A 55870-nucleotide genomic window follows, 5' to 3' on the forward strand; every position below is an offset into this window, starting at 1 on the left:
CCCAAGAACACTCTTCGCATCCTCTCCTCAATGCCCTCTCACCACCCCCGCGGGGTGGAGCAGCCCGGTAGCTCGTCAGGCTCATAACCTGAAGGTCACAGGTTCAAATCCTGTCCCCGCAACCAACCTTCTCAAGAAGCCCCCGCCCCAAGCGGGGGCTTCTTGCGTTCCGACGCCGCGGATCATGGCGATCGCCGCAGCGAGAAGTCGCAGCACTCCCTGGCTCGGGCCGGGTCGCCGCGTGTGCAGGACGCTCAGCCCCAGCGCATCTCACCCTTGGCGACCTTCGCCCCGATCTCGAGGGCGACGCCACTGGTGGCGGGACTCGGCATTCAGAGTGCCGTCGCCGCCCTCCTGTTTGGCCGCTCGCCGTCGGCGACGGAGGCCTGATCCCAACGGTGACAGCCCAATTCGCCGCGGCCGTCGCCTGGTTCATCGTGTTCTCGACCATCATCGGCTACGGCCTCTACTGGCTCTGCCTGCAGAGAAGCACGGCCACTCGAATTGGCAGCCTGATCTACCTCACCCCCCGGTCACCATGATCTGGGGATGAGGCATGTTCGGCGAGCCCTTGCACCCGGTGGCGGTCGGAGCGCTCGCGCTCTGCGCGGCCGGCGTCTACCTCGCCAGGCAGCCCCGGCCGGCAACTGCCTCGCCATCCAACGCGACCTAGCCTCGGAACCCCTCCCAGCGGAGCGAACGATGACCGACATGTCCCCGAGCGCGAGGCCCCTCAGTATATCCCTCCGTCATCGACGTTGTGGGCGGGACGCCTCTCGTTCGCCTGGCCAAGCGCTGTGGCTGGGTACCGTGAGCGACGCCTCCGGCGCCCGGGAAAGCGAGACGTCTATTGTGCATCCGACGCGGCGCAACATCGCACGGCAGGCCGATGGCGTTGAAGCCGGCCGGTCGCTGCAAGTATGACGAACATGAAAACATGGATCCGTCTGGCGCTGGCCGCCAGCCTGACCATTGCGACCGTGCCGGCCGCGATGGCCCAATGCATCGTCGATCCGACCCAGATCGGCAGTCCCTGCGCCGGCGGGATCGGCTCACCGCCGATCGTCAATGACGTGCCCCAGTGGCGACCGCCGCGGACAACGTCACACTCGAGGCTGACGCCGTCGCCGACGACCTCCCCGTCACAGGGGGCGACAAGTGTGAGAACGCCGAATAGCCCGCTGATGAGGATGCCGTTTCACGGCCGGGGCTAGCGCTGCTCAAGGTGACCGGCCGGCGAGACACACCGCTCCCGGATTGCCGGTCTTGCGGTAGATCTGGGTTGCCTTGCTTCGAGGCGAACCTGCCGCCGGGTCCATCCTCGGCCGGATGATCGCCGGCCTCTGCCCGACCCCATTGGCAGCGTCCGCGCCATGCGACTAGAACTGGAGAGAGGGTGAACGAGCGTCAGAACGATCCGTGGCAGACAGCGCGAGCAGGACCGGCAGGAGCAGCGGCGAACGGCCGGCTCGTTTGATCGATGTCGCCCGCCGGGCCAAGGTGTCGCGCGCCACGGCGGCCCGCGCCCTCGGCGGCTACGGCCTGGTCGGCGGCAGCACCCGCGAACGGGTGCTGGCCGCGGCGCGTGAGCTGAACTACAGCGCCAATGTCGTGGCCCGGGCCATGCGCGCCGGCAGCACGCAGACCATCGGCGTGGTCGTGGCCGACATCAGCAATTCGTTCTTCAGCTACGCCATCCGGGCCATCATCGACACCGCGGCCCGGGAAGGCTACCAGACCCTCGTCCTCAACACCGACGACGACCTCGCCAAGGAGATCGACGCCGTCCGCCTGCTGCTCGAGAAGCGCGTGGACGGGCTGATCGTCGTGCCGTCATCGGCGACGCGCTACGATCACCTGGTGCTGGACGACGACCTGGCGAAGCCGCTGGTGCTGCTGGACCGCAGCGTCGAGGGCTTGGCCGTGGCCAGCGCCTGCACCGATGACCGGGGCGGCGCCAGGGCCGCCATCGACCTCTTCCTCGAACGCGGCCACGTCCATATCGCGCTTCTGCTGGCGACCGCCGCGGCCCATGGGTCGGAGACGTCGCAGCCGGCGGGCGTGGTCTCCACCGTGCGCGAACGCATGGCCGGCGCGCTCGAGGCGCTGGCGGCGAAGGGCGCTCCCGACCCGCTGATCTGCTACAGCCGCAGCGACCTCGCGGCGAGCCACGCCGCCGCGCTGCAGCTTCTGGCGCAGCGGCCACGCCCCACCGCCGTGCTGGCCACCAACGAGGAGATGGCGCTGGGCGTGCTGGCGGCCTGCGGCGAGCTCGGCCTGACCATCGGCGAGGACGTGTCGCTGATCAGCTTCGACGACTCGCCCTGGGCGAAGGTGATCACGCCGGCGCTCTCGGTGGTCCGGCGCCCGGTCTACGCGCTCGGCAGCGCGGCCGTCACGGCGCTGATCCGGCAGATCAGGGGGGAAGGGAGCCCAGGCCGGATCGAACTGCCGATCCAGTTGATCGACCGCCGGTCCGTGGCGGATCTCCACCGCCTGCGAGGCTAACGCCCCGCGCCTTCCGGCTGGCTCGCCGCCGCGCCCGCCTCGCAGTTCGGCCTGCTCTCTCTCGCTGAATCTCATTATGAGATCGATCTCATAGAGATCTTGCAAGGGAGGAACCAATGGGACAAAGAGCCCGCCTGGCCGGGATGCTCCTGGCCGGCATCGCGATCGCCCTGTCATCCGCCGGGCTGTCCATGGCCAAGGACGTCAGGTCCGTCGGCATCTCGGTCGGGTCGCTGGGCAATCCCGGCTTCGTGATCATCGCGAACACGGCGACGCGCCTGATCCACAAGGCGAACCCGCAGGCCCAGGTCACCACGGTCGGCTACGACTACGACCTCGGCAAGCAGGTCAATCAGATCGACAACTTCATCGCGGCGGGGGTCGATTTCATCCTGCTCAACCCGGGCGACACGAAGGCGCTCACGCCGGCGATCCGGAAGGCGCAGGCCGCCGGCATCCCGGTGGTGGCCTTCGACACGGCGGCCGAGGGCGCCGACGCGGCCATCACCACCGACAACGTCATGGCCGGCAGCGTCTCCTGCCAGTACATCGCCGACAAGCTGAAGGGCCAGGGCAACGTCATCATCCAGAACGGGCCCCAGGTCTCGTCGGTGATCGACCGGGTCAACGGCTGCAAGGCGGTGCTGGCCAAGTATCCCGGGATCAAGATTCTGTCCGACGACCAGGACGGCAAGGGTTCGCGGGACGGCGGCATGGCCGTGGCCCAGGGCTACCTGACCCGCTTCGGGAAGATCGACGCGATCTTCACGATCAACGATCCGCAGGCGATCGGCACGGCCCTTGCCGCCAGGCAGGCGGGCCGCGGCGAGTTCTTCATCACCTCGGTCGACGGGTCGCCCGACATCGAGACCGCTCTGAAGGATCCCGCCTTCGCCATGATCGAGGCGTCGGCGAGCCAGGATTTCTACGCCATCCCCAAGGTCTCGGTGGAGACCGGCCTCGACCTGATCAACGGCAAGAAGCCCGCGACGCCGCTGATCCTGATCCCCTCGACCCTGGTCACCCGTGAGAATGTCGGCGCGTACAAGGGCTGGAACTCCCAGCACGACGACTGACGCCGACCCGACCGTGACCCGGAGCGCCCTCCCATGGTCGGGAGGGCGCTCCCTTCAGGACACCGCGCCCCAGATGATCCAGCTCAGCCGCGCCACCCTGGCGTCCTTCGGCCCCACCGTCACGAAGCCGGAATATGACCGCGACCGCCTGCAGCCCGGCATCGTCCATTTCGGCGTCGGCAATTTCCACCGGGTGCATCAGGCGCTGGCCATCGAGACCTGCCTGCACCATCCGGGCCATGAGAACTGGGCCATCTGCGGCGTCGGCCCGATGGACGGGCCGGCCGCCAGGGCCAAGGCCGAGGCCTATCGCCGCCAGGACAACCTGTACACCGTCACCGAGCTGACCTCGCCGGCGCCGCGCGAGACGCGGATCGTCGGCGCCATGGTCGAGTATCTGCACGCCCCGCAATCGCCGGAGGCCGTCCTGGCCCTGCTGGCCGACGGCGCCACCCGGATCGTCTCGCTCACCATCACCGAGGGCGGCTACAATCTCGACGAGGCGAGCGGTGCGTTCCGGCTGGACGCGCCCGACATCCGCCACGACCTGGCGGGCGAGCCGTCCCGGACCGTGTTCGGCACCATCGTCACCGCGCTGGCGCGGCGACGTCGGGCCGGGCTGCCGCCGTTCACGGTGATGTCCTGCGACAACCTCCAGCGCAACGGCGACGTCACCCGGCGATGCGTGACCGGCTTCGCCCGGGCGGTGGACCCGGATCTCGCGGACTGGATCGACGAGACCGGCGCCTTCCCGAACTCGATGGTCGACCGGATCGCGCCGCAGGTGCCGGAGGCCGACCGCCGGCGCCTGGCAGCGGCCACCGGCGTCGACGACCTCGTCGCGGCGACCTGCGAGACCTATACCAGCTGGGTGGTGGAGGACCGGTTCAGCGCCGGACGGCCCGAACTCGAGCTGGCCGGTGTCGTGTTCAGCGACGAGGTGCCGGCCTATGTCGCGGTGAAGGGCCGGCTGTCCAACGCCGCCCATATGCTGATGTGCTATCCCAGCCTGCTGATGGGCTTGCGCTTCGTCGATGAGGGCATGCGCCAGCCCGGCATCGTCAGGCTGCTGCACAATTTCTGGGACCTCGACACCCGGCGGCTGGTCGCGCCGCCCTCCGGCTATTCGGTCGACGCCTTCACTGCGACGGTCGTCGAGCGCTTCGCCGATCCGGCGATCAAGGACCAACTGCTGCGGGTGGCCGGCGACGGCGCCTCGAAGATCGTGGTGTTCCACGGCAAGACCATCGCGCAGCTGATCGCCGATGGCGGCGACCTGACCCGCGAGGCCTTCCTCATCGCCTGCTTCGGCCGCTATCTCCGCGGCGTCGACGACCGCGGCACGCCCTTCGAGGTCTTCGAGCCGCAGATCGACATGGCGGAGCGGGAGCGCCTGCGCGCCGGCGACCCGCTGGCGGTGCTCGACATCGCCGCCTTTCGCGGGCTCTCCCTGCGGCAGAGTTCGCGCTTCCTCGCGGCCTATCGGGACATCTCGCAGCGGCTGGAAGCGCATGGAACTGCCGAAACGCTGGCGCAGCTTCTGGTCTAGCGGAGGGGCGGGCGAGCGCGGGCGTGACCTGTCCACCGTCTACAGGAAGGACCATGACCCGCAGGGCAGCCGCGGACGGCCCGTTCTCTCGGTGCGCGAGGTCGTCGACGGAAGGTGCGTCCAGCCTTGCTCCTTCGACATCCACGAGGGCGAGGTGCTGGGCATCGCCGGTCTGGTCGGGGCCGGCCGGATGGAACCCTGCTGGCGGGGTTGGAGGGGAGCCATGTCCGCTGCCAAGCTCTACGCCGGCCACGGCTTGCAACTCGGGCCATCCTACGAGCTCGACGCCATCGCGGCGGTGATCCCCGGCGGCACCAGCTTCCTCGGCGGCATCGGCTCGATCTGGAGCACGCTGATCGGCGCGACGTCCGGCAGCGCCCGGACGTAGACTGCGGACGTCGGATGAGCACAAGGAATGATGCGATGGCGATGTCACTGACGCTGGCCAATCTGGGGGCGATCTCGGCCAGAGTGGCTGTGCCGTCCTACCGGCGGGAGGACCTGTCGGCCGGGATCGTGCATTTCGGCATCGGCAACTTCCACCGCGCCCACCAGGCGGTCTATCTCGATGCGCTGCTCAATCTCGGGGAGGGCCGCGACTGGGGCCTGATCGGCGCCGGTGTCACGGCCTATGACGGCGCCATGCACGACCGGCTGCAGGCGCAGGACTGGCTGACCACGGTGGTGGAGCAGGACATCGGCCGGACGGCCGCGCGCGTCACCGGCGCCATGATCGGCTTCCTCGACCCGCAGGACCGGGCCGCGACCGTCGCGGCGCTGGCCGACCCGGCGATCCGCATCGTCTCGCTGACGATTACCGAGGGCGGCTACTTCCTGCATCCGGCGTCGGGCGCCTTCGATCCGGAGCACCCGGCGATCGCCGCCGATGGCCGCAGCCCGGACGATCCGAAGACCGTCTTCGGCATCATCGTCGCCGGGCTGAAGCGCCGCCGCGCCGCCGGCCTGGTGCCCTTCACGGTGCTGTCCTGCGACAACATCCCCGGCAACGGCCATGTGACGCAGGCGGCGGTGGCCGGCCTGGCCCGCCTGTCCGACCCCGAGCTGGCGGACTGGATCATGGCCAACGTCGCCTTCCCGAACGCGATGGTCGACCGCATCACCCCGGCGACCGGGCCGCGCGAGATCGACCATTGCCGCGAGACCTTCGGCGTCGCCGACACCGGGCCGGTCTATTGCGAGGAGTTCCGGCAATGGGTGCTGGAGGACCATTTCACGGCGGGAAGGCCGGCGCTGGAGAAGGTCGGCGTGACCTTCGTGCCGGATGTCGCCCCCTATGAGCTGATGAAGATCCGCATCCTGAACGGCGGCCATGCGGCGATCGCCTATCCGGGGGAGCTGCTCGACATCCGGTTCGTGCACGAGGCGATGGAGAATCCGAAGATCGGCCCCTTCCTGGCCCGCCTCGAGCGCGAGGAGATCATCCCGTCCGTCCCGCCGGTGCCGGACACCGACCTCGACGCCTATTTCAGCCTGGTTCAGAAGCGCTTCCTGAACCCGAAGGTCGCCGACACGATCCCGCGGCTGGCCCGCGACGGCTCCGACCGGCAGCCGAAATTCATCATCCCGGTGATCGCCGACCGGCTGAAGGCGGGCGGCAGCGTCGGCGGGCTGGCCCTGGTCTCGGCGCTGTGGTGCCGCCACTGCTTCGGTACCACCGATTCCGGCCGGCGGGTGCCGCCGAACGACACGGCCTGGGATGCCCTGCAGGCGCGAGCCAAGGCCGCGAAGACGGACCCGCAGGCCTGGATCTCGATGGCCGACATCTATGGCGATCTCGCGACGTCCGAAAGCTTCGCCACGGCCTTCGCCGAAAGCCTCAGGTCCCTCTGGGATGTCGGCACCAGAACGACCCTGGCCCGCTATGCCAGTGGCGAGGTCTGAGCATCGGGGCTGATCCGTGCCTCATCGCGAGGCCCCGTGGAAGACCAGCGCCGCACGGCGCTGGGCGACAATTCAGGCCTGGTGGGGGCCGCCGAACTGGCGTTCGAGGCAGCCGGGAGTGCTTGACGGAGGCATGGAGATGCGGCTTCTGATCAGGCCGTTCAATCCTGTTGCCAGGCCGACAGCGTCGGAACCTCGATCAGCAGGGCCCGCAGCAGATCCCTGATGGCGTCCAGCAGCCTGCGCTCGTCGCGGCTCAGCTTCCGGTCGGGCGACCAGATGGCGAACAGCTCCCGCACGATCGGCGGGTCGATGATCGGCCGGGCGACCAGGGTGCCGGCCGCGAGCTCCCGCACAATCGTGCCGTAGGGCAGGACGCCGCAGGCCAGGCCGCGGGCGATGACGTCCTTCATCGCCTGCGACGAGTGCGCCTGGTAGGTGGTGTCGAGGGTCAGGTCGTTGCGGCTCAGCGTCTCCTCCACCAGCCGGCGCACCAGGTCGTCTTCGCCCGGCATCACGAATTCGGCCTTGGCGAGGTCGCGGAACGGCAGCGGCCCCGGCCGGTCGAAGGGCGACCCTGGGCAGCACACGAAGAACAGCACCTCCCGCAGCAGCGGCTCGCGGTCCGGGAAGCGGTCCGCCGAGGCCCCATAGGCCAGGGCCATGTCGAGCTGGCCGTGCTCGACGCGGTCGATCAGGATATGGCTGAACTCCTCGAACAGCTGCAGCTTCAGCGGCGGCTTCGCCTCGGCCAGAACGCCCAGCAGGCGGTTGGTCAGCAAGGTCGTCAGGCTGGGGGTCAGGCCCAGGATGATCGGGCGTTGCACGGCGGCGGCATCCCGCAGCTTGCGCCGCAGCTCCCGCATCCGGTTCAGGATGAGCCGCGCTTCCTCCAGCACGATGTCGCCGGCCGGCGTGGTGGCGGTGCCCCGCGGCGTCCGGATCAAGAGCGGCGTGCCCAGCTCCTGCTCGAGGCTCCGGATCTGCAGCCCCAGGGCCGGCTGGGCGACGTTGAGCGCCTGCGCCGCCCGGGTGATGCTGCCGGTCTCGCAGACCTGCACGAAATATTCCAGCTGACGCAGGCGCACGGCATGTCTCCCCGGGGGAAGCTTCGGCGGCCGGGGCGGTGCCGGTCAAACCATTTCGGTCTGACTGAACCGAAACATGTCTTGGACAGGCCGGGGCCGCTGCGGTTTCCTTCGGATCGGGAAAGCGGCCGATCGAGCCGACACCGAAGGGAGGCACCCGATGACCCAGTCGGACGCGCTGCGCCGCGATCTGGTGGCCGCCAACCACATCCTGGCGCGCGAAGGCGTGCTCGACGCGTTCGGCCATGTCAGCCTCCGCGATCCCGACGATCCCGGCCGCTACCTGCTGTCCCGCTCCCGCAGCCCCGAGATCGTGGCCGAGGCCGACATCCGTCGCTTCGCCCTCGACTCCCGGCCGGACGAGCCCGAGACCGGGCCGTTCTACGCCGAGCGCGTGATCCACGGCGCGGTCTACCAGCTCCGGCCCGATATCGGTGCGGTCTGTCATTTCCACGCGCCGGCGATCATGCCGTTCTGCGTCACCGGCACCGCGATCGTGCCGGTGTCCCATGTCGGCGCCACCATGGGCGAGACGGTGCCGTCCTGGAGCGGCCGGGCGGTGTTCGGCGACACCAACATGCTGGTCTCGACGGCGGAGGAGGGGGCATCGCTGGCCGCGGCGATGGGGCCGCACTGGGCGGTGCTGATGGCCAATCACGGCGCCGTGGTGGCGGGCCGGACGCTGCGCGAGATGCTGTTCCGCGCCATCCATTTCTGTCGCGACGCCGAGATCCTCCAGGCCGCGCTGCGCCTCGGCAAAGTGACGCCGCTGACGCCGGGCGAGATCCGGCTGTCGGCCGAGGTCAATCTCAGGGACACCGTGCTGCAGCGGGCCTGGGACTACTGGCTGCACCGGGCAACGCAGAGCCGGTCCAGCCGGCCCGACATGGCGGCGGAGTGACCGGGATGCGAACCCGCGAACCCTTCGACGCCCCCGCCGACGCGGCCATGGAAACGCCGGTGGGGCAGCCGGGACCGGCCGCCTTCGGCAGCGACGTCGTGGCCGAAACCCTGCGGGCGCTCGACATCCCCTATATCGCGCTCAACCCCGGAGCCAGCTTCCGCGGCTTCCACGACAGCCTGGTCAACCATCTCGGCAACCGGCAGCCGCAGATGCTGCTGTGCCTGCATGAGGAGCACGCGGTCGCGATCGCGCAGGGCTATGCCAAGGTCACCGGTCGGGCCATGGCGGTGGCGGTCCATTCCAATGTCGGCCTGTTCCACGCCACCATGGCGATCTTCAACGCCTGGTGCGACCGCATGCCGGTGCTGGTGATCGGCGCCACCGGGCCGGTCGATGCCGAGAAGCGCCGCCCCTGGATCGACTGGATCCACACCGCGCGGGACCAGGGCGCCATCGTGCGCTCCTACGTCAAATGGGACGACCAGCCGGCCTCGCCGGGCGCGGCGCGCGAGGCGCTGGTGCGGGGGAAATGGATCGCGGAGACCCATCCCGCCGGCCCGGTCTACATCAATCTCGACGCCGGCATGCAGGAGGCGCCGCTCGACGCCCCGCTGCCGCCGCTCGACCTGCAGCGGCTGGCGCCCCGGATCGACCATCCGCCGGGGGCGGAGGAGGTCGACCGTCTCGCGGCGCTGCTGCGCGGGGCGAAGCAGCCGGTCATCCTGGTCGGCCGGGTGTCGCGGTCGGAACAGGGCTGGGCCGAGCGCATCGCACTGGCCGAGGCGACCGGCGCCCGGGTCCTGACCGACCTCAAGCTCGGCGCCGGCTTCCCGACCGACCATCCGCTCTCGCTCGCGCCGCCCGGCGTGTTCCCGCTGCCCGAGGCCCGCGCGGCGCTGGAGCAGGCGGATGTCGTGCTCAGCCTCGACTGGATCGCGCTCAACGGGGCGCTGCCGGCCCGGCCGGCGGGGGTGGTCGTGCATGTCTCGCTCGACCACATCCTGCACAATGGCTGGAGCATGGACCACCAGGCGCTGGCCCCGGTCGATCGGCTGATCGCCGCCGACCCGGACGCGCTGGTCTCGGCCCTGTGCCGCGCGCTCGGCGCCGTCCCGCGGGCGGTGGCGGCGGCGGCCGTGCCGGCGCCGGGTCCGCGGCCGGCCGGCGGCGCCGGGCCCCTCGTCGTGCCCGACCTGGCCTTTCATCTGCGGGCGGCGCTGGCCGGCAGGCCGGTGTCGCTGCTGCATCTGCCGCTGTCCTGGGACGGGGCGTTCTGGCCGTTCCGCCACCCGCTCGACTTCGTCGGCTCCGATGGCGGCGGCGGCATCGGCGGCGGGCCGGGCATTTCGGTCGGCGCCGCGCTGGCGCTGCGGGGCAGCGGCCGGCTGCCGGTGTCGATCTGCGGCGACGGCGACTTCCTGATGGGCGTCACCGCGCTGTGGACCGCGGTGCATTACCGGATCCCGCTGCTGCTGGTCGTCGCCAACAACCGCTCCTTCTTCAACGACGAGGTGCATCAGGAGCGCGTGGCCCGGATGCGCGGCCGCCCGGTCGAGAACAAATGGATCGGCCAGCGCATGGCCGACCCGGAGATCGACCTGGCCGGCATGGCCCGGGCCCAGGGCGCCGAAGGCTTCGGCCCGGTGACGACGCGGGAGCAGCTGGTCGAGGCCTACGCCCGGGCGATCGCGGTGGTCGAGGCCGGCGGCGTCGCCGTGGTCGATGTCCGGGTCGAGCCCGGCTACACGCCCGCCATGGCCGGCGCCCTGACCCGTGAGACGAAAGCCGAGGAGGGGAAGAGATGAGCCTGGCGACCATGGCGCGGATCCCATCCGCCATCCCCCTGTCCGCGGCACCGACCACCCCGGTCCTGGTGGTCGACGACGTGGTCCAGCGTTACGAGACGCGGGAAGGGCCGATCGTCGCCGTCGACCACATGTCGCTCGACGTCCGGCCCGGCGAGTTCGTCTCGGTCATCGGCCCGTCCGGCTGCGGCAAGTCCACGCTGTTCAACGTCATCGGCGGGCTGATCGCCCCGACCGAAGGCCAGGTCCGGGTGGTGGGCGAGCGCGTCTCGGGCCCGCATCCGGCGATCGGCATGGTGTTCCAGGAGGAATCGGCCTTCCCCTGGCGCAGCGTGGTCGACAATGTCGCCTTTCCGCTCGAGATCCGCGGCATGCCGAAGGCGGAGCGGCTGGAGCGGGCGCGGCACTTCATCTCCCTGGTCGGGCTCGACGGGTTCGAGCGGCGCTACCCGTCCGAACTGTCCGGCGGCATGCGCCAGCGGGTGGCGATCGCCCGGACCCTGGCCTTCGAGCCGAAGATCCTGCTGATGGACGAGCCCTTCGCGGCGCTGGACGAACAGACCCGCCTGCTGCTCGGCGACAAGGTGATCGAGATCCAGCAGGCGCTGCAGCAGACCATCGTGCTGATCACCCACAACATCGCCGAGGCGGTGCAGCTGTCCGACCGTATCCTGGTGATGACCTGGCGCCCCGGGCGGACCAAGCGGATCATCGAGATCGACCTGCCGCGGCCCCGCACCTCCGAGATCGTCGGCAGCGAGGCGTTCGGCCGCTACGTCGCCGAGATCTGGAAGGATCTGCGCGAGGAGGCCAGCCGCGGCATGACCGAGGCCGACCGGGCCGCGCTGGCGCGGGGCTGAGGCCATGGCACACCTCGCCATCCGGCACGACCGCTGGGGCCCCGCCGTGCTCGGCCTCGGCACGCTCGTCGCCGCCCTGGTCGCGGTGGAGATCCTGATCCGGATCGGCCTGATCAACCGCTTCGTCATGCCGCTGCCGTCGGAGGTCCTGCTGGCCCTGGAGCGGGTGGTGGCGGAGGAGGGGGTGCTGCACCGTTTCCTGGTCACTGCCGGCGAGGCGCTGGGGGCCGGTGTCCTGCTGACCGTGGTCGGCGTGCCGCTCGGCATCCTGCTCGACCGGGTCGAGCTGGCGCGCCGGGCCACTGAAACCTGGGTCGCGGGGTTCGCGGCGGCCCCGATCGTCCTGGTCTATCCGCTGTTCCTGGTGATCTTCGGGCGCAGCGCCTGGACCATCGTCATGATCGGCGCCCTGGCCGGGTTGCCGCCGGTGATCCTGAAGACGCTGGAAGGGCTGCGCGCGGTGCCGCCCGTCTTCGTCGATGTCGGGCGCAGCTTCAACCTCGGCGACTGGCAGCAGTTCCGCATGATCAAGCTGCCGGCGGCGCTGCCCAGCATCTTCGTCGGCGTCCGGCTCGGCCTGATCTTCGCCCTGATCAACGTGGTCGGGGTCGAGTTCCTGATCAATTTCGGCGGCCTCGGCCCGCTGATCAACGAGCTGGCCGAACGCTACGACCTGCCCGGCACCTATGCCGCGATCGCCTTCGTGGTGCTGGTCAGCATCTGCTTCTTCGCCGTCTTGGAAAGGATCGAGCGATGGCTGCGACCGGGCTCGTGACCGGCCCGCGCCGGGGCGGCGTCGACCCGGTCCTGGCGCTGCGTCTCGTCCTCATCGTCGTCGTGCTGGCGCTGTGGCAGGGCATGGCGATGTCCGGGCTGCTGTACCGCGACGTCGTGCCCGGCCTGGGGGCCATCGCGGCGGCGCTGGTGCAGCTGGCGGGCAGCCGCGACTTCTACGGCAATCTCGGCGTCACCGCGGCCGAGGCGGGCCTGGCCCTGGCCGTCGGCGGCCTCGCCGGCCTCACGGTCGGCATCCTGCTCGGCGGCAGCCGCCTGCTCGGCCGCGCCTTCGAGCGCTACCTGTACTGGCTGGGGCCGACGCCGAAGATCATCTTCTTCCCGGTCATGATCATGTGGTTCGGAGTCGGGCCGGGCTCCAAGGTCGCGATGGGCGCCTTGTCCTGCTTCTTCCCGGTTGCCCTCAGCACGGCAGCGGGGATGCGCGGCATCGCCCCGGTGCTGATCCGGGTCGGCCGCAGCTTCCGCGCCGGACCGCTGCAGATGGTGACGAAGGTCTATCTGCCGGCGATGCGCGAACCGGTGCTGAACGGCCTGCGGCTCGGTCTCGGCATCGCCATCATCGGCGTGCTGCTGGCCGAGACCAAGCTGTCGAACCGGGGGCTCGGGTTCCTGGTGATGCAGGACTACCAGCGCTTCGACATGCCGGCGCTGTATGCCCTGCTGATCTCGATCTTCGCAATGGTGATTGCCGTCAACGCGCTGGTGACGAGGCTGGCCGCGAAGCGCCCGCCGACCCGCGCGGCCGCGGCCAGAACGGGGAGGATTCCATGAATCGGATCTTAAGGATGGCCAGCCTGGTCGGCATGGCCATGGCGACGAGCCTGGCGGTCGCGCAGGCCGCGGATGTGGACAAGCTGACGCTCGCCATCGGCCAGCGCGGCAACTGGGACACGGCGGTGGCCGAGCTCGGCCAGCGGGCCGGCATCTTCAAGAAGCATGGGCTGGAGCTCGAGCTGCTCTACACCCAGGGCGGCGGCGAGACCTTGCAGGCCGTGATCTCCGCCAGCGCCCAGATCGGCGTGGCCGCGGGAACGCTGGGTGTGTTCGGCGCCTTCGCCAAGGGCGCGCCGATCCGCATCATCGGTGCCCAGGCCACCGGCGCGGCCGAATACTGGTACGTGCCGGCGGAGTCCAAGCTGCAGCGGCTGCAGGACGCGGCCGCCGGGGCCACCATCTCCTATTCGACCAACGGGTCGTCCAGCAACAGCATGGCGATCGGCCTGATCAAGCAATACGGGCTGGCGGCCACGGCCGTCGCCACCGGCAGCCCGCCCGCGACCTTCACCGCGGTGATGTCGGGCCAGGTCGATGTCGGCTGGGCGTCGCCGCCCTTCGGCCTCGATGCCCTGGCGCAGCAGAAGATCCGCATCGTCGCCCGCGCCAACGACCTGCCGTCGATCCGCAGCGAGTCGATCCGCAGCCTGGTCGCCAACGCCGCGGTGGTGGACGGGCAGCAGGACACGCTGGCGCGCTTCATGGCCGCCTATCGCGAGACGATCGACTGGATGTATGCCGGCGACGACGCGCTGAAGGCCTATGCCGATTTCGCCGGCATCAGCCTCGACACCGCGCGCCGGGTCCGCGACGAGTTCTTCCCCAAGGCGCTGATCGACCCCGACCGGATCTCGGGGCTCGACCTGCTGATGGCGGACGCCGTCGCCTTCAAGAACCTGACGCAGCCGCTGACGCAGGAGCAGTTGGCGGAGCTGATCCGGATTCCGCCGCGGCAGTAGCGCGACAGATCCGGCTGCAATGACAAAGCGAGGGAGTGCGCCATGGGAAGACATCTTCTGGCATGGGCCATCAATATCGGCATCGCCGCCGGCCTGCTGGCCGCGCCGGCGATGGCCGAGACGCTGAAGCTCGCCATCGGCCAGCGCGGCAATTGGGAGAATTCGCCGGCCCAGCTGGGCCAGGAGGCCGGCATCTTCCGGAAGCACGGGCTGGATCTGGAGATCCTGTACACCCAGGGCGGCGGCGAGACGATGCAGGCGGTGCTGTCGGGCAGCGTCGACATCGGTATCGGCGTCGGCACGCCAGGGGTGATGACCGCCTTCGCCAAGGGCGCCCCGGTGCGGATGATCGCCAACTCGACCACCGGCGCCAACGACCTCTACTGGTATGTGCCGGCGGATTCGCCGATCAAGGCGATGGCCGATGCCGCCGGGCACAGCATCGCCTTCTCGACCAACGGGTCGTCGACCAACGTCACGGTGCTGGGCTTGATGAAGACCCTCGGCATCGAGGCGACGCCGGTGGCGACCGGCAGCCCGGCCTCGACCTTCACCCAGGTGATGTCGGGCCAGGTCAATGTCGGCTGGGCGTCGCCGCCCTTCGGCATCCAGGCGCTGCAGGACGGCAAGATCCGCGTCGTCGCCCGCGGCAGCGACGTGCCGTCGCTCCGCAACCAGACCGTGCGCGTGATGATCACCAGCGCCCCGGTGCTGGAGGAGAAGAAGGACGCCATCGGCCGCTTCCTGCAGGCCTATGGCGAGACGCTGGACTGGATGTATGCGGACCCGGCGGCGGTCGCGGCCTATGCCAAATGGGTCGAGGTGCCGCCGGCGATCGCCGAGCGCGTCCGCGACGACTTCTACCCCAAGGAAAACCTGCGGCTGAACCGGCTGGCCGGGATCGACGCCGCCATGACCGACGCGGTCGCGTTCAAGTTCCTGGCCGCGCCGCTCAGCCCGGACCAGCTCGCCACGCTGGTCCGGTACCCGACGAAACCGACCGAATGAAGGCCTCTTGTCCCGGCATTGGAGTCGCCATGTCTGTCGACCTGTCTCTCCCGGATCTCGCTTCGGTGCTGCCGCGACACCGGACAGCCTTCTATGGCGGCGCCTGGCATGAGCCGCAGGGCGGCCGCCATGTCGAGGTCACCAGCCCCGGTTCGGGCCGGTCGCTCGGCACGGTGGCCGATGCCGGGGCCGTCGATGCCGAGGCGGCGATCGCGGCGGCGCGGGAGGGGTTCCGGACCTGGCGCGCGGTGCCGCCGCTGGAGCGGGCGAAGCTGCTGAGGCGGATCGCCGCCATCGTGCGCGAGCACGCAACGGAGCTGGCGCTGATCGACGCCGCCGATTGCGGCAACCCGGTCACGGCGATGCGGGGCGACGCCGATATCGCCAGCGCCCAGCTCGACTTCTTCGCCGGGCTGGTGACCGAGATGAAGGGCGCGTCGATCCCGATGGGGCCGGACGCCGTGAACTTCTCGGTGCGCGAGCCCAGGGGGGTGGTGGCCAAGATCCTGCCCTTCAACCATCCCTTCATGTTCTGCGCCGGCAAGATCGCCGCGCCGCTGGCCGCCGGCAATGCGGTGGTGGTGAAGCCGCCGGAGCAGGCGCCGCTGTCGTCGCTGCGCTTCGCCGAGCTGATCGACGGGCTGCTGCCGCCGGGCGTGTTCAACCTGGTGCCCGGCGGGCGTGAGGTCGGCGCCGTGCTGGCCGGGCACCCGTCCGTGGCCATGGTGTCGCTGATCGGCAGCGTCGGCACCGGCCGGGCGGTGATGCGCGCCGCCGCCGACACGATCAAGCCGGTGATGCTGGAGCTGGGCGGCAAGAACGCGCTGATCGCCTTCGCCGATGCCGATCCGGGCGAGGTCGCGGCGGCGATGGCGGCCGGCATGAACTTCACGTGGTGCGGCCAGTCCTGCGGCTCGACCAGCCGGGCCTTCATCCATGACGATATCTACGAGGCGGTGCTGCAGGCGCTGCCCGGGGCCTGCGCCGCGTTCCGGCCGGGCCTGCCGACCGACGCCGCGACCACCATGGGCGCCATCGTCAGCCGGGCGCAGTACGACCGCGTGCTCGACTTCATCGCCTCGGCCCGGTCGCAGGGCGCGCGGCTGGTGACCGGCGGCGGGCGGCCCGACGATGCGGCGCTGCCGGACGGGTTCTACGTCGCGCCGACCGTGTTCGCCGACGTGACGCCGGAGATGCGGATCGCGCGGGAGGAGATCTTCGGCCCGGTCCTCGCCGTCGCCCGCTGGCGCGACGAGGCGGCGATGCTGCAGGAGGTGAACGCCGTCGATTACGGCCTGACCTGCTCGATCTGGACCCGCGACCTCGACCGCGCGCACCGCACCGCCGCGGCGGTGGAGGCCGGCTATGTCTGGATCAACGAGGTGTCGAAGCACTTCCTCGGCGCGCCCTTCGGCGGCGCCAAGCAGTCCGGCATCGGCCGCGAGGAATGCCTGGAGGAGCTGATCGCCTACACCCAGGAGAAGAACATCCATCTCCGGCTGCGGCGGGCCTGAGCCATGGCCCGGCTGACCCTGTCGGTCGCGACCGGCGACTATGACCGCACCCGGCCCCTGATCGACGGCAGCGTCGCCATCGACGGGGTCACGCCGTTGCATATGGCGCTGGACCCGGAGGAGATCTTCTTCCGCGCCTTCCGCCATGCCGAGTTCGATGTCTGCGAGCTGTCGCTGTCCAGCTTCACGGTCAAGGCAGCGGCCGGCGCGTCCGACTATGTCGGCGTGCCGGTGTTCCTGTCGCGCGCCTTCCGCCACACCTCGATCACCATCCGCACCGACCGCGACATCCGCACGCCGCAGGATCTGCGCGGCCGGCGCGTCGGCCTGCCGGAATACCAGCTGACCGCCTGCGTCTGGGTCCGGGCCCTGCTACAGGAGGATTTCGGCGTCGCGCCGGAGGAGATCACCTGGGTCCGCGGCGGCATCGAGCAGCCGGGCCGGCCGGAGAAGATCGCGGTCGCCCTGCCGCCTGGGGTGCGGGTTGAAAGCGCGCCCGACGGTGCCTCGCTGTCGCAGCTGCTCGCCGCCGGCGGGATCGACGCGCTGGTCAGCCCGCGGGCGCCGTCCTGCCAGGACGACGGAGTGTCGCCGGTCGGCTGGCTGTTCCCGGACCCGATGGCGGCGGCGCAGGATTATTTCCGCCGCACCCGGATCTTCCCGATCATGCATCTGCTGGGCGTCCGCCGGTCGCTGGCGGAGGCGCATCCGTGGCTGCCGGCGGCGCTGCTGAAGGCCTTCACCCGGGCGAAGGCGGTGGCCGAGCAGCGGCTGGCCGACACATCGGCCACCAAGGTCACGCTGCCCTTCGTCGAGGAGCAGCTGGCCCAGGCGCGGGCGCTGATGGGGCCGGATTTCTGGTCCTACGGCGTGGCGCCGAACCGCGCCACGCTCGACGCCTTCCTGCACCACCACCACGTCCAGGGCCTGTCCCCCCGTCGGCTGACGGTGGAGGAGCTGTTCCACCCGGCGACGCTGGAGACGGTGAAGGTCTGACCAGCCTCACGCGAAATGGCACGAGACCGTGCCGAACGGGCCGTAATCGGCGTGGAAGGTGTCGCCGGGGCGCGCCAGGATCGGCCGGATGAAGGAGCCGCTGAGGATCACCTGGCCGGGCTCCAGCGCCACGCCGTGCGGCGCCAGCTTGTTGGCCAGCCACGCCACCCCGGTGGCGGGGTGGTTCAGCACCGCGGCGGCGACGCCGGATTCCTCGACCTTGCCGTTGCGGCAGACGATCGCCGCGACCCAGCGCAGATCGGCCTCCAGCGGCCGGAACGGCCGGCCGCCGACGACGATGCCGGCATTGGCGGCGTTGTCCGAGATGGTGTCGGTGACCTTGCGCGTCGCCTGGGTGTCCGGGTCGAAGCGCTGGATCCGCGCATCCAGGATCTCCAGCGCCGGCACCACGAAATCGGTGGCGTTCAGCACGTCGAAGATGGTGCAGCCGGGGCCGGACAGCGGCCGGTTCAGGATGAAGGCCAGCTCGGCCTCCACCCGGGTCTCGATGAAGCGGCCGGCGGGGATGTCGCCGCCATCCGCGAAGGCCATGTCGTCCAGCAGCACGCCATGATCGGGCTCGTCGATCTTGACCGCGTCCTGCATCGCCCGCGAGGTCAGGCCGATCTTGTGCCCGATCACCCGCCGGCCCCGCGCCAGCTTGGCGGCAACCCAGGCTCGCTGGATGGCGTAGGCGTCCTCGACCGTCAGGCCGGGATAGTCCAGCGAGAACTGGCGGATCTGCCGGCGGGTCGTCTCCGCCTCATCCAGGCGGGCGGCGGCCGCGGCGATGGCCTGCTGGTCCAGCATCGACTACTCCGCCGCCACGGTGTCGCGGTTGGTGGCGAAGCCGGCCTGGGCGCCCAGCACCAGCGGCGGCAGCTTCAGCGATTCCTGCCACAGCAGACTTTCCATCGCGATGTTGAAGGGCTGGTCCTGCACCGTCAGCTCATAGACGTGCTCGTCATGCGAGGCGTGGTTGTGCACCGCCCAGCCGGGGGCCGACAGCATCAGGTCGCCGGCCTTCCAGGGATAGACCTTGCCCTCGACGGTGGAGCGGCCGCTGCCGGAGAAGTAGTAGTTGATGGCGGCCGAGATGTGCCGGTGCGGCCGGTCGACGATCTTCGGCGGCCGGATCGTCATGGTGGCGAAGAAGGCCGGGGTGGTGCCGTTGGTCCGTCCGGTCATCGGGTTGTACAGCAGGTACAGCCGGCGGCCGACATAGTCGCTGCCCAGCGCCTCCAGCTTGTCGAGGTTCTGCTTCACCGCCTGCCAGGGCCAATGCAGCGTCGGCGACTCGACGCTGGGCGGGTTGATCAGGGTCTCGTAGGGCATCAGCCACGACCCGTTGTCGAGCTGGAAGGTGCCGAACGGGTTGACCCGCTTGCCGTCGGCGACGGCATGGCCGCCGGCCTCGGTCACCGTCTTGGCCGGGGCCGGGTCGTCCTCGGCGAGGTGGATGTTCAGCCTCTCCAGCAGCGCGGCGTTGCTGTAGGTCAGCCGCGCCTGCAGGGCGCCGGTGGTGTTCTCATGGACATAGGGGACGTAGGACGGCGTGTTCCAGACGTCGTACTGACCGAACTCGATCCGCCGGCCGCCGATGACAGAGGTGCCGCCGCCCAGGATGCAGAAATTCACTTCGGTCGCGTTGTGCCGGTAGGCCAGGGTGGTCTCGCCCGGCTTCAGCACCAACAGCGTCACCTGGATGCCGGGCGCCAGGCCCAGCCCGGGTGCCGTCGACCGCGGATGGACGATCAGCGACTGGCGCCGCCCGTTCGCCGGCCGCGGCAGGTCCGCCAGCCGGGCGATCTCGGCGTCGATCGCCTCCTTCGGGATCACGACAGGCTCCCACAGGTCGAGATCGCCCTGCGCCGGCATGCCGGTCCGGTCGAGGAAGAGGGAGTCCTGGGTCATATGTGCGTCCCCTACAGGGTTGAAGTGACAGGCCATAGGCGCGGCGGGACGCGCTGCGGCGGGGTGAAGCTGCGGCCCTTGCCCAGCCGCCGCGCCAGGTCGAGGATCCGGGCGCCGAGCGCCAGGTCGGCCAGGCCGATGCCCATGGCCTTGAACAGGGTCAGGTCGGCATCGGGCGGGCGGGCGATGCCGTGCCGCACCAGCTGCGACAGCGGCCGGACGACGTCCCACGCCGCGTCGTCCGTGCCGAACCAGGTGATGAATTCGCGCGACAGGCGGCGGATCTGGGGCAGGCTGTCCACGGCCACCAGCCCGGCCCGGCCGAACACATCCTGGGCGAACTCCTCCCGCTCCGGCGTGATCGCGCCGACGGCGTTCAGATGCGTCCCCGGCGCCAGCATCGCGGCGCGCAGGAACGGTTCGCGGGCGCGGGTCGCCAGGTTGACGATCGCAGCACCTTCGACACAGCGCGCCGGGTTCGCGGCCAGCACGATCTCCGTATCGGGCAGGGCGGCGCGCAGGTCGGCGGCCATCGCCTCGGCATGCGCCGTGGTCGGGCTGAACACGCGGATGCGGCGCAGCGGCCGCACCGCCGCGACGGCCGCGACCTGGGGCAGGGCCTGCCGGCCGCTGCCGATCTGCGCCAGCTCGTCGGCGTCCGCCGCCGCCAGCAGCCGGGTGGCGACGCCGGTCATGCCGCCGGTGCGCAGCTGGCCCAGGGCAAAGGCCTCGACGATCGCCGCCAGGCCGCCGGTCTCGGCATGCCACAGCACCAGGATCGGCGTGGCGCCGCCCTCGGTGTGGGCCCAGACCTTGGCGCCGACCAGGCCCCGGCCTTCCATCGTCGCGCCGATCGCGTGCAGCGTGTGGCCGTCGCCCCATTCCACATGGGTCTTGACCATGGTCCGGGCGGCGCCGTCGGCCTCCAGCCGCAGGCCCTGTTCCAGCGCCTCGATCGCCTCGGCCATCGACAGCAGCTCGGCGACCTCGGCCTCGGCGATCCACAGCGGTGCGGCCATCCGGGGCCCGGTCATCCGGCGAACCCGTCTTCGAACACCGACGGCACCGGCGGCGCCAGGGCCAGGCTGTTGACCAGCAGGGCGTGCATGACGTAGCGGCCGATCACCATCAGCACCGCGACGGCGCCCTCCGGTCCCAGCACGCGCACGACGTCGCCCAGCAGAGGATTGGTGCCGCGGCCGTGCCGCTCCAGCGCCGCCAGCACGAAGGCCTGGACCACCGCTTCGGTCTCACCGATCGCGGCGGCGTCGGGGGCCAGCCGCTCGACCGCCGCGACCCAGTCTCGGCCGAAGCCCAGGCGGACGGACAGCCGCTCATGCTGGTTGCGCTCATAGGCATTGCCGGAGGCGACCGCCACGGTCAGGGCGATGGTCTCGACCACGCGCTTCGGCAGGCCGGCCTTGGCGGATTCGGTGAAGTCGACGAACGCCTTCAGCGCATCCGGCTGGTGGCCGGCGACCTTGAAGAATTCGCCGAGATAGCCGAGCCGCTTCACCCGCGGTTCCAGCGCCGTCCGCAAATCCTCCCGGAGATCCGGGAAATCGAGCCTGGGAATCTCGGCAGTCATGGCTGCGGCCTTCATCGGGAGAAGGCGATGGTAGGGGTGGCCGCGACGCGGGGTCCAAAGCAGAAGCTTTCTAGGAGCTAGAGCGATCCGGTTTCGCGCCCGGTCCCGGGCCGGCGCAATTCCGCTTTGTCGGCCAAGGGGGTTGCGGCAAGGTCGACGGGCATCACCGGGGATGTCGCCGATGGATCTGCGGCAGTTGCGGTATTTCGTGGGCGTGCTCGAAGCCGGCAGCTTCACCAGGGCGGCGGAGACGCTGCGCATCGCCCAGCCGGCGCTCGGGCTGCATATCCGCCGGCTGGAGGAGGAGCTGTCGGTCCAGCTGATGGTGCGGCATTCCCGCGGCGTCGAGGCGACGGAGGCGGGTCGGGTCCTGTTCGAGAACGCGCAGCGCATCCTGGCCGATGTCGATGCGACGGCGCGGGCGCTGCGCGACTTCAGCGGCCCGCCGCGCGGCCGGGTGACGCTGGGGCTGACGCCGAGCCTCAACGCCACGCTGGCCGCCGCCGTGATCCGCCGCTGCTCCGCCGAGCTGCCGCTGGTCTCGATCACCGTGGTCGAAGGGCTGAGCAGTGTCCTGGCGGAGTGGCTGTCGGCCGGGCGGATCGACATCGCCCTGGCCTACAACCTGCCGGAAAGCCAGGGCCTGGCCAGCGAACCCGTGCTGCGGGAGGATTTGTTCCTGGTGCGGCCGGCGGGCGACGGCGCCGACTATCCCGCCGAGATCCCGTTCGCCGAGCTGGCGGCGCATCCGCTGATCATGCCGGGGCTGCCCCACACCATGCGCCGGATGCTGGAGGACATCGCCGCGACGCAGAACGTCGCATTGCGGGTGGATTTCGAGATGCAGTCCGTTGCGACGGTGAAGGAACTGGTGGGGCAGGGCGTCGGCGCGACCGTGCTGCCCCTGGGGGCCGTGCGGCGCGAGGTCGAGCAGGGCCTGCTCCAGGCCCAGCGGATCGTCGCACCGGAGGTGACGCGGGTGATCCATCTTCTGCATTCCAGCCGTCGCCCGTTGTCGAAGGCGGAGGACGAGATCATGCGCGTCATCCTGGAGGTGGCCCGGGAGGTGGAGTCCGGTTCCGGCTGGACGATGTTGCGCCGGTGATCGCGTGGAATTGGTCCCAGATCCACTTGGCAGCGGAGTAGGCCAGGCGCCGGGCCGCCGAAGCCCTGGGGCCTTGCGGGTGGGTTATCCCTCAGGCCAGCCCCATCTCCTTCATGTCCTGGAACCGGTCGGCGATGCGCGGATGCAGCCGGCCGCCATCGGCCGCGCCGATCGCCACCAGCACCTCGTCCGGGCCGGGCGCGTCGGTGACCATGAGGTCGGCGGTGATGAAATGCGACCGTGCCCCGGTTACGCTCTTATGCGTCATCGGCACGGTCACGGTGACGCCGGCCGGTCCGCGGATGTTGCTGAAGTTCAGATAGGTGGTGCCGCCCACCGCGTCGCGGAACACATTGCCGAAGCGCAGCGTGTGGATCAGGGCCGAGGCGTGCTCGACCTCGCCGTTCAGGCCGACGACGGCGGCCTTGCCATAGGCCTCGATCCGGTCGGCCGGGATCAGCGCCAGCAGCCGGGCGACCAGGGTCTCGGCCAGCGGCGGCGCCAGGGCCAGCACCTCGGGCCGCAGGTTCTCGACGAAGCCGCGCCCGGCCCAGGGGTTGCGCAGCACCGCCGCGACCACGGCCATGGTCACGGGCCGGTCGCCGGCCTTGCCGCCCTCGATGAAGGTCTGCTCGGTGTGGGCGGCGATCTTGCGGATCTCGGGCGTCATGGCGGGGTCCCTGCGTCGGTTCAGCCGGTGTGGCGTCGCCGACGGTAGGAAGCCGCCGGACCTCGCGTCTTCCTCCGGTTCGGAGGAAGAGGGCGCTGAATTCCCCTCGGTCCGGAGGTAGAGTGGGATGCGGTCCCGCGCGTAAATCCGATATCGACCCCGGCTATGAGCCATTTGCCCTTGGACCATCGTTCGTTGCTGCGCGCGCTGCGGGACGCCGCCAGCCTGATCAATTCGAGCGGCGACCTCGACACCATGCTGCATCACCTGGTCTATGCCGCCTGCCACCACGGCACCTGGGCGATGGGCGCGGTGATGAGCATCGACCGGGACAACGGCTACGCCCATGTGGTGGCGCGGCACGACCCGACCCTGATCCCGAACCGGCTGGAGAACCGCTGGGCGCTGGCCACCAGCCCGGCCCTGGTGGCGCTGACCCGGAACGAGCCGGTGGTGATCGCCGACGCCTTCGCCTCCGAGGAGTTCCCGGGCTACCGGCAGGAGGCGCATCAGCGCGGCTATCGCACCGTGGTGGTGTTGCCGATGGGCTGCAGCGACGATGCCGGCCGGCCGATGGTGCTGACCGCGCAGTCGCGCAGCGTGGTCGCGGTGACCGAGGATGACCTCGCCTTCCTCGGCACCATCGTCCATCTCGGCGCCATCGCCGTCGACAAGGCACACCGGCTGCGGGCGGAGCATCAGGCCGCCGAGCGGCTGCAGAGGGTGCTGGCGGTCAACGCGTCGCTGATGGAGCAGGTGCTGGCCGATGGCGACGTCGCCTCCGCCGCGGCGATGATCGGCGAGGTCTTTCCCGACCCGATCGCGGTGGTTGACCTGACCGCCAACCTGGTCGTCGCCGGGCGGTCGCCGCGGCCCGAGACGCTGGACGATTCGGCTTGGCAGAATGCCGCCCGGACCACGCTCAGCCGGCCGCTGGTGAAGGCGGCACGGGCGGCGGTCGACCAGCCGCGCGACGAGCCCTGGGATCTGCTGCTGGAGCATGGTCCCGGGCGGTTCAAGGTTTCGGCGCGGATCGAGCCGCTGGTGATCGACCGCGAGGCGGTCGGCGCCCTGATGGTGTTCCCGCGATCGAACGATGTCGGCGACCTCGACCACCTGCTGCTGGACAGCGCCAAATTCGCCCTCAGCGTCCAGCTGATGCGCGGCTTCATCCGCTTCCGGACGGAGGCGCAGACCCTGACCGACCTGGTCTCGGAGATCGTCGAGCAGCGCTGGCGCGACCCGGCCGATGTCGCGGCGCGGGCGCTGCGCCTGGGCTTCGACCTGGCGATGCCCGCCAGGCTGGTCGCGATCGGCCTGCCCGGGCCCCGCCGGCCGGGTGTCGCCGCCGGGATCGAGCTGCTGCGGTCGGTGGCCCGCATCGCGCAGGAGCAGCACGCCCGCGCCGTGACCGTCGCCCTCGACGACCTCGTCCTGTCCCGCCTGCCGGCCGAGGGCGACAGCGAGGAGCCGGCTCGGCGGCTGATGCACCGCATCGTCGAGGAGGCAAAGCTGGTGCTGGACGACACGCCGATCCTGGTCGCCAGCAAGCTGTGCCCCGGCCTGGCCGACCATCCGGCCGCCTGGGCCCAGTGCCGGCGCATGATCGACCTGGCCCGGCGCTTCAAGCGGCGCGGCGTGCTGACGGCGCAGGATTTCGGGCCGTTCCCGGTGCTGCTCTCGGCGGCGGACACGGAGGAGGTGCAGGGCTTCGTCGACGGCGCCATCGGCGCCGTGGCCCGGCACGACCGCAAGCACGGCACCGCCTATGTCGAGACGCTGTCCCGCTATCTCGACCAGGGCTGCCGCACCCAGGCCTGCGCCGATGCGATGGGGCTGCACGTGACCACGCTGCGCTACCGCCTGGCCCGGATCCAGGAGCTGTTCGGCATCGAGCTGGACACGCCGGAGCGGCGCTTCTCGCTCGAGCTCGCCATCCGCTTGCACGCCATGGTTCGGGACCGCGCCGCACAAGACTGACGCGGCCGGCGGTTGCTCCGTCGGATAGGAGCATCCTCCCTCTGCTTCCTCCAGACCGGCGGAAGATCGGCCCGGCGGGGCCGCCTAGCCTTCCGACAGATCGAGGGAGGCTCCGCGGATGTCCGCACCAGCAGACCACAGCCCGCCAGACCAAAGCCCGATTGACGCGGTCGAGCTGCGCCGCGCCTTCGGCACCTTCGTCACCGGGGTGACGGTCGTCACCACCTGGGACGAGACCGGCGCGCCGCGGGGCATGACCGCGAACTCCTTCACCTCGGTGTCGCTCGACCCGCCGCTGCTGCTGGTCTGCGTCGGCAAGGGCGCGGCCAGCTATCCCGCCTTCGCGGCGTCGCCCGCCTTCGCCGTCAACCTGCTGCACGAGGCGCAGACGGACGTGTCGTCGCTGTTCGCCTCGAAGTCGCCGGAGAAGTTCCGGGCGGTGTCGCACGACACGGTGCACACCGGGGCGCCGGTGCTGACCGACTGCATGACCTGGTTCGACTGCAGCGTGCACGACCGGGTCGAGGCCGGCGACCACATGGTGCTGATCGGCCGGGTCCAGGCCTTCGGCACCAGCGCCTCGGCCCCGCTCGGCTTCTGCCGGGGGCGCTACGCCGCGGTCAAGGACCCGCTGCCCGCCGGCTGGTCGCCGTCGCACCGGATGGTGGTCGGCTACCTGATCGAGGATGACGGCCGCATCCTGCTGCGCGCCGACGGGCGCGGCGGCTGGGGCCTGCCCACCGCCCGCCGGCGCCAGGCCGGCGCCGCGATCGACCTGGACGACCAGGGCGCGCTGGCCCTGCGCGCCGACGCCACCTTCCTCTATTCGGTGTTCGACGTCGGCGACAGCGACCCCGGCTTCATCATCTATCGCGGCCGGCTGGAGGGGGAAGCCGCGGCGCTGCCCCCCGACCTGCGCTTCTTCCCGGCCGACGACCTGCCCTTCGACGCCATCCCGGTGCGCGAGGTCCGGTCGATGCTGCGCCGCTACCTGCGTGAGCGCGGCGCCAGCCGCTTCGGCATCTACATCGACTCTCCCGATGGCGGCCGGGTCGCGATGATCGACGGCGACGCCCGCCCCTGGCAGCCGGCCGACGCCGGCACTCCCTGATCCTCATTCCCGACGGATGAAACCATGACCCGCACTGTGCAGAGCATCGAGGGAACGCGGCTGGGCCTGTTCATCGGCGGCCGCGGCGTCGCCCCGAAATCCGGCCGGTACCTGGCGAGCTACGACCCGACCACGGCCGAGCCCTGGCACGAGGTCGCCGATGCCGGGGCCGAGGATGTCGACGACGCCGTGCGCGCCGCCCAGGCCGCCTTCGTCGACCCCGCCTGGCGCCGCCTGACCCAGACCGACCGCGGCCGTCTGGTGCGCCGGCTGGCCGAGCTGCTGCTGCAGCATGCCGACGACCTGGCGCGGATCGAGACGCGCGACAACGGCAAGCTGCTGCGCGAGATGCTGGCCCAGCTGCGCGCCATGCCGGACGCCTACCAGTATTTCGCCGGCATGGCCGACAAGCTGCAGGGCGATACCATCCCGGTGAACAAGCTCGACATGCTGAACATCACGCTGCGCGAACCGATCGGCGTGGTCGGCATGATCACGCCCTGGAACTCGCCGCTGATGCTGCTGACCGGCACGCTGGCGCCATGCCTGGCGATCGGCAACACCGTGGTGATCAAGCCGTCGGAGCACACCTCGGCCTCCACCTTGGCGCTGGCCGAGATCGTGATGGAGGCCGGGTTCCCGGCCGGGGTGGTCAATGTGGTGACCGGCCACGGCGCCACGGCGGGGGAGGCGCTGACCCGCCACCCCGGCCTGGCCAAGATCGTGTTCACCGGCAGCACCGCCACCGGCAAGCGCATCGCCGCCAACGCCGCGTCCCAGCTGGTGCCCTGCCAGATGGAGCTGGGCGGCAAATCCCCCCATGTCGTGTTCTCCGACGTCGACCTGGACCGCGCCGTCAACGGTGTCGTCGCCGGCGTCTTCGCCGCGGCGGGCCAGACCTGCATCGCCGGCTCCCGCTGCTTCGTCGAGGCCGGGCTGCACGACCGCTTCCTGGAGGCGCTGGTGGAGCGCACCCGGCGCATCCGCATCGGCCGGCCGGAGGATGACGAGACCGAGATCGGCCCGCTGGCCCTGGCGGCGCAGCTGGACAAGGTCGAGACCTATGTCGGCACCGGCGTCACCGACGGCGCCCGGGTCGCGATCGGCGGCCGCCGGCCGCAGCGCGACGACCTGGCGCGCGGCTGGTACTACGAGCCGACGGTGCTGGCCGAGGCCCGCAACGACATGCGCTTCATGCGCGACGAGATCTTCGGCCCGGTGGTCGGCGTGGTGCCGTTCCGGGACGAGGAAGAGCTGATCGGCCTGGCCAACGACACCCGCTACGGCCTGGCCGCCGGCATCTGGACGCGGGACATCGACCGCGCCCTGCGCTTCGCCCGCAATGTCGACGCCGGCACGGTGTGGATCAACACCTACCGCTCCGCCGCCTACATGTCGCCGAATGGCGGCTTCAAGGAGAGCGGCTACGGCCGCCGCGGCGGCTTCGAGGTGATGCGGGAGTTCTCGCGCCTCAAGAACGTGGTCATCGACCACTCCGGCGCCACCCAGGACCCCTTCGTCATCCGCCTGCGCTGAGACCGGCGCCCAAACCTTCCGTGATGGGGAGAGCGACCCGATGAAGTTCGCCGTTTCGATCAACCTGGAGCGCTTCAGCCCGTCGCGCGACATGCAGACCGTGCTGGCCGAGGCGCTGGCGCTGGTGCAGATGGCCGATGCCGGCGGTTTCGAGACCGTCTGGACCGCCGAGCACCACACCATCGAATGCACCATCGCGCCGAACCCGTTCAACACCCTGACCTGGTTCGGCCACCACACCGACCGGATCCGCCTGGGCACGGCGACGCTGGTCGCCCCCTATTGGGACCCGATCCGCCTGGCCGGTGAGGCGGCCTTGTGCGACCAGCTGACCGGCGGGCGGCTGGAATTCGGCATCGCCCGCGGCTCGTACCAGTACGAGTTCGACCGGATGGCCGGCGGCATGCCGCAGCAGGAGGGCGTGGCCTATCTGAAGGAGATCGTGCCGGCGGTGAAGGCGCTGTGGGCCGGCGACTACGCGCATGAGGGCAAGTACTGGCGCTTCCCGCTGGCGACCGCGGTGCCGAAGCCGCTGCAGCAGGGCCACCCGCCGATCTGGGTCGCGGCCCGCGACCCCGGCACCTTCGACTGGGCCGTCGGCATCGGCGCAAGCATCCTGTCGACGCCGCTGTCGGCCCCGCCGGCCGAGGTCGGGGTGCTGGGCGAGAAGTTCCGCAAGGCCGTCGCCGACCATCCGGAAGTGCCGCGGCCGCGGCTGATGATGCAGCGCCGCACCTGCGTCTATGCGCGGCCGGAGGATTGGGAGGTGCCGGTCCGCCACAGCACGGATTACGGCCGCTATTTCGAGAACCTGTTCCAGAATCTCGGCACGGTGAAGAACGGCTTCCCGGAGGCGGTGCCCTACGAGACCGTGGCCAACCGCGCCAACTACGACCCGAACAGCATCCGCGAGAACCTGATGTTCGGCACGCCGGACGAGGTGATCGAGAAGCTGATGGTCTACGAGGCGGCGGGGGTGGACCAGTACTGCCTGGGCCTGTCCTTCAACCTGCCCTTCGAGCTGCAGAAGCAGACCCTGTCGCTGTTCATCCGCGAGGTCATGCCGGTCTTCGCCGGACGCGAGGCGTCCCGCGCGACGCCATCCAGCAGGCTGGCGGTGGCGGTCTAGAAGATGCCGGTGGCCCTGCATCACCGGATCGACGGCACCGGCACCCGCCCGCTGGTGCTGGTGCACGGCGTCGGGTCGTATCTGGAGGCCTGGGACGGCGTCGTCGCCGCGCTGGCACCGCAGTTCCGCATCCTGCGCTTCGACCTGCGCGGCCACGGGCAGTCGGAGCGGGTGAGGGGGCGGTACGAGATCGACGATTTCGTCGGCGACCTGCTGCGCCTGGCCGACCGCGAGGGCTTCGGCCGCTTCGACCTGGCCGGCTTCTCGCTCGGCGGGCTGGTGGCCCAGCGCACCGTCCTGGCGCATGGCGACCGGGTGCGGCGGCTGGTGCTGCTCAGCACCGTTGCCGGGCGGACGGATGAGGAGCGGCAGCGGGTGCGCGCCCGGCTGGCGGCGCTGCAGCGCGGCGAGGCCGGGTCGCATTACGACGCCTCGGTCGGGCGCTGGTTGACCGAGGCCTTCCAGGCGGCGCATCCGGAGCTGCTGCAGCGGCTGCGCGAGCGCAATGCCGCCAACGACCCGGACTGCTACGCCGCCGCCTACCGGCTGCTGGCCGAGACCGATCTGGGGGACCAGCTTCCTCTCATCCGGCACCCGACCCTGGTGGCGACCGGTGCGGACGACCAGGGCTCGAACCCGCGCATGGCGCGCTTCATGCACGAGCGCATCGCCGACTCGCGGCTCGAGATCCTGCCCGGCCTGCGGCACTCGATCCTGGTCGAGGCGCCGGATCTGGTGGCCGGGCTGATGCGCGACTTCCTGGTCTCCGACGAGGCCAACCAGAGGACGGGAGAGTCCGCATGATCGTCGAGGAGCGGATCTACCGCATCAAGCCCGGCCGGATGCAGCGCTACCTGCAGCTGGTGCGGGAGGAGGGGCTGGCGATCCAGCGGCCGATCCTCGGCCACCTGATCGGGTACTTCCACACCGAGATCGGGCCGCTGAACCATGTCGTCCACCTGTGGGGCTACGCCGACCTGAACGACCGGGCCGAGCGGCGCCGGCGCCTGGCCGCGGATCCCGCCTGGCAGGCCTTTCTGGTGAAGCTGACCGAGACCCTCGACACGACCGAGAACCGCATCCTGGTGCCGACGGATTTCTCGCCGCTGCGCTGAGGCTTGCTCCTGTTCGTAGGAGCGGCCGGCCGCGGGTTCCGCCGCAACGCCGGAAGACGAAGGCGCCGGATCTCGGCCCCAATGATCCATGGCAAGCAAGGCCCACCGGCGCAACGGCGGGCAGCAGACAGACAGGGTGGTGACAGTGACGGACCGGATCCTGATCGAGCACCTGTACAAGGTCTTTTCCGACGCGCCGCGGCCGGCGCTGCAGCGTCTGGCCGCCGGCGCCAGCAAGGAGCAGGTGCTGGCTGAGACCGGGCTGGTGGTCGGGCTGAACGACGTCTCGCTCTCGGTCCCGGCCGGGGCGATCTACATGGTCATGGGCCTGTCGGGCTCCGGCAAATCCACCCTGGCGCGCTGCATCAACCGGCTGATCGAGCCGACCGCCGGCCGCATCCTCTTGGATGGCGACGACATCGTCGCCGCCGATGACGGCCGCCTGCGCGACCTGCGGCGGACCCGGGTGTCGATGGTGTTCCAGCACTTCGCCCTGCTGCCGCACCGGACGGTGCTGGAGAATGTCGAATTCGGCCTGAAGCTGCGCGGCATCGCCGCCCGGCCGCGCCGCCAGAAGGCGGAGGAGATCCTGGCCGTGGTCGGGCTGGCGCGCTGGGGCCACCATCTGCCGAGCGCACTCAGCGGCGGCATGCGCCAGCGTGTCGGCCTGGCCCGGGCCCTGGCGACGGACGCCGACGTGCTGATCATGGACGAGGCGTTCAGCGCCCTCGACCCGCTGATCCGCACCGAGATGCAGGACGAGCTGCTGCGGCTGCAGCGCACGCTGCACAAGACCATCCTGTTCATCACCCATGATTTCCAGGAGGCGCTGAAGCTCGGCACCCGCATCGCCATCATGGCCGACGGCGCCGTGGTGCGCGAGGGCACGCCGCAGGAGATCGTGACCGATCCGGGCAGCGACTACGTCGCCGCCTTCACCCGCGAGGTCGACCGGTCGCGGCTGTTCGACGCCCGCTCGGTGATGGTCGACGCCCGGCCGATCGTGGCCCGCGCCGACGGCACGGTCGAGCTGGCCGGCGCGTCCGGGCCCGGCCAGTCCTTCGTGGTCGACGATGCCGGCCGGCTGATCGGCACGGTCGCCGCCGCCGACCTGCCGCGGCTGCAGCAGGGCATCGCCCTGCGCAGCCTGGCCTCGGCCGACTGCGCCACGGTGCCCGGCCATGCCCGCCTGGCCGACATCGCCGGCGCCTGCAGCGGCAGCCAGCCGGTGGCCGTGATCGACGAGGACGGCCGCCTGCTCGGCCGCGTCGAGCCCAGCCGGATCCTCGCCCGCATCGCGGCCCCGGCCGCCCCACTCCAGCCCTGACGGAGCCGACGGTCCCATGTTCAGCGCCGACGACCTCTATGTCCTGCCGGTCGACAAGTGGATCCAGGCCGGCGTCCAGTGGATGTCGCAGAATCTGCGGCCCTTCTTCCAGCTGGTGAAATGGCCGGTCGAGCACCTGCTCGGCCTGATCGAGCAGACTCTGCAGGGCATCCCGTTCCCGGTCTTCGTCCTCCTCGCCGGGCTGATCGCCTGGCGGCTGTCGACCCGCGGCATCGCCCTGTTCACGGTCATCGCCCTGGTGGTGATCGCCTTCACCGGCGTCTGGACCGAGGCGGTGACGACCCTGGCGCTGATCACCACCGCGATCGTGCTGTGCGTCTGCATCAGCATCCCGATCGGCATCCTCTGCGCCCGCAGCGACACGGTCTGGCGTGTGATCCGGCCGATCCTGGACGTGATGCAGACGACGCCGACCTTCGTCTACCTGGTGCCGATCGTGATGATGTTCGGCGTCGGCACCGTGCCGGGCGAGGTGGCGGTGATCATGGCCGCGGCGCCGCCGCTGATCCGCTTCACCAATCTCGGCATTCGCATGGTCGACCGCGAGATGGTCGAGGCCGGCCTGGCCTTCGGCGCCACCGGCCGGCAGCTCTTGTGGGAGGTGCAATTGCCGCTGGCCATGCCGACCATCCTCGGCGGCCTGAACCAGACCGTGCTGACCGCCATGGTGATGTCGGTGGTGGTCGCCATGATCGGCGCGGAAGGGCTCGGCCTGGTGGTGCTGCAGGGCCTCGGCCGGCTCGATGTCGGCCGGGCCGCGGTCGGCGGCCTCGCCATCGTGCTGCTGGCCATGACGCTCGACCGCATCACCCAGTCGGTCGCCAAGTCGAAGGGCGGCAAGGCCTCGCCGCTGCGCGCCGCGCTGCTGCGCCTGCTCGGCGGGCAGGGCGCCGTGCAGCCGGTCGGCGGGCAGGCAGCGCGCCCGACCTGACATCGTCCCAACCAAGCAACAACAGAACTCGGAGGCACATCATGGTTTCCAGACCGGGCGCGCGCGCCCTCATCTCCGCCGTGGCCCTGGCCGCGGTCCTGGCCGGGACGGCGCTGCCGGCCATCGCCGCGGACGAGCTGCCGGGCGCCGGCAAGACCGTCCGCCTCGCCCAGGACGACAGCCTCGGCGGCAACTACGTGCAGGACCAGATCCTGCTCTCGGCGCTGCAGAAGCTGGGCTACGACGTCGATCTCAGCACCATGAACGGCACGCTGTTCTTCCAGGCCGCGTCGCAGGGCGACGTCGACATGGGGCCGGACGTCACCCTGCCGCAGCGCGAGCCGGGCTACCGCAAGGTGGAGAAGCAGCTGGCGGTGGTCGGCGATGGCGGCATCATCGGCGGCGGCATCAACGGCTACCTGATCGACAAGAAGACCGCCGACGCCCACGGCATCACCCGCGTCGACCAGTTGAAGGACCCGAAGATCGCCGCGCTGTTCGGCGCCGATGGCAAGGCGCAGCTGATCGGCTGCGACCCGGGCTGGAGCTGCGGCGACGTGATCGAGCACCAGGTCAAGGCGTTCGGTCTCTCGGACACCGTCCACATCGTCCGCGGCAAGTACGAGGCGCTGATGGGCGAGACCGTGGCCCGGGTGCAGCGCGGCGAGCCGGCGCTGTACTACACCTGGAGCCCGTCCTGGGTGAACGACGCCCTGGTGCCGGGCAAGGACGTGGTCTGGCTGCCGACGCCCTTCGAATCCCTGCCCGAGGGCATGCCGCCGATCAAGACGGCGCTGGTTCCCGGCGTGGTCGGCTGCGCCGGCGGCCAGGACCCGTGCCGCATGGCGCTCGGCGAATGGAACTACCGCACGGTGATCAACCGCGACTTCCTGGCCCAGAACCCGGCGGTGAAGAAGCTCGTGGAGGTCGTCCGCTGGCCGCGCGAGACCTGGGTGGCCTGGGAGGGGTCGCTGAACAAGGTCGGCAGCAGCAACCGCGACATCCGCAAGCTGGCCGACGACTGGATCGCCGCCAATCAGGCCGAGTTCGACGGCTGGGTCGAGCAGGCGAAGGCCGCCCGGTAGCCGATCACGTCAGGGGACACCGGCCCCTATGTCGGCGCAGCCTCGTCGCCCAGGGCGGACCGCGCGGCGTGGTCGACATGCTCGATCGCCGCCCGGCGCGCCTCCTCGGTGTTCCGGCGCCGGATCGCCTGCACCAGCACGTCGATCTCCTTGATGCTCTGCTGCTGGCGCTGCTTGCGCACCAGCGAGCGCGCCCGCAGGCTGGAGGTGCGCAGCACCAGCCGGGTGATCATGTCGAAGGCGATGGGATTCTCGGCGCCGGAGCAGATCCGGTCGTAGAAGGCCCGCTTGGCGCTCAGCATCTGTTCCAGGATGCCGCCGCGATAGGCCTTCTTCAGGGCCTCGGCGTCGCGCTCCAGCGCGGCGAGCTGGACGTCGCTGGCCTTCTCGATGAACTGCTCGACCACCAGCGCCTCCAGGACCGAGCGCAGGCGGTAGATGTTCCGGGCGTCGTCGATCGAGACGGCGCTGACCGACAGGCCGCGATTCGCGATGTAGCCCAGGATCCCCTCGGCCTGGAGCTCGCGCAGCGCCTCGCGCAGGGAGGTGCGGCTGACGGAAAGCTGTTCGCACAGATCCTTCTCGACCAGCCGCGCCCCGGGCTCCAGCACCCCGGTCTCGATCGCGCTGCGCAAGGCGGCGATGATCTTGTTGCGCAGGGGCGCGGATTGCTGCTGCACCGGCGCCAGCCGCCTGTCGAGAACCTTGTCCGTCATTCCGCTTCTGCTGTTCTTCGCTCTCGTCTCGGGCAGCCGGACTCCGGCAACCCGCAGAGAGACTATATCGGCGGCCGGCGGTTTGGAATTCGGCTCCGGGGATGCGGGTTTTGCGCCCATCGCGAGATCTCCATTGCCGGCGCCCCGGCTGGTCATGTCTTCGGTTTCTCGGCCGCCCGGACCGGCGTCTCCGGCTTCAGCCCGCCGCGCCGCCGGGCGAAGGTCTGGTCGCCGGTCGCCCGCCAATTCCCGGCGACGGCGGCCTCGGCGAAGCCGGTCCATTCCGGCGCCCAGTCGCCCAGATCATAGCCGTGCCAGGGCGGCTGCGGCGCGATCCGGGGCAGGGCCAGCTCCTCCCAGATCGCCTTGGCCCGGGTCATGTATTCCTCCGCCGGCAGGGCCAGCGGCGGCATGTCGTGCTTCAGCGTGGCGTCGATCAGCAGCGTGCCCTCCAGCGCGCCGCGCCCGGATTTCGGGCCGTGGCCGCTCGATCGGTAGGGGGTGACCAGCAGGTCCTCGCTGAAATCCGACCGGTAGGCCAGGGACCAGAAGATGGCGTCGGCATTCTCGGGGTTGATGTCCTCCGACACCGCGATCACCAGCTTGCCGCATTGCGCCTGCAGCGTGGCGGCGCCCTGCAGGCCGCGCCACACCTCCGGCTTCGGCGTGCCCCGCGCGAACTGCAGGAAGATCGCCTTGCGCAGGTTGGTCAGCGGCTCGTGCATGACGACCCGCTTGATGCCGCGGATGCCCAGCACCTGCTTCAGGTGCTGCAGGAACATCGGCTCATAGGCGACCTTCTTCAGCACCGAGGATTCGCTCGGCGTCACCTGGCTGACGATCGACACGAAGACCGGCCGGCGCTTGCGGGTGATCGCCGTCACCCGCATCGACATGTTGAAATCCTCCAGCGCGACATGGCCGTGGCTCTCGCCGAACGGGCCTTCCGGCTCCAGCAGGTCGGTGTCGATCAGCCCCTCGATCACGATCTCGGAATCGGCCGGCACGACGAGGTCGATGGTCTTGCAGTGCACGGTGCGCACGGGCCGGCCCATCAGGCCGCCGGCCACCGCCATCTCGTCCTGGTCGATCGGCAGCTTCTGCGGGCCGGTGAACAGCACCGCCGGGGCGCAGCCGATGACGATGGCGCAGGGCATCGGCTGGCCCAGCGCCTTGTATTTCTGCCAGTGGAGATAGCCGCCGGCGCCGCTCAGCCGCGTCGCCATGCGGACACCCAGCCGGTCGTCGGCCTTCAGCTGCGCCCGGTAGGTGCCCATGTTCTGGATGCCGTTCTCCGGGTCGCGGGTGACGCAGAGCGTGGCGGTCAGATACGGGGCGGCGTCGAAGCCGGGGGTCGAGATCGGCACCGGCAGGTGGCCCAGGCCGCCGCCCGGCGTCGCCAGGTCCGCGCCGGTCAGCACCACCTCCTGGCACGGCGCCTCCGTGACCAGCACCGGCTCGATCGGTGCCGCCATGGCCTTGACCCAGACATCCCCGATCTGCTCCACCGGCACGCCCAGCCCGGCGGCATAGATGGCGGGCGAGGCCGCCAGGCCGCCGACCACGACCGGGATGTCATAGGCCTCCCCCCTGGCGCCGACCACATTGGTGAATAGGAAGGCGCGCCGCTCGGTCTCGTGCAGCCCGCCCTGGAACTGCCAGCGGGCCAGGGGGTGCAGCTCCGAATCCTTGTCGATCGGGCGGTCGATGCGGGTCAGCAGGCCCAGCTGCTCCAGCCGGGCCAGATGCTCCTGCAGATCCGACGGCGCACTCTGCGGAATCGAAGCACTCATGGTCGGCCTCCTGGGATGCGGGGATGCATCCATCTCATTTGTAGGATCTCGCCTCGCCCATGGCGTCGACGGCGCGGCGCGCCATCACCAGGACGAGGTTGGCACGGTACGCCGGCGTGCCGTTCTGGTCGGCCAGCATCAGCTCCGGGTCGATGCGGCAGTCAGCCAGCGCTCCGCTGCTAAAGTCGCGCGCCAGCACATCCTCCAGCTCGCGGGGGCGAAACACGCCGCCCGAGCCGGCTCCGGTCACGGCCACCCGCACCGCGCCGCGGGTCCGCGTCACGAAGGCGGCGGCGATGGCGAAGCGCGAGGCGGGGCTTCGGAACTTGGCATAGCCGGCCGAATCCGGGATCGGGCAGGCGATCCGGGTGATGATCTCGCCCGGCCCCAGCGCGGTCTCGTACAGGCCGGTGAAGAAGTCCTCGGCCGGGATCCGGCGGCGATCGGTCACCACTATGGCGCCCAGGGCCAACACCGCGGCCGGATAGTCCGCCGCCGGGTCGTTGTTGGCGACCGATCCGCCGATCGTGCCGCGATGCCGGACATGGCGGTCGCCGATCGATCCGGCCAGGCCGGCCAGCGCGGGAATGTGCCGGCGCACGAGAGGCGACGCCGCGGTCTCGGCGTGCCGGGTGGCGGCGCCGATCGACAGGATGCCGTCGCCTGCCTCGATCCCCTGCAGCTCCTCGATCCGGCCGAGGTCGATCAGGTCCGACGGCTGCCGCAGGCCCAGCTTCATGGTCGGCAGCAGCGTGTGCCCGCCGGAGAGATAGGACGGGTCCTCCTGCTCGGCGAACAGCCGGGCCGCCTCGGCGACGCTGACCGCGCGATGGTACCGGACGGGGTGCATCCTCAGCCTCCTATTCCGCGGCGAGGGACGACGGGCCGCGCATCTCCTCCGCGGCCGCCAGGATGGCTTTGACGATGTTGTGGTAGCCGGTGCAGCGGCACAGATTGCCTTCCATCTCCTCGCGCACGATCTCGGCCGTCAACTCTCCGGGATGGCGCTCGATCAGGTCCACCGCGGCCATGATCATGCCGGGCGTGCAGAAGCCGCATTGCAGCGCGTGATGCTTCCGGAAGGCCAGCTGCACCGGGTGCAGCGCCTCGCCCGTGGCCAGGCCTTCGATGGTGGTGACGGCGCAGCCATCGGCCTGGGCGGCCAGCACGGTGCAGGACTTCACCGACACCCCGTCCAGGCGCACGACGCAGCAGCCGCACTGGGTGGTGTCGCAGCCGACATGGGTGCCGGTCATGCCCAGCGTCTCGCGCAGGAAATAGGCCAGGAACTGATGGTCCTCGACCTCGCGGGCAACGAGCGTTCCGTTGATCGTCATGGACACGAATGCCATGGGGTGGCCCTCCTCAGTTAGCCACGCCGGCACGGCCGGCCTGGATGGCGGTCCAGATCTTCACCGGCGTCGCCGGCATGTCGATATGCGGCGCCCCGAACGACGACAGCGCGTCCTCGATGGCGCTCATGATCACCGCCGGCGCCGGTGTGGTGCCGCCCTCGCCGCCGGCCTTCACCCCGAACGGGTTGGTCGGCGACAGCACCTCGACGATCTGCGTCTTGAACGACGGCATGTTGTCGAAGCGCGGCATGCCGTAATCCATGAACGAGCCGCTGATCGGCTGCCCCGAAGTCTCGTCGATGGTGCAGTGCTCCCACAGCGCCTGGCCGACGCCCTGGGCGATGCCGCCATGGGTCTGCCCGTGCACGATCAGCGGGTTGATGCAGCGCCCGACATCGTCGACCGTGGAATAGCGCGTGATCTCCAGCCCGCCGGTGTCCGGGTCGATCTCGATCTCGCAGACGCAGGCACCGTTCGGGAAGACCGGGGTGTGCATCTCGTTGTCGCGGCGCACCCGCAGCCCGCCGCGCAGATCCTCCGGCAGGCCAGGGTCCTCGGCATGCCGGGCCAGATCGAACCAGGACAGGCTGCGGTTGCTGCCCTCGACCCGGAACAGCCCGTCCTCGAACTGGATCGCCTCGGCCGGTGTGCCCGACAGATGCGCGGCCAGGCGCTGCGCCCTGGCGATCAGGTCCTCGGACGCCAGGGCCAGCACGGTGGCGGCGTGCCGCATCGAGCGGCCGGAATGGGTGCCGCCGCCGGCGCTGACCACGTCGGTGTCGCCGAGCGTGATGGTGACGGCGTCGAACGGCACGCCGAGCAGGTCGGCCGTCACCTGCGCGAAGCTGGTCTCGTGGCCCTGGCCGGCCGGCTGGGTGCCGATCACCACCTCGACCTTGTGGTCCGGCGTGACGATGAGGTCGGCCCGCTCCCTCGGCGTGCCGATCGAGGATTCGACGTAGTTGGCGAAGCCCAGGCCCATCAGCTTGCCCCGGGCGCGGGCATCGGCGCGGCGCTGCTCCGCGCCCTGCCAGTCGGCCAGCGCCAGGATGCGGTCCATGCTGGCCTCGTACTCGCCGCTGTCATAGGTCGACCCGACCGCGTTGCGGTACGGAAACCGCTCCGGCGCCACCAGGTTGCGGCGGCGCAGGTCCAGCCGGTCGAAGCCCAGCTCCCGCGCCGCCTTGTCGATCAGCCGCTCGATCGCGAAGGTCACCTCCGGCCGGCCCGAGCTGCGATAGGCCTGGGTCGGCATCGTGTTCGAGAACACCGCCCATGAGCGCAGCGTCGCGAACGGGATGTCGTAGGACCCGGTGATCAGGCCCGAGCCCTTGCTCAGCGGCGACAACGACACGCAGCGGGCGCCGACATTGCTGAGATTCGAGGCCCGCATCGCCAGGAACTTGCCGGTCTCGTCGAGGGCCAGGGACACCTCGGTGACGAGGTCCCGGCCCTGGTAGTCGGTCAGGAAGCATTCCGACCGCTCGGCCCGGAACTTGACCGGCCGGCGGAGCGTCTTCGAGGCCCACAGGACCAGGCCGAATTCGACATAGGCGCGGTTGCGCGTGCCGAAATTGCCGCCGACATCGAAGGACAGGACGCGCAGCTTCTCCGGCGCCTCGCCCAGCACCTCGGCCAGCTCCCGCTTCTGCCGCACCGCGCCGCCGCTGCCGGCATAGAGCGTGTAGCGGTCGGTCGCGGCATCGTAGGCGCCGAGCGCGGCGCGCGGCTCCAGCGGCACGCCGGTGACGCGGCCGATATGGACCTTCATGCCGACCACGTGCCGGGCCCGGGCGAAGGCGGCCTCGGTCTCCTCGACATCGCCGAAGCTGCTGTCGACCAGGACATTGTCCGGCAGCTCGTCCCACACCCGCGGGGCGTCGGGTTCGGCCGCGGCCGAGGTGTCTGCCACCCAGGGCAACTCCTCGTAATCGACCAGCACCGCCTCGGCCGCCGCCCGGGCCTGGTCCCGGGTCTCGGCGACGACCATGGCGACGGCCTCGCCGACATGGCGGGCCCTGTCGGCCGGCAGCAGCATGTGCGGGCCGATGAAGACGGGCGTGCCGCCGCGCCCGGTCAGCTTGACGTCGAACTGCGTGGACGGGACCGGGTTGTGCGGGATCGGCTTCAGCCCGTCCCGCAGGCAGTCGGCCCCGGTGAAGACGCCCAGCACGCCGGGCAGGGCCGCGGCCTCCCCGGCGTCGATCGAGACGATGCGGGCATGCGGGTAGGGCGACCGCACCATCGCCGCCCAGGTCTGGCCGGGCAGGCTGAAGTCGTCGCTGAACCGGCCCTTGCCGGTGATCAGGCGCAGATCCTCCTTCCGTTCCAGCGGCTTGCCGACCGCCTTGAATGTCCGCTCGCTCAGCACAGGGAGGGCCTCCAGCAGCAACCTCATCTCGCAATATTGTATGACTGTATGACAATAATCCAAAATGGATCAATCCTTTCCCGACGCTCCGGCGTCGGGCCTCTCAGGCGACGGCGTCCTCGTAGAATGACAGCGCCAGGTACTTCTCGATCTCCATCAGGCTCTTCTCCGGGCGGCCGTAGCGCGACCGCAGGTCCAGCACCGTGCGCATGCCGTCGGGCAGGATCGCCCCGCGCGGCGTCAGGCCGGAGCGGGGGGACAGCACGCTGGCCAGGACCTTGTCGACGACGCCCGGCTTGATCTCCGGCATCCGCGCCAGCAGCAGGGCCGCGGCCTCGGCCCGGTTCTCCGGCGCCAGCGTCCAGTCGAGACCCTTGAGATAGCCGCGGATGAAGGCCTTCACCCGATCCGCATTCTGCTGGGCCCAGCCGTGCCGGACGGCGACGATGCCGCCCTGATAGGCCGGGAAGGCCTCGGTGCTCTGCCGCAGCACGCGGAAGCCGGCCGCGCGGGCGATGCTGGTGAACGGCTCGATCGTGATCGTGCCGGCATGGGTGCCGTCCTTGACCGACTGCCACCGGTCCGGGGTGGCGCCGACGGCGATACGCTCGTACTCCGCCATCGGCAGCCCCAGCTGGTCGAGCATGGCGTAGAGCACGAAGGCGAAGCCGGTGCCGACGGCGTCCAGCGCCAGGCTCTTGCCGCGCAGATCCTCGGCGCGCTCGATGGTCGGCGCCACCACCGCGCTCAGCTCCACCTGGGTGGCGCCCATGATGACGCGGAAATCCGTCGGGCTCGTCAGGGCGACGGCGCCCTGGCCCTCCTGATAGGCGACGATGTTGTCGAAGGCGGTGAAGGCGATGTCGAACTGGCCGGCGCCGAACGCCTCGAACTGATAGGTCGAGCTCGGCGTCGCGGTGAAGGCGACCTCCAGCCCTTCCGCCGCGAAATACCCGTGCTCCAGGGCGGCGAAGACCGGCAGGTTCGGCGCCCCTGGAAAGGCGATGATCTTGAGGTCGTGGGCCATCGGTTGTCTCTCTGAACGCGGTGTTGGCGGTGGGACGGGAGCGGCGGTCAGCCCTCGCCGTCGCCGGGGTCCTCGGTCCAGCGCTTGACCAGCGGCAGGTCGATGCCGAACAGGTCCAGGGCGCGGCCGACCGTCTGGGTCACGATGTCGTCGATCGTCTTCGGCCGATGGTAGAAGGCCGGCACCGGCGGCATGATCACGGCGCCGTTCAGCGTCGCCTGCTGCATCAGGGCGATGTGGCCGACATGCAGCGGCGTCTCCCGGAACAGCAGCACCACGCGGCGGCGCTCCTTCAGGCAGACATCGGCGGCGCGCACCACCAGCTCGTCATTGTAGCAATGGGCGATGCCGCTCAGCGTCTTCACCGAGCAGGGGGCGACCAGCATGCCGATCGTCTTGTAGGAGCCGGAGGAGATCGAGGCGCCGACATCGCGGAAGCCGTGCACCTTGTCGGCCAGGCCGCGGATCTCGTCCGCGCCGATGTCCAACTCCTCGGCGGCGGTGCGGATGGCGGCCGGCGACAGGATCAGATGCGTCTCGACATCCTCGACGTCGCGCAGCAGTTGCAGCGCCCGCACACCGTAGACGATGCCGGAGGCGCCGGTCAGGGCCACGATCAGCCGCCGCATGGCACGGCCTCCCCTGTGACGGCCAGCGACGCGCGTGCGATGGCGCGGACGGGCCGGTCCGCTTCGGCCAGGGCATCGCCGCCGGCGGACAGCGCCAGGACGGTGCGGAGATTGCCGCGGATGATCGCGTCGAGGCCGGCGTCCGGGGGCCCCTGCGGCGCCTCGGGGGCGATGGTCTCCAGCAGCGCGAGCTCGATCCGCTCGCTGCCGATCTCGACCGCCTTCAGCGCGTCGCGCAGGGCCTCGGTCGCGCCGGACGGCGCCGGCTTCGGGCCCGTCTTCATGCGCTGGCGGACGGCGCGGAGCGGCCGGACGATCTCGTCGTGCCAGGCGGCGACGCGCTGCTGCGCCTGCCGCGCCAGCGGGGCCGGCAAGGGCGTCGCGCGCTCGGCCCCGAGCCAGGCGGCGAACAGCAGCAGGTTGACGTCGGCGTCGAAGCGCTGCTGCAGCGCCAGGCAAGCCTGCGCCACGCCGGGCTGGCTGTAGACGCGCTGGGCGAAGCGCCAGAGCGGGCCGTCGAGCGGCAGCGCCGGATCAGGTGGTTGCATCGGCCAGCTCCCGCAAATCCCCGGCGATCACGTCGGGGCATTCCAGCGGCGTCAGGTGCCGGGCGCCGGGGATGATGCGCAGCCGGGCGCCGGGGATGGCGTCGCGCATCGCCTCGGCCATCGCCACCGGGGTGGCGTAGTCCTCCTCGCCGACCAGGATCCGGGTCGGCCAGGCGAAGCCGGGCAGGGCGGCCCGCAGATCCGCCGCGCCGAGCATCCGGCAGGTCTCGACATAGGCCGCCGGGTCGTTGGCCAGGAAGGTCGCGATCGCGGCGTCGACCAGCTCGCGGTTGGCCTCGCGGAACGCCTCGGTGACCCAGCGCGACACCTGGAACGGGACCAGGGCGGCCAGGCCCTCCTGCAGGCCCTTCTGGGCGCGCTCCTCCCATTGCTGCGGGGCGGCCGCGCCGTACCAGGCGGTGGTGTCGACCAGGCCGAGGCCGGCGACCTTGCCCGGATGAGCGGCGGCGAAGGCGAGCGAGACGCAGCCGCCCATCGACGCGCCGGCGACCACGGCCCTGTCCCAGCCCACGGCCGTGAAAAGCTCGGCCAGATCGTCGGCGAACTGCGCCACGGTGTAGGGGCCGGCCGGCTTGTCCGAGCGGCCATGGCCGCGGCAGTCATAAACCAGGATGTCGGCATCGTCGCCGAGCAGGGCCGCCGTGCGGTCCCAGAAGCTCCCGTCCATGGCCAGGGAATGCACCAGGGCGAAGCGCCGGCGGCCACCGCCCCGGGTCAGGCGATAGGCGATCTTCGCGCCGTCACGCATGCGGGCGCTGGTCCAGTCGCCGGTCCGGGGCAAGGCATCAGCATGGGTCATGACGGAATCCGCTGCGTTTGGTCGATGGAGGGGAGCATCAGACGCCTTCGCGCCCGGTCAGCTCGCTGTGCCAGGGGGCGACCCGGCGCTCGATGAAGCCGACCAGGGCGGTCAGCAGCACGGCGAGGATCATGATGATGATGATCGGCACGAACATCTCGGCGGTCTTGAAGCTGTTCGCCGCGCCGATGATGACGCCGCCGAGGCCGGAGATGGCGGTCAGGAACTCGGCGATGACCATGGCGATCACCGCCTTGCCGATGCCCAGCCGCAGCCCGGCCATGATGTAGGGCAGCACGGCCGGCAGCACGATCTGCCGCATCACCGCCGATTGCGGCGCGCAGAACGCGGTGCCGACCTCGAGCAGCGTCCGCGGCACCGCCTTCACCCCGACCCAGGTGTTGATGCAGACCGGGAAGAAGGTGAGCAGGAAGATGATCACCGTCTTCACCACGAAGCCGAGGCCGAACCAGATCATCAGCAGCGGCACCAGGGCGATCAGCGGCGTCGAATAGCCGGCGATGATGTAGATGCCGAAGGCGGCGTCGAGCACGCGGAACCGGCCCAGCAGCAGCCCGGCCGGCACGCCGAGGATCGCCGCCAGCGCGTAGCCCGCCAGGAAGGGCTGCATGCTGGAGAGGAAGGCCTTGGGCAGCTCGCCGGAGGCCGTCATCTTCCAGGCCGCGCGCAGGATCTCGCTCGGGTAGGAGGCGAAGAGCGGGTTGATGAACGGCCCGCACGCCTGCCAGATGCCGATGACCACGATCAGCGACACGGTGGTGATGGCCCAGCTCGGCATCCGCCAGCCCGGCTTCGCGGCGGCGGGGGCGGCCGCACCGGCATGGCCGGCCTGCGTCGTCATGGTCATGCCGACCTCCGGACCGTCAGCCGGTCCTCGGCGGGACCGGACTCGTGCAGGGCCTCCCAGATCATGGTCCGCTTCCTCATGAACTCCGGATTGGTCTGGATCGCCCGGATGTCGCGCCGCGGCCGGCCGAGATCGATCGGGATGATCTCCTGCACCCGGCCGGCATTCAGCACGACCACGCGGTCGGCCAGCAGCACGGCCTCGTCCAGGTCGTGGGTGACGAAGATGATGGTCTTCCGCGTCCGCTCATGGATGGTCAGCAGCTCCATCTGCAGCGTCTCGCGGGTCTGCGAATCCAGCGCGCCGAACGGCTCGTCCATCAGCAGCACCTCCGGATCGATCGCCAAGGCGCGGGCGATGCCGACCCGCTGCTTCATGCCGCCGGACAGCTGGTGCGGCCGGCGGTCCTTGGCGTGCGACAGGCCGACCAGCTCGACATAGCGGGCCGCCATGCCGTCGAGCTCGGATTTCGGCACGCCCTTCATGGCCAGCCCGAACTTGACGTTCTCGAGCACGGTCTTCCAGGGCAGCAGCTCGGCGTGCTGGAACACCATGCCGCGGTCATGGCCGCAGCCGGCGATGGCGCGGTTGCCGACCGTCACGGCGCCGGAGCTCGCGCTCTCCAGCCCCATGATGATGCGCAGCGCCGTGGTCTTGCCGCAGCCGCTGGGGCCGGCCAGGGCGACGACCTCGCCCTGCTCGACCTCGAACGACACGCCGTCGAGCGCGCGGGCCGTCAGGGTCTGGCCGTTGACCTTGAGGCCGAAGGTCTTCGATACGTTCTGGATCTGGACGTGAGGCATCGCTCTGCGCCATTCCTCGACGGTTTCAGGGGAGGATACGCCGGACGGCCGCAGCGCGTCAGGGCTTCCGGATCTTCAGGGCGTCGGCGCGCGGGCCGTCATCGACGAAGGCCGAGACGTCCGCCTTCTCGTCGACGACGCCGTGGCGGGCCAGCATGTCCTCGATCCACTGTATCCGGTCCACCGGGATGGTCAGCAGCGGATCGATGCTCTTCTGGCGCACCACCTCGTCATAGATGTAGGCGGCGCTGGTGTCGTCATCCGGCAGCTTGGCGATCTCGCGGGCTAGGGCGTTGGTCTCGTCGCGGTGCGACAGGGCGTAGTCGTACCCGTCCATGTTCGCGGCCAGGAAGCGCACCAGCTGGTCCCGCCGCTCGGCCACCGTCTTGGCGGTTGTGACGATGCAGTTGCGAGAGAACATCGGCATCGCCTCATGCGCCCGCGCCAGGATGGTGAAGCCGCGCTTCTCCGCCTCGGGCTCGAACTCGCTGGTGGTCGCGGTGGCCTTGACCACGCCGGCGATCAGGGCGCGGAAGCGGTCGGAGCCGCCGCCGGCATTGGCGAAGGTGACGTCGTCGGCGGCGATGCCGTCCGAGCTCAGCACCTCGCGGGCGAACAGGTCGGGCATCGAGCCGGGGCCGGAGACGCCGATGCTCTGGCCCTTCAGGTCGGCCATGGTCTTGATGTCCGACGCGCCATAGAGGGTGTAGGTCGCGCCCTGCCAGTTGCAGCCGACGAATTTCAGCGCGGCGTTGCGGGACATCGCCACCAGCGCCACCCCGGGCGAGGTGGTGAAGGCGTCGATGTCGCCGGAGATCAGGGCCTTCACCGGCGTCGTGCTGCTGGCGAATTCGACCATCTCGATGTCGAGGCCGTATTTGTCGCCGAAGCGGCTGGGCATGAAGATCAGCCCGGCATCGCCTTTCGCCTCGACCACGCCGTAGCGCCAGGCGTCGGCGGCGTACGCGGTGACGGAAGTCACCAGAGCGATGCCGAACGAGGCATGAAGGCAGATCGCTCTGCAGACCGATTGCAGGTGTTTCATCTTTGAGCTGTCCCAATCCCAGTGGAGGATGCGTGGCGCATCTCTTGTTGCTTGCTCAAAGCCGCGATCTTGTTGTCCGGACTTTGAATGACTGTCATATTGTATGACAATCCTGGGAGTGTCAACAGGCTTGCGGAACGGCGATCAGCTGCCCGTGGCGGGGCAGTTTGCGGCATGGTGATGGACGGGGCCGAGTGCGGTCGGCCCGGCAAGCGTCCGGTGCGCCGGCGGACTCAGGACATCGCCGCCATTGTGCCGCCGCCCGCGCACCGGACACGCAGCAAGGCCATCAGCCCTGCGCGCGTCTTGAAACCTCGGCCCAGGCCTCCCGGGTCGCCAGCCGCTCGGCATACTGCTTCTGGGCAATGCCGAGCGCGACCTCGCCGAGGAACAGCCGGAGCGGAGGCGATGACCATCCTCGGCGCCGATGCGCTCGCAGGAGAGTCGAGGAGCAGGCTGCTTGTGGCGCCCTCCGGCCTGCCCCGGTCGGCTGTAAGAAGGCCGTCACAAAGAAGCGCTAAGTCTGGGCGCCTGTTATCGTCCAGGCTCCGGCCCGCATTCCGAAAGGCCCATGATGAACGACATGACGGCCCGTACCGCCGCCACGGCCTCGCCGACTTTCGGGCCGGCCCCCGCGCTGACCATCGTCGGCGCCCGGGTGCTGGTCGGGGGGCGCTTCGAGGACGCGGTGGTTCGCATCGAAGCGGGCCGCATCGCCGAGATCGCTGGCTCGGAGGGCCGCAATGCCGACGGGCGGCTCGACGGCCGTGGTCGCCTGCTGCTGCCCGGCATCATCGACCTGCACGGCGACGCCTTCGAGCGCTCGCTGATGCCGCGGCCGGGCGTGCGGTTCCCGACCGCGCTGGCGCTCGACGAGGCGGACCGGCTGATGGCGGCCTTCGGCATCACCACGGCGCTGCACGGCGTCACCTATTCCTGGGAGCCGGGCCTGCGCGGGCGCGACACTTTCCTGGCACTGGCGGAGACGCTGCGCGCGCTGCGCGGCCGCCTGCGCTGCGATACCCACCTGCATCTGCGCTTCGAGGTGCACAACCACGACGGTCTCGAGGAGGTGGCGCCGCTGATCGCCGACGGCACCATCGGCGTCGTCGCCTTCAACGACCACCTGGCCGATATCGAGGAGGACCTGGCGAACCCGGAGAAAGCGTCTCGCTACCCGGGGCGCACCGGCCTCACGATCGAGGCGTTCCGCGGGCTGATGCGCCGGGTTGGTGGGCGCGCCGCCGAGCTGGAGGCCACGGTCGCCGCGCTTGCCGGCATGGCCGCGACGGCCGGTGTTCCGATGCTCAGCCACGACGACGCCGCCCTCGAGACGCGGGCGCGCTATCGGATGTTGGGCGCGCGCATCGCCGAGTTCCCGCTGACCCGAGAGGTCGCCGCCGACGCCCGGGCTCAGGGCGAGCACGTCGTCATGGGTGGCCCGAACGTGCTGCGCGGCGGCAGCCACAAGGCCGGCAACCCTTCGGCCGCCGAGCTGGTCGGCGCGGGCCTGTGCAGCATTCTGACGTCGGACTACTACTATCCGGCGCCGCTGCACGCGGTCTTCCGCCTGGTCGGCGAGGGCGTGCTGCCGCTCGAGCGTGCCTGGGACCTCGTCGCCGCCAACCCGGCCGCGGCCCTCGGCCTCGCCGACCGCGGCCGGATCGAGGTCGGCCGCCGCGCCGATGTGCTGCTGGTCGACCCCGGACCCGACGGCGTCCCGCGTCCCGACGTCGTCGCCAACCTGGTCGAGGGGCGCCGCGCCTTCGTCTCGACGGTCTGAGTTCGGTCAGGCCTCGGCATGCCCGCTTTCCGGGCGCCGCAGCAACGCCTCCCCTGCGGTGGCGAGGACCTGACAGCCAAGGACGAGGTCCGCGTCCGCCGTGTTCTCCGTCCAGTGATGGCTGATGCCGCCGATGCTGGGCACGAAGACCATGCCGGCGGGCAGGCGCCTGGCGAGATACTGGGCATCATGGCCGGCGCCGCTCGGCATGCGCATCGCGCTGCCGGGCGCATGGCGCTCCGCCGCCTGGTCCAGCGCCGCCTGGACCGGCTCGGCCATGACGTTCGGGATCGAGCGTGACAGGGGGCGCAGGCTCGCCGTGCAGGGGCCGGCGGCGTCGGATTGCGCCACCAGCGCCTCGAGCTCCAGCTCCATGGCGCGCAGGCGCTCGGGATCGGCGTCACGGAACTGGAAGATCATCTCGGCCTGGCCTGGAATGATGCTGGCCGCCCCCGGTTCCAGCCGGATGCGTCCGGTCGTCCAGACCGAGCGCAGGCCCGCGACCTCGGGGAAGCGCTGCGCGACCGCGTGGCACAGCTCGGTCAGCGCGACGCCGGCATCCTTGCGCGCCGCCATGCGGGTCGTGCCGGCATGGTTCTGCTGGCCTTCGAAGGTGATGGCATAGGTCCAGATGCCGACGATGCTGGTCACCACGCCGATGCGCTTGCCGGAGCTCTCGAGCGTATCGCCCTGCTCGATATGCGCCTCGATGAAACCGACATGACGGCCTGCCTCCAGGACATAGCGCGGCCGCCCGGCATAGCCGGCCTCGGCCAAGGCCTCGGGCAGCGACTGGCCGGTCGTCCGGTTCGCCGCCTTCGCGATGTCGTCCTCGGACAGCTCGCCGATGAAGGACCGGCTGCCCAGGAACGAGCCGAAATGTCCCTCCTCATCGGCGAAGACGGCGACCTCGATGCCGAGATCGCGGCATGTCGGGTCCTCCCGGAAGGCCCGGGCGACCTCCAGCCCGTAGATCACGCCCATCGCGCCGTCGAGCCAGCCGGCATGGGGCTGGCTCTCCAGATGGGAGCCGATCAACAGCTTCGGACCCTTGGCCGGGCTGGTCGACATGATGTTGCCGATGCCATCGATCTCGGCCATCAGCCCGGCCTCCTGCAGCCGTTCGACGAGCCACCGGCGCGCCTCGACATCCTGCGGCGAATAGGTCGGCCTGTGCACGCCGGTCTTGTATCGGCCGAACTCGGCGAGTTGGCGGAGGTCGCGCAAGAGGCGCTGGCCATCGATCCGGGGCATCTCGGTCCTCGCGCGGCATGGTGAGCGGGCACGCCCCCGTTCTGACGGCCGTGCCCGGAATTGGCAACCCTCGCGGCGAAGGCTCGTCTGGCGTCGCCGTTCCGCCTCGGATCTGATGCCAGGCTATTAGTACTCAATAAATATGTTTATTTAAATATATTGACATATCATAGTGTATTTAATCAGATAACAACATTGCTGTGTGGACTTTGGCCGATAGGCCACAAGATCCGCAAGCCGATCACGGCCATCGTCACCCCCTCTGGCACCGAGGAACACCGCCTTGCCTGCTCCCGCATCGCCGAAATCCGCCGCGCGTCGGCGCATCGTCACCGCGATCGCCTGGGCCTGCGTGGTCTGTGCGGCCGGTCCGGTCCTGTCCGCGGATTCGCTGCCGTCCGACGCGCCGCTGCCGGCCGAGGTCCCGCCCGGAACGACGCTGGTGATCGGCGATCCGACGACTCAGCGGGCGCTGGTCCTGTCCGGCGAGATCGACAAGCTTCCGTTCAAGATCGAATGGGCCAACATCAGCGGCGGCCCGCGCACGATCGAGGCGTTCCGGGCCGACGCCCTCGATGTCGGCGCGGTCGCCGACATCCCGCCGATCCATGCCGTCTGGACCGGGCTGCCGGTGAAGATCGTCGCCGCGAAATTCCGGCAGGACCCGATCAACCACCCAATCTACCAGCTCGGCATCGCGCCGGGCGCCGCCGTCGAGACGCTGGCCGACCTGCGCGGCAAGAAGATCGCCTACAGCCCCGGCCAGGCCCAGGGCGCGCTGGTCCTGCGCGTGCTGCAGAAGGCCGGCCTGTCGAAGCGGGACGTGGAGCTGGTCGAGCTGCCCAGCACTGGCGACGTCTACGTCAACGCGCTGTCGAGCCGGCTGGTCGACGTCGCCCCGATCGCCGAGGCCAACCAGCGCCGCTTCGTTGCCAATTACAGCAGGGACGGCGCCAAGCTGATCCCGCACGGGCTGCGCGACGACCCGGCCTATCTCTATGTGCTCGGGACCTCCCTGCAGGATCCCGGCAAGGCCGCCGCCATTCGCGAATACGTCAAGGCCTGGGGCCGGGCGACGCAATGGGTCGCCACGCATCCCGAGGAGTGGATCGCCGGCTACTACGTCAAGGATCAGGGGCTGGATGCCGAGAGCGGGCGCTATCTGGTCGACTCCGCCGGGCTGCCGGACATCCCGGCCGACTGGAACGCCGTGATCGAACGGCAGCAGGCCACGATCGACCTGCTGGCGGTCGAGACCGGCAAGCCGAGGCTGAACGCGGCCGACCTGTTCGACCGCCGGTACGAAAGCGCCGCCGCCGCGGCGCTGGCGGGCCTGTAGGCGCGGGGAGGGCAGGACCATGACCCCATCCCCCGGCGATTCCGCCCTGGCGCTCGCGGCGGCGCCGGACAGCCGGCGGTTCCGCAGCGAGGCCGGCCCCGACCCGCAGCGATCGGCACGGCCGCGTCCCCGCCGGCTCGGCCCGGGCCGGCCGATCGCCTATGGCTGGACCTTCGGCCCGCTGCTGCTGCTGGCGGTCTGGTCGACCGGCTCGGCGACCGGGCTGATCGACACCCGCACCCTGGCAGCGCCATGGACGGTGGTGTCCACCGCCGCCGACCTGATCGCCGAGGGCCGGCTGCAGGACAACCTGCTGACCTCGCTCGGCCGGTCGGTCCAGGGGCTGTTCTGGGGCGTGTTGGTCGGGGTCGTGCTCGGGCTGCTGGCCGGTCTGACCCGGATCGGCGAATACCTGATCGATGGGCCGGTCCACATCAAGCGGGCGATCCCGGCGCTGGCGCTGATCCCGCTCCTGATGCTGTGGCTCGGCATCGGCGAGGGCATGAAGATCACCACCATCGCCCTGATCGTCTTCGCCCCGGTCTACATCCAGATCCATGACGGGCTGCGCGCCATCGACAGCCGCTATGTCGAGCTCGCCGAGACGCTGGGCGTCAGCCAGCGGGACTTCCTGCGCCATGTCGCGCTGCCCGCGACGCTGCCCGGCTTCTTCCTCGGTCTGCGTTTCGCCGTCAACTCCTCCTGGCTCGCCCTGGTCGTGGTCGAGCAGATCAATTCCACCAGCGGCATCGGCTACATGATCGAGCTGGCGCGGACCTACGGCCAGACCGAGATCATCATCCTCGGCCTCGTGGTCTACGCCCTGCTCGGGCTCTCCTCCGACGCGCTGGTCCGGCTGCTGCAGAGGAGGGTGCTGTCATGGCGACGCACATTGGCGGATTGAGCGGGCCTGCAGTCCGAGTCCGCGGGCTGGTGCGCAGCTTCGGGGCGCGCACGATCCTCGACGGCATCGACCTCGACATCCGGCAGGGCGAGTTCGTGGCGCTGCTCGGGCGCAGCGGCTCGGGCAAGAGCACGCTGCTGCGGGCCCTGGCCGGGCTCGACCACGAGGTCACCGGCGAGGGGCAACTGAGCGTGCCGCAGCGGCTGTCGGTGGTGTTCCAGGATGCGCGGCTGCTGCCCTGGAAGCGGGTGCTCGACAATGTCGTGTTCGGCCTTGCCGGGCCCGACCCGCGGGGCCGGGCCGAGGCGGCGCTGGCCGAGGTCGGGCTGGCCGGCCGCGAGCGCGCCTGGCCGAACCAGCTGTCGGGCGGCGAGCAGCAACGGGTCGCCCTGGCCCGGTCGCTGGTGCGCGACCCCGAACTGCTGCTGGCGGACGAGCCCTTCGGCGCGCTCGACGCGCTGACCCGGATCCGTATGCACGGCTTGCTGCGCCAGCTCTGCGAGCGCCATCGGCCGGCGGTGCTGCTGGTGACCCATGATGTCGACGAGGCGATCCACCTCGCCGAGCGCGTGCTGGTGCTCGACCAGGGCCGCATCTCGGTCGACATCCCCATCGACCTGCCCGACCGCCACCCCGAGCGCGACCGCCGGGTCACCGAGATCCGCCTCGAACTGCTGCGGCAGCTGGGCGTGCAGGTCGAGGACCGGCTGACCGCCTGACGCACCCTTTCCCCCGAGTCCCAGGAGGCCGCGATGTCCGGAACCGGCAGGCAGCTCAACCTCAACCTCTTCATCTATCCGGGCGGCCATCACGAAGCGGCCTGGCGCTACAAGGACTCGTCGCCCGAGCGCATCCTCGACATCACCTATTATCAGGAACTGGCGCGCCGGGCCGAGGCCGCGAAATTCGACGGCATCTTCTTCGCCGACGGACCGTCCCTGGCCGACACCATCCAATACGCCACCCGCTTCCAGGTGGAGCCGCTGACCTGGCTGTCGGCGATCGCCACGGCGACGGAGCGCATCGGCCTGATCGCCACCGCCTCGACCACCTACAGCGAGCCCTACAATCTGGCGCGGCTGTTCGCCTCGCTCGACCACATCAGCAAGGGCCGGGCGGGCTGGAACATCGTCACCACCGCGGGTGCCCAGGCGGCGCAGAATTTCGGCCTGTCCGAGCATCCCGCCCATGCCGAGCGCTACGACCGGGCCCAGGAATTCGTCGATGTCGTCACCAAGCTGTGGGACAGCTGGGAGGACGGTGCCGTGGTCGCCGACGCGGCCTCGGGCCTCTATGCCGACCCGGCGAAGATCCACGCCATCGACCATATCGGCCGGCATCTCCGCGTCCGCGGTCCGCTGAACGTGCCGCGCACGCCGCAGGGCCGGCCGGTCTATGTCCAAGCCGGGTCGTCCGAGGACGGCCGGTCCTTCGCCGCGCGCTATGCCGAGGCGATCTTCACCGCGCACCAGACCCTGGCCAACGCCCAGGCCTTCTACGCCGACATCAAGGCGCGGGCGGCGGCGCTGGGGCGCCGGCCGGAGCATCTCAAGATCCTGCCCGGCATCAGCCCCTTCATCGGCGGAACCGAGGCCGAGGCGCAGCGGCTGCAGGAGGAGTTCAACGCCCTGACCCAGCCGGAATACTCGCTGGCGCAGCTGCGCCGGATGATCGGGGTCGATCTCAGCGGCCACGACCTGGACGGCCCGTTCCCGCGCGCGCTGGTCGCGACGGATGGGGAGCGCGCGGTGGCCAGCCGGTTCCAGGTCGTGCTCGACATCGTCGACCGCGAGCGGCCGACGATCCGCCAGCTGCTGCACCGGCTGGCCGGCGCCCGCGGCCATTGGGTCACGGCCGGAACGCCGGAGCAGATCGCGGACCGGATCGAGGAATGGTTCACCGGCGGGGCCGCCGACGGCTTCAACGTGATGCCGCCCTACCTGACCGGCGGCTTCGACGTTTTCGCCGATCAGGTGGTGCCGATCCTGCGGCGCCGCGGCCTGTTCCGCGAGGATTACACGGGCACTACCCTGCGCGATCACTATGGTCTGCCGCGGCCGGCCAGCCAGTACAGCCATCCGCTCCAGGCGACGGCCTGAGCCAAGCGTGAAGGACCGCCCGCGATGAGCAACACTGCCGTGCCGCTGCGATCCGGCCCGGATCTCCGGGATCTCCTGGCGGACCGCTATGGCGACCAGGCTCCGGCCGCGGCGATCGTCAACGACGTCACCGCCCTGATCCTGTCGCACCGGTCGGTCCGGGCGTTCCGGCCGGACGCGGTGCCGGCGGGCACGATCGAGACGCTGGTCGCCGCCGCGCAATCGGCCTCCAGCTCCTCCAACCTCCAGGCCTGGAGCGTCGTCGCGGTCGAGGACCCGGCGCACAAGGCGCGGCTGGCCGGCTATGCCGGCAACCAGGACTTCATCCGGCAGGCGCCGCTGTTCCTGGTCTGGCTGGCGGATTTCGCCCGGCTGCGCCTGCTGGCGGACGGGCAGGGGGCGACCGTCGACGGCGCCGAATACACCGAGGCGCTGATCCTCGGCATCGTCGACACGGCGCTGGCGGCGCAGAACGCGGTGGTGGCACTGGAATCGCTCGGCCTCGGCGCGGTCTATGTCGGGGCGGTGCGCAACCATCCGGACGAGATTGCCGCGGCGTTGAAGCTGCCGGGCCATATCTTCCCGGTCTTCGGCCTCGCCGTCGGCTGGCCCGACCCGGACCGGCCGGCCTCGGTCAAGCCGCGCCTGCCGCAGGCGGCCGTGCTGCATCGCGAGACCTATGACGCGGCGCCCCAGGCCGAGGCGGCGGCGGCCTATGACGAGACGCTCGACCGCTTCTGGCGCGGCCAGGGTCTCGACCATCCGCGCTGGACCCGGCAGGTCGTCAACCGCCTGCGCAGCAGGGAGTCGCTGCATGGCCGCGACCGCATTCGGGATGCCCTGAACCGGCTTGGCTTCCCGCTGGGCTGACGCGCCGATCACCCGAACCGCGGACCGACCTCATGAGCGGCACTTCCGAATTCCTCTGGTACATCCCGAACGACGTCAGGGCCGGGCACCGCGGCGACACCGCCGTCGAGGACCACAACAGCCTGGAGACGCTGACCAGCCACGCCAAGGCGCTGGAGGCGCATGGCTGGAAGGGCGCGCTGATCGGCACCGGCTGGGGCCGGCCCGACACCTTCACCGTCGCCACCGCCCTCGCCGCGCGGACGACGACCTTCGAGCCGCTGATCGCGATCCGTCCCGGATACTGGCGGCCGGCGCATTTCGCCTCCGCCGCGGCCACGCTGGATCACCTGACCGGCGGCCGGGTGCGGGTGAACATCGTGTCGGGCAAGGACAACCTCGCCGCCTATGGCGACAGCGAGGGCGACCAGGCCCACCGCTATTCCCGGACCCGGGAGTTCATGCGGCTGGTCCGCCGGCTGTGGACCGAGGACAGCGTCACCTATGAGGGCGAGCACTTCCGGGTGACCGAATCCACCGTGGCGCCGCGCATCCAGGTCCGCGGCGACCGGCGGCACCCCAAGCTGTATTTCGGCGGCGCCTCGGACGCGGCGGAGCGGGTGTCCGCCGCCGAGGCCGATGTCCAGCTGTTCTGGGGCGAGCCGCTCGACGGCGTCCGCGAACGGATCGATCGCCTCAAGGCACTGAGCCGGGACCTCGACCGCGACCTGCCGCCGCTGGAGTTCGGGCTGCGCATCACCACGCTGGTCCGCGACACCACGGAGCAGGCCTGGGCCGATGCCAGGGCCAAGGTCGCCGAGATGGCCAAGACCGAGGGCGCCGGCTGGAACGATCATCGACGAGCTGTCGCGGTCGGCCAGCAGCGGCTGTTCGATGCCCACACGCGCGGTGAGGTGCTCGACGACAACCTCTACACCGCGCCCGGCAAATTCGGCGGGGGCGGCGCCGGCACCACCTGGCTGGTCGGCTCGGCGGCGGACGTGGCTCGTTCGCTGCGCAAATACCGGGATCTGGGCATCACGCACTTCGTGCTTTCGGACACGCCGTATCTGCCGGAGATCAAGCGACAGGGCGACCACCTGCTTCCGCTGCTGCGGAGTTGAGGCGGGGCCGGCGACCGACCGGCCGTCCTGATCCCACGCCGTACCTCAGCGTATCGCAAGCAGCTCGTACCTCACAACGAAGCGAAGCGACTGGGCTGGTTGACCAAAGTTTCATCGAACTTGTCATGTGGTTTTCAGATCTCTCGTAGTGGAATCGACTTTATTGTTAGGATTTTGCGCACCGTATAGGCGGCGAGCGGACCCCGTCGCGGAGCGGGCGGCGGAGTGAGCAGGCCCGTTGCGGCCCCATTCCCACGGTCTCCATCGGCCTTCCCACGCGACGCGATTGCCGGCCGCCCCCTATCGTCCGGTGCCGGGCAACCGCCGGCGGGCAGCTGGGACCGAGGCGAAGATGGACACTGTCAGCAGGATCGACGCCTGGGCCGAGGCGCCAAGCTACGAGCACTATATGGGCCGGTGGAGCCGGCGGATCGCCGCGCCGTTCGTCGACTGGCTCGATCCGCCGGCGCAGGCCGACTGGCTCGAGGTCGGCTGCGGCACGGGGGCGCTGACGGAAGCCGTCCTGGCCGGGGCCGCGCCACGGTCGATCCTGGCCGTCGATGCGTCGGACGGGTTCGTCGCCCATGCCAGGTCGACGATCCGCGACGGGCGGACCCGGTTCGAGGTGGCGGGGGCGCGACGCCTGCCCGCGGCGGACGCGGCCATCGACGTCGTCGCCTCGGCGCTTGTCCTCAACTTCATCACCGACCGGCCGGCGGCGCTGGCCGAGATGCAGCGGGTGCTGCGGCCGGATGGGCTGCTGGGCTTCTATGTCTGGGACTATCCCGGCGGCGGGATCGGCTTCATCGACGCGTTCTGGAAGGCGGCCGCGGACATCGACCCGCGCGCCGCCGCCCTGGATGAAAGCCGCCGGTTTCCCTTCTGCACCCGGTTCGGCCTGCTGGCGCTGTGCCGCGCGGCCGGCCTGCGCGCGCCGGTCATCGAGCCGATCGAGACCCAGATCGTGTTCCGGGATTTCGACACCTTCTGGCTGCCCTTCACCCTGGGGGCCGGGCCGGCGCCCGGCTACTGCGCCGGGCTGGCCGACGACCACCGGGCCGCGCTGAAGGCGCATCTGGCCCGGACGCTCGGGACCGGCGGTACCGTCCGTTTCCGGGCCCGCGCCTGGGCGGTCAAGGCGCAGCGGCGCAGCTGACGCTGTTCAGCCGAGCCCGATGCGCCCGGCGCCGGTCCGGAACAGCGGGACGGCGTCCGGCGCGAAGCGGTGCGCGGCGAGGAAGTCGGCGATGCGGTAGCCCGGCCGCAACTGGTGGATCGCCGTCCTGTGCC

General features: G+C 70.5%; 53 protein-coding genes and 1 tRNA gene (1 of these 54 cut by a window edge). 34 read left to right on the forward strand and 20 right to left on the reverse strand.

Annotation, left to right across the window (positions count from 1 at the left end; genetic code table 11):
• Positions 1–48: 48 nt before the first annotated feature.
• The 7 genes from ACTOWL_RS18360 (at position 49) to ACTOWL_RS18390 (ending at position 7035) form a co-directional block, all read left to right on the forward strand.
• A tRNA-Met gene (locus ACTOWL_RS18360) sits at positions 49–125 on the forward strand.
• Positions 126–398: 273 nt separating this feature from the next.
• The gene (locus ACTOWL_RS18365) at positions 399–542 is read left to right on the forward strand and encodes a hypothetical protein (protein ID WP_441322708.1); all 144 of its coding nucleotides are present in this window, start codon (positions 399–401) and stop codon (positions 540–542) included.
• A 931-nt stretch (positions 543–1473) separates the two neighbouring features.
• On the forward strand, positions 1474–2508 hold the full coding sequence (locus ACTOWL_RS18370) for a LacI family DNA-binding transcriptional regulator (protein ID WP_441322709.1): 1035 nt from the start codon (positions 1474–1476) through the stop codon (positions 2506–2508).
• 116 nt (positions 2509–2624) lie between these two features.
• The gene (locus tag ACTOWL_RS18375) at positions 2625–3584 is read left to right on the forward strand and encodes an ABC transporter substrate-binding protein (protein ID WP_441322710.1); all 960 of its coding nucleotides are present in this window, start codon (positions 2625–2627) and stop codon (positions 3582–3584) included.
• A gap of 73 nt (positions 3585–3657) precedes the next feature.
• Complete coding sequence (locus ACTOWL_RS18380; RefSeq protein ID WP_441322711.1) at positions 3658–5133, forward strand: mannitol dehydrogenase family protein; 1476 nt, start codon at positions 3658–3660, stop codon at positions 5131–5133.
• Positions 5134–5356: 223 nt separating this feature from the next.
• Positions 5357–5521, forward strand: a complete 165-nt coding sequence (locus ACTOWL_RS18385) for a hypothetical protein (RefSeq protein WP_441322712.1) — start codon at positions 5357–5359, stop codon at positions 5519–5521.
• Between the two features lie 35 nt (positions 5522–5556).
• Positions 5557–7035 carry a mannitol dehydrogenase family protein gene (locus tag ACTOWL_RS18390; RefSeq protein ID WP_441322713.1) on the forward strand — a complete coding sequence of 493 codons (1479 nt, stop codon included), beginning with the start codon at positions 5557–5559 and terminating at the stop codon, positions 7033–7035.
• A 161-nt stretch (positions 7036–7196) separates the two neighbouring features.
• Here ACTOWL_RS18390 and ACTOWL_RS18395 read toward each other — a convergent pair whose 3' ends face one another.
• Complete coding sequence (locus tag ACTOWL_RS18395; protein WP_441322714.1) at positions 7197–8123, reverse strand: LysR family transcriptional regulator; 927 nt, start codon at positions 8121–8123, stop codon at positions 7197–7199.
• Between the two features lie 160 nt (positions 8124–8283).
• Between ACTOWL_RS18395 and ACTOWL_RS18400 the strand changes: the two genes are divergently transcribed.
• The 9 genes from ACTOWL_RS18400 to ACTOWL_RS18440 are packed head-to-tail and all read left to right on the forward strand — an operon-like array spanning position 8284 to position 17741.
• Positions 8284–9024, forward strand: coding sequence for a class II aldolase/adducin family protein (locus tag ACTOWL_RS18400; RefSeq protein WP_441322715.1), 741 nt, complete (start codon positions 8284–8286; stop codon positions 9022–9024).
• A gap of 5 nt (positions 9025–9029) precedes the next feature.
• Positions 9030–10832 (forward strand): thiamine pyrophosphate-binding protein, encoded by a 1803-nt coding sequence (locus ACTOWL_RS18405; RefSeq protein WP_441322716.1) that lies wholly within the window; start codon positions 9030–9032, stop codon positions 10830–10832.
• Complete coding sequence (locus tag ACTOWL_RS18410; protein ID WP_441322717.1) at positions 10829–11692, forward strand: ABC transporter ATP-binding protein; 864 nt, start codon at positions 10829–10831, stop codon at positions 11690–11692. The genes ACTOWL_RS18405 and ACTOWL_RS18410 overlap by 4 nt, the downstream gene beginning before the upstream one ends.
• A gap of 4 nt (positions 11693–11696) precedes the next feature.
• Positions 11697–12467, forward strand: a complete 771-nt coding sequence (locus ACTOWL_RS18415; protein WP_441322718.1) for an ABC transporter permease — start codon at positions 11697–11699, stop codon at positions 12465–12467.
• Entirely contained in the window at positions 12446–13261 is an 816-nt protein-coding gene (locus ACTOWL_RS18420; RefSeq protein ID WP_441322719.1) for an ABC transporter permease, read from the forward strand. The genes ACTOWL_RS18415 and ACTOWL_RS18420 overlap by 22 nt, the downstream gene beginning before the upstream one ends.
• A complete protein-coding gene (locus ACTOWL_RS18425; RefSeq protein WP_441322720.1) occupies positions 13258–14223 on the forward strand; it encodes an ABC transporter substrate-binding protein in 966 nt (321 codons plus the stop codon). The genes ACTOWL_RS18420 and ACTOWL_RS18425 overlap by 4 nt, the downstream gene beginning before the upstream one ends.
• A 42-nt stretch (positions 14224–14265) precedes the next feature.
• Entirely contained in the window at positions 14266–15231 is a 966-nt protein-coding gene (locus tag ACTOWL_RS18430) for an ABC transporter substrate-binding protein (RefSeq protein ID WP_441322721.1), read from the forward strand.
• A gap of 29 nt (positions 15232–15260) precedes the next feature.
• Positions 15261–16745: an aldehyde dehydrogenase family protein gene (locus ACTOWL_RS18435; protein WP_441322722.1), complete on the forward strand. Its 1485-nt coding sequence runs from the start codon at positions 15261–15263 to the stop codon at positions 16743–16745.
• A 3-nt stretch (positions 16746–16748) separates the two neighbouring features.
• Complete coding sequence (locus ACTOWL_RS18440; protein WP_441322723.1) at positions 16749–17741, forward strand: hypothetical protein; 993 nt, start codon at positions 16749–16751, stop codon at positions 17739–17741.
• Positions 17742–17747: 6 nt separating this feature from the next.
• Here the strand turns inward: ACTOWL_RS18440 and hpaH are convergent, their stop codons facing one another.
• Genes hpaH through ACTOWL_RS18460 form a run of 4 tightly spaced genes read right to left on the reverse strand, consistent with a single transcriptional unit; the run spans position 17748 to position 21243 of the window.
• Entirely contained in the window at positions 17748–18551 is an 804-nt protein-coding gene (hpaH, locus tag ACTOWL_RS18445) for a 2-oxo-hept-4-ene-1,7-dioate hydratase (protein ID WP_441322724.1), read from the reverse strand.
• A gap of 3 nt (positions 18552–18554) precedes the next feature.
• On the reverse strand, positions 18555–19655 hold the full coding sequence (locus ACTOWL_RS18450) for a cupin domain-containing protein (protein ID WP_441322725.1): 1101 nt from the start codon (positions 19653–19655) through the stop codon (positions 18555–18557).
• An 11-nt stretch (positions 19656–19666) separates the two neighbouring features.
• Positions 19667–20689 (reverse strand): ornithine cyclodeaminase family protein, encoded by a 1023-nt coding sequence (locus ACTOWL_RS18455; protein ID WP_441322726.1) that lies wholly within the window; start codon positions 20687–20689, stop codon positions 19667–19669.
• On the reverse strand, positions 20686–21243 hold the full coding sequence (locus tag ACTOWL_RS18460) for a carboxymuconolactone decarboxylase family protein (protein WP_441322727.1): 558 nt from the start codon (positions 21241–21243) through the stop codon (positions 20686–20688). The genes ACTOWL_RS18455 and ACTOWL_RS18460 overlap by 4 nt, the downstream gene beginning before the upstream one ends.
• 181 nt (positions 21244–21424) lie before the next feature.
• Here ACTOWL_RS18460 and ACTOWL_RS18465 point away from each other — a divergent pair, with 181 nt between their 5' ends.
• Entirely contained in the window at positions 21425–22348 is a 924-nt protein-coding gene (locus tag ACTOWL_RS18465; protein WP_441322728.1) for a LysR family transcriptional regulator, read from the forward strand.
• Between the two features lie 91 nt (positions 22349–22439).
• Here ACTOWL_RS18465 and ACTOWL_RS18470 read toward each other — a convergent pair whose 3' ends face one another.
• Complete coding sequence (locus ACTOWL_RS18470; RefSeq protein ID WP_441322729.1) at positions 22440–23018, reverse strand: amino acid synthesis family protein; 579 nt, start codon at positions 23016–23018, stop codon at positions 22440–22442.
• Between the two features lie 180 nt (positions 23019–23198).
• Between ACTOWL_RS18470 and ACTOWL_RS18475 the strand changes: the two genes are divergently transcribed.
• The 9 genes from ACTOWL_RS18475 (at position 23199) to proX (ending at position 33253) form a co-directional block, all read left to right on the forward strand.
• The gene (locus ACTOWL_RS18475) at positions 23199–24998 is read left to right on the forward strand and encodes a helix-turn-helix domain-containing protein (protein WP_441322730.1); all 1800 of its coding nucleotides are present in this window, start codon (positions 23199–23201) and stop codon (positions 24996–24998) included.
• 118 nt (positions 24999–25116) lie between these two features.
• Complete coding sequence (locus ACTOWL_RS18480; RefSeq protein ID WP_441322731.1) at positions 25117–26109, forward strand: flavin reductase; 993 nt, start codon at positions 25117–25119, stop codon at positions 26107–26109.
• A 24-nt stretch (positions 26110–26133) separates the two neighbouring features.
• A complete protein-coding gene (locus ACTOWL_RS18485; RefSeq protein WP_441322732.1) occupies positions 26134–27645 on the forward strand; it encodes an aldehyde dehydrogenase in 1512 nt (503 codons plus the stop codon).
• 40 nt (positions 27646–27685) lie between these two features.
• Positions 27686–28774, forward strand: a complete 1089-nt coding sequence (locus tag ACTOWL_RS18490; protein ID WP_441322733.1) for an LLM class flavin-dependent oxidoreductase — start codon at positions 27686–27688, stop codon at positions 28772–28774.
• Positions 28775–28783: 9 nt separating this feature from the next.
• Positions 28784–29578 (forward strand): alpha/beta fold hydrolase, encoded by a 795-nt coding sequence (locus tag ACTOWL_RS18495; RefSeq protein ID WP_441322734.1) that lies wholly within the window; start codon positions 28784–28786, stop codon positions 29576–29578.
• The gene (locus tag ACTOWL_RS18500) at positions 29575–29889 is read left to right on the forward strand and encodes an NIPSNAP family protein (RefSeq protein WP_441322735.1); all 315 of its coding nucleotides are present in this window, start codon (positions 29575–29577) and stop codon (positions 29887–29889) included. Before ACTOWL_RS18495 ends, ACTOWL_RS18500 begins: the two co-directional genes overlap by 4 nt.
• Before the next feature lie 136 nt (positions 29890–30025).
• Positions 30026–31216 carry a quaternary amine ABC transporter ATP-binding protein gene (locus tag ACTOWL_RS18505; RefSeq protein WP_441322736.1) on the forward strand — a complete coding sequence of 397 codons (1191 nt, stop codon included), beginning with the start codon at positions 30026–30028 and terminating at the stop codon, positions 31214–31216.
• Between the two features lie 16 nt (positions 31217–31232).
• The gene (locus ACTOWL_RS18510) at positions 31233–32168 is read left to right on the forward strand and encodes an ABC transporter permease (RefSeq protein ID WP_441322737.1); all 936 of its coding nucleotides are present in this window, start codon (positions 31233–31235) and stop codon (positions 32166–32168) included.
• A 41-nt stretch (positions 32169–32209) separates the two neighbouring features.
• Positions 32210–33253 carry a glycine betaine/L-proline ABC transporter substrate-binding protein ProX gene (proX, locus tag ACTOWL_RS18515; RefSeq protein WP_441322738.1) on the forward strand — a complete coding sequence of 348 codons (1044 nt, stop codon included), beginning with the start codon at positions 32210–32212 and terminating at the stop codon, positions 33251–33253.
• A gap of 26 nt (positions 33254–33279) precedes the next feature.
• On the opposite strand, the gene ACTOWL_RS18520 is transcribed toward proX, so the two are convergent.
• The 12 genes from ACTOWL_RS18520 to ACTOWL_RS18575 all read right to left on the reverse strand — a co-directional run bounded on the left by ACTOWL_RS18520 (position 33280) and on the right by ACTOWL_RS18575 (position 45165).
• Positions 33280–33969, reverse strand: a complete 690-nt coding sequence (locus ACTOWL_RS18520) for a GntR family transcriptional regulator (RefSeq protein WP_441322739.1) — start codon at positions 33967–33969, stop codon at positions 33280–33282.
• A 152-nt stretch (positions 33970–34121) separates the two neighbouring features.
• Positions 34122–35762 (reverse strand): UbiD family decarboxylase, encoded by a 1641-nt coding sequence (locus tag ACTOWL_RS18525; protein ID WP_441322740.1) that lies wholly within the window; start codon positions 35760–35762, stop codon positions 34122–34124.
• 34 nt (positions 35763–35796) lie between these two features.
• Positions 35797–36612: an FAD binding domain-containing protein gene (locus tag ACTOWL_RS18530; RefSeq protein ID WP_441322741.1), complete on the reverse strand. Its 816-nt coding sequence runs from the start codon at positions 36610–36612 to the stop codon at positions 35797–35799.
• Positions 36613–36622: 10 nt separating this feature from the next.
• Positions 36623–37114 carry a (2Fe-2S)-binding protein gene (locus tag ACTOWL_RS18535; protein ID WP_441322742.1) on the reverse strand — a complete coding sequence of 164 codons (492 nt, stop codon included), beginning with the start codon at positions 37112–37114 and terminating at the stop codon, positions 36623–36625.
• A 13-nt stretch (positions 37115–37127) separates the two neighbouring features.
• Positions 37128–39515, reverse strand: a complete 2388-nt coding sequence (locus tag ACTOWL_RS18540) for a xanthine dehydrogenase family protein molybdopterin-binding subunit (protein WP_441322743.1) — start codon at positions 39513–39515, stop codon at positions 37128–37130.
• 76 nt (positions 39516–39591) lie between these two features.
• Entirely contained in the window at positions 39592–40515 is a 924-nt protein-coding gene (locus tag ACTOWL_RS18545; RefSeq protein ID WP_441322744.1) for an ABC transporter substrate-binding protein, read from the reverse strand.
• A gap of 47 nt (positions 40516–40562) precedes the next feature.
• Entirely contained in the window at positions 40563–41144 is a 582-nt protein-coding gene (locus tag ACTOWL_RS18550; protein ID WP_441322745.1) for a UbiX family flavin prenyltransferase, read from the reverse strand.
• Complete coding sequence (locus tag ACTOWL_RS18555) at positions 41132–41692, reverse strand: TIGR02444 family protein (protein WP_441322746.1); 561 nt, start codon at positions 41690–41692, stop codon at positions 41132–41134. Before ACTOWL_RS18555 ends, ACTOWL_RS18550 begins: the two co-directional genes overlap by 13 nt.
• Entirely contained in the window at positions 41679–42512 is an 834-nt protein-coding gene (locus ACTOWL_RS18560; protein WP_441322747.1) for an alpha/beta fold hydrolase, read from the reverse strand. Before ACTOWL_RS18560 ends, ACTOWL_RS18555 begins: the two co-directional genes overlap by 14 nt.
• Before the next feature lie 37 nt (positions 42513–42549).
• Positions 42550–43380 (reverse strand): ABC transporter permease, encoded by an 831-nt coding sequence (locus tag ACTOWL_RS18565; protein ID WP_441322748.1) that lies wholly within the window; start codon positions 43378–43380, stop codon positions 42550–42552.
• Positions 43377–44183 carry an ABC transporter ATP-binding protein gene (locus tag ACTOWL_RS18570; protein ID WP_441322749.1) on the reverse strand — a complete coding sequence of 269 codons (807 nt, stop codon included), beginning with the start codon at positions 44181–44183 and terminating at the stop codon, positions 43377–43379. Before ACTOWL_RS18570 ends, ACTOWL_RS18565 begins: the two co-directional genes overlap by 4 nt.
• Positions 44184–44241: 58 nt before the next feature.
• The gene (locus ACTOWL_RS18575; protein ID WP_441322750.1) at positions 44242–45165 is read right to left on the reverse strand and encodes an ABC transporter substrate-binding protein; all 924 of its coding nucleotides are present in this window, start codon (positions 45163–45165) and stop codon (positions 44242–44244) included.
• Between the two features lie 646 nt (positions 45166–45811).
• Here ACTOWL_RS18575 and ACTOWL_RS18580 point away from each other — a divergent pair.
• Entirely contained in the window at positions 45812–47011 is a 1200-nt protein-coding gene (locus ACTOWL_RS18580) for an alpha-D-ribose 1-methylphosphonate 5-triphosphate diphosphatase (protein ID WP_441322751.1), read from the forward strand.
• 6 nt (positions 47012–47017) lie between these two features.
• Here the strand turns inward: ACTOWL_RS18580 and ACTOWL_RS18585 are convergent, their stop codons facing one another.
• The gene (locus ACTOWL_RS18585; protein WP_441322752.1) at positions 47018–48265 is read right to left on the reverse strand and encodes a Zn-dependent hydrolase; all 1248 of its coding nucleotides are present in this window, start codon (positions 48263–48265) and stop codon (positions 47018–47020) included.
• A gap of 283 nt (positions 48266–48548) precedes the next feature.
• On the opposite strand from ACTOWL_RS18585, the gene ACTOWL_RS18590 reads away from it, so the two are divergent.
• The 7 genes from ACTOWL_RS18590 to ACTOWL_RS18620 all read left to right on the forward strand — a co-directional run bounded on the left by ACTOWL_RS18590 (position 48549) and on the right by ACTOWL_RS18620 (position 55736).
• A complete protein-coding gene (locus tag ACTOWL_RS18590; RefSeq protein ID WP_441322753.1) occupies positions 48549–49604 on the forward strand; it encodes an ABC transporter substrate-binding protein in 1056 nt (351 codons plus the stop codon).
• A gap of 19 nt (positions 49605–49623) precedes the next feature.
• Positions 49624–50508, forward strand: a complete 885-nt coding sequence (locus tag ACTOWL_RS18595) for an ABC transporter permease (RefSeq protein WP_441322754.1) — start codon at positions 49624–49626, stop codon at positions 50506–50508.
• Positions 50484–51227 carry an ABC transporter ATP-binding protein gene (locus ACTOWL_RS18600; RefSeq protein ID WP_441322755.1) on the forward strand — a complete coding sequence of 248 codons (744 nt, stop codon included), beginning with the start codon at positions 50484–50486 and terminating at the stop codon, positions 51225–51227. Before ACTOWL_RS18595 ends, ACTOWL_RS18600 begins: the two co-directional genes overlap by 25 nt.
• Positions 51228–51260: 33 nt before the next feature.
• The gene (locus tag ACTOWL_RS18605) at positions 51261–52607 is read left to right on the forward strand and encodes an LLM class flavin-dependent oxidoreductase (RefSeq protein ID WP_441322756.1); all 1347 of its coding nucleotides are present in this window, start codon (positions 51261–51263) and stop codon (positions 52605–52607) included.
• 24 nt (positions 52608–52631) lie between these two features.
• The gene (locus tag ACTOWL_RS18610; protein WP_441322757.1) at positions 52632–53477 is read left to right on the forward strand and encodes an NADPH-dependent oxidoreductase; all 846 of its coding nucleotides are present in this window, start codon (positions 52632–52634) and stop codon (positions 53475–53477) included.
• Between the two features lie 32 nt (positions 53478–53509).
• Complete coding sequence (locus tag ACTOWL_RS18615) at positions 53510–54580, forward strand: LLM class flavin-dependent oxidoreductase (RefSeq protein WP_441322758.1); 1071 nt, start codon at positions 53510–53512, stop codon at positions 54578–54580.
• Between the two features lie 352 nt (positions 54581–54932).
• Complete coding sequence (locus ACTOWL_RS18620) at positions 54933–55736, forward strand: class I SAM-dependent methyltransferase (RefSeq protein WP_441322759.1); 804 nt, start codon at positions 54933–54935, stop codon at positions 55734–55736.
• Between the two features lie 6 nt (positions 55737–55742).
• On the opposite strand, the gene ACTOWL_RS18625 is transcribed toward ACTOWL_RS18620, so the two are convergent.
• A protein-coding gene (locus ACTOWL_RS18625; protein ID WP_441322760.1) for a hypothetical protein crosses the window boundary here: on the reverse strand, positions 55743–55870 show its 3' end. The gene runs 1912 nt beyond the window's last position; only the last 128 of its 2040 coding nucleotides appear in the window; its start codon lies beyond the right edge, outside the window — the gene reads right to left on this strand; the stop codon is at positions 55743–55745.

The organism is Inquilinus sp. CA228 (assembly GCF_052078665.1).
In the GTDB taxonomy this organism is placed as follows: domain Bacteria; phylum Pseudomonadota; class Alphaproteobacteria; order DSM-16000; family Inquilinaceae; genus Inquilinus.

What these genes read in the sequence shown, in the direction of transcription:
- ACTOWL_RS18485 (WP_441322732.1), top strand. Translation starts at nt 26,134, where the DNA reads ATGACCCGCACTGTGCAGAGCATCGAGGGAACGCGGCTGGGCCTGTTC.
- ACTOWL_RS18585 (WP_441322752.1), bottom strand. Translation starts at nt 48,265, where the DNA reads ATGCCCCGGATCGATGGCCAGCGCCTCTTGCGCGACCTCCGCCAACTC.
- ACTOWL_RS18500 (WP_441322735.1), top strand. Translation starts at nt 29,575, where the DNA reads ATGATCGTCGAGGAGCGGATCTACCGCATCAAGCCCGGCCGGATGCAG.
- ACTOWL_RS18400 (WP_441322715.1), top strand. Translation starts at nt 8,284, where the DNA reads ATGACCCAGTCGGACGCGCTGCGCCGCGATCTGGTGGCCGCCAACCAC.
- ACTOWL_RS18405 (WP_441322716.1), top strand. Translation starts at nt 9,030, where the DNA reads ATGCGAACCCGCGAACCCTTCGACGCCCCCGCCGACGCGGCCATGGAA.
- ACTOWL_RS18600 (WP_441322755.1), top strand. Translation starts at nt 50,484, where the DNA reads ATGGCGACGCACATTGGCGGATTGAGCGGGCCTGCAGTCCGAGTCCGC.
- ACTOWL_RS18545 (WP_441322744.1), bottom strand. Translation starts at nt 40,515, where the DNA reads ATGGCCCACGACCTCAAGATCATCGCCTTTCCAGGGGCGCCGAACCTG.
- ACTOWL_RS18490 (WP_441322733.1), top strand. Translation starts at nt 27,686, where the DNA reads ATGAAGTTCGCCGTTTCGATCAACCTGGAGCGCTTCAGCCCGTCGCGC.
- ACTOWL_RS18415 (WP_441322718.1), top strand. Translation starts at nt 11,697, where the DNA reads ATGGCACACCTCGCCATCCGGCACGACCGCTGGGGCCCCGCCGTGCTC.
- ACTOWL_RS18615 (WP_441322758.1), top strand. Translation starts at nt 53,510, where the DNA reads ATGAGCGGCACTTCCGAATTCCTCTGGTACATCCCGAACGACGTCAGG.
- ACTOWL_RS18530 (WP_441322741.1), bottom strand. Translation starts at nt 36,612, where the DNA reads ATGCACCCCGTCCGGTACCATCGCGCGGTCAGCGTCGCCGAGGCGGCC.
- ACTOWL_RS18570 (WP_441322749.1), bottom strand. Translation starts at nt 44,183, where the DNA reads ATGCCTCACGTCCAGATCCAGAACGTATCGAAGACCTTCGGCCTCAAG.
- ACTOWL_RS18555 (WP_441322746.1), bottom strand. Translation starts at nt 41,692, where the DNA reads ATGCAACCACCTGATCCGGCGCTGCCGCTCGACGGCCCGCTCTGGCGC.
- ACTOWL_RS18430 (WP_441322721.1), top strand. Translation starts at nt 14,266, where the DNA reads ATGGGAAGACATCTTCTGGCATGGGCCATCAATATCGGCATCGCCGCC.
- ACTOWL_RS18465 (WP_441322728.1), top strand. Translation starts at nt 21,425, where the DNA reads ATGGATCTGCGGCAGTTGCGGTATTTCGTGGGCGTGCTCGAAGCCGGC.
- ACTOWL_RS18380 (WP_441322711.1), top strand. Translation starts at nt 3,658, where the DNA reads ATGATCCAGCTCAGCCGCGCCACCCTGGCGTCCTTCGGCCCCACCGTC.
- ACTOWL_RS18385 (WP_441322712.1), top strand. Translation starts at nt 5,357, where the DNA reads ATGTCCGCTGCCAAGCTCTACGCCGGCCACGGCTTGCAACTCGGGCCA.
- ACTOWL_RS18420 (WP_441322719.1), top strand. Translation starts at nt 12,446, where the DNA reads ATGGCTGCGACCGGGCTCGTGACCGGCCCGCGCCGGGGCGGCGTCGAC.
- ACTOWL_RS18480 (WP_441322731.1), top strand. Translation starts at nt 25,117, where the DNA reads ATGTCCGCACCAGCAGACCACAGCCCGCCAGACCAAAGCCCGATTGAC.
- proX (WP_441322738.1), top strand. Translation starts at nt 32,210, where the DNA reads ATGGTTTCCAGACCGGGCGCGCGCGCCCTCATCTCCGCCGTGGCCCTG.
- ACTOWL_RS18460 (WP_441322727.1), bottom strand. Translation starts at nt 21,243, where the DNA reads ATGACTGCCGAGATTCCCAGGCTCGATTTCCCGGATCTCCGGGAGGAT.
- hpaH (WP_441322724.1), bottom strand. Translation starts at nt 18,551, where the DNA reads ATGCTGGACCAGCAGGCCATCGCCGCGGCCGCCGCCCGCCTGGATGAG.
- ACTOWL_RS18550 (WP_441322745.1), bottom strand. Translation starts at nt 41,144, where the DNA reads ATGCGGCGGCTGATCGTGGCCCTGACCGGCGCCTCCGGCATCGTCTAC.
- ACTOWL_RS18410 (WP_441322717.1), top strand. Translation starts at nt 10,829, where the DNA reads ATGAGCCTGGCGACCATGGCGCGGATCCCATCCGCCATCCCCCTGTCC.
- ACTOWL_RS18520 (WP_441322739.1), bottom strand. Translation starts at nt 33,969, where the DNA reads ATGACGGACAAGGTTCTCGACAGGCGGCTGGCGCCGGTGCAGCAGCAA.
- ACTOWL_RS18470 (WP_441322729.1), bottom strand. Translation starts at nt 23,018, where the DNA reads ATGACGCCCGAGATCCGCAAGATCGCCGCCCACACCGAGCAGACCTTC.
- ACTOWL_RS18540 (WP_441322743.1), bottom strand. Translation starts at nt 39,515, where the DNA reads ATGAGGTTGCTGCTGGAGGCCCTCCCTGTGCTGAGCGAGCGGACATTC.
- ACTOWL_RS18565 (WP_441322748.1), bottom strand. Translation starts at nt 43,380, where the DNA reads ATGACCATGACGACGCAGGCCGGCCATGCCGGTGCGGCCGCCCCCGCC.
- ACTOWL_RS18375 (WP_441322710.1), top strand. Translation starts at nt 2,625, where the DNA reads ATGGGACAAAGAGCCCGCCTGGCCGGGATGCTCCTGGCCGGCATCGCG.
- ACTOWL_RS18510 (WP_441322737.1), top strand. Translation starts at nt 31,233, where the DNA reads ATGTTCAGCGCCGACGACCTCTATGTCCTGCCGGTCGACAAGTGGATC.
- ACTOWL_RS18435 (WP_441322722.1), top strand. Translation starts at nt 15,261, where the DNA reads ATGTCTGTCGACCTGTCTCTCCCGGATCTCGCTTCGGTGCTGCCGCGA.
- ACTOWL_RS18535 (WP_441322742.1), bottom strand. Translation starts at nt 37,114, where the DNA reads ATGGCATTCGTGTCCATGACGATCAACGGAACGCTCGTTGCCCGCGAG.
- ACTOWL_RS18580 (WP_441322751.1), top strand. Translation starts at nt 45,812, where the DNA reads ATGACGGCCCGTACCGCCGCCACGGCCTCGCCGACTTTCGGGCCGGCC.
- ACTOWL_RS18425 (WP_441322720.1), top strand. Translation starts at nt 13,258, where the DNA reads ATGAATCGGATCTTAAGGATGGCCAGCCTGGTCGGCATGGCCATGGCG.
- ACTOWL_RS18525 (WP_441322740.1), bottom strand. Translation starts at nt 35,762, where the DNA reads ATGAGTGCTTCGATTCCGCAGAGTGCGCCGTCGGATCTGCAGGAGCAT.
- ACTOWL_RS18620 (WP_441322759.1), top strand. Translation starts at nt 54,933, where the DNA reads ATGGACACTGTCAGCAGGATCGACGCCTGGGCCGAGGCGCCAAGCTAC.
- ACTOWL_RS18455 (WP_441322726.1), bottom strand. Translation starts at nt 20,689, where the DNA reads ATGACCGGGCCCCGGATGGCCGCACCGCTGTGGATCGCCGAGGCCGAG.
- ACTOWL_RS18605 (WP_441322756.1), top strand. Translation starts at nt 51,261, where the DNA reads ATGTCCGGAACCGGCAGGCAGCTCAACCTCAACCTCTTCATCTATCCG.
- ACTOWL_RS18610 (WP_441322757.1), top strand. Translation starts at nt 52,632, where the DNA reads ATGAGCAACACTGCCGTGCCGCTGCGATCCGGCCCGGATCTCCGGGAT.
- ACTOWL_RS18450 (WP_441322725.1), bottom strand. Translation starts at nt 19,655, where the DNA reads ATGACCCAGGACTCCCTCTTCCTCGACCGGACCGGCATGCCGGCGCAG.
- ACTOWL_RS18440 (WP_441322723.1), top strand. Translation starts at nt 16,749, where the DNA reads ATGGCCCGGCTGACCCTGTCGGTCGCGACCGGCGACTATGACCGCACC.
- ACTOWL_RS18595 (WP_441322754.1), top strand. Translation starts at nt 49,624, where the DNA reads ATGACCCCATCCCCCGGCGATTCCGCCCTGGCGCTCGCGGCGGCGCCG.
- ACTOWL_RS18560 (WP_441322747.1), bottom strand. Translation starts at nt 42,512, where the DNA reads ATGACCCATGCTGATGCCTTGCCCCGGACCGGCGACTGGACCAGCGCC.
- ACTOWL_RS18390 (WP_441322713.1), top strand. Translation starts at nt 5,557, where the DNA reads ATGGCGATGTCACTGACGCTGGCCAATCTGGGGGCGATCTCGGCCAGA.